Here is a 57,671-nt window from a genome sequence, read left to right as displayed (position 1 = left end):
CATATTTAAAGGTGCAGGATCTAAAGCAGACTCGATTCTCCCGGCTTTTCCAACCACAGTTTTAATTTCAGGAATATAAGCAACCGCCATATCCAATTGCTGTAAAATTCGTTTGTTTTCAGAAACTCCGGCGTGTGGCATCGAAGTTGGCATCAGTAAAAATGAACCTTCATTTAACGAAGGCATAAATTCTTGCCCCGTGTTTCGCATTATTACAAAACCGGCACTAATAATTGAAATTGGAAGAATTAGAAATAAAATTTTATTCGCCAATGCCCAATGTAAGATTCGAGTATAATTTCTTCGGAATAATTGAAAAAAGAATAGCAAACCAAAACATAGTATCGCGACCATAATTACATTCCAAAAAACAGCCGTTTCCAAACCAAGTGGTCTCCAAAATATCGCTAACATCAACACGATAGAAGTTGAAATAATACCCACAACAATCCAATTATGTTGTTTTTCAGAAGTAAAACGTTTTGCTTTTAATATTCCCGAAATACCTAAAGCTATTAAAACCAAACCAAGCCAAATTCCATAAAAAACAGCAGCAATTCCGAATAAGATCAAAATTGCCTGAATTCCTAAATTGAAGTTTTTACGGATTGTTCTTTTTCTGAAAATACTAGCAGCAAAAGGCGGAATTAAAAATAATGCAACAATAATAGAAGCAGTAAGCGCCATGGTTTTTGTGAAAGCCAGTGGACGGAATAATTTACCCTCTGCACCAACCATAGTAAATACAGGTACAAAACTTATAATTGTGGTTAGAACCGCAGTAATAATTGCTCCAGAAACTTCAGTCGTAGCATTATAAACTACCGTATTTATCGGTGAATTTTGTTCATCTTCATCTATATGCCGAATAATATTTTCTGAAAGAATCACGCCTACATCGACCATGGTTCCAATTGCGATGGCAATCCCAGAAAGTGCTACAATATTGGCATCGACATTAAAAAATTTCATGGCGATAAAAACCATCAAAACTGCTACAGGAAGTAATCCCGAAATAAGAATCGAAGCTCTCAGGTTAAAAACCATAATCACAATAACAAAAATCGTGATTAAGATTTCTAAACTTAGCGCCTCGTTTAAGGTGCCTAAGGTTTCATTTATCAATTCCGACCGATCATAAAACGGAACAATGGTAAGCTGTGAAGTGGTCCCATCGGCTAATTTTTTAGAAGGTAAACCACCACTTATTGACGCAATTTTATCTTTTACATTTTCGATAACTTCCATTGGGTTAGCGCCATTTCTGGCAACTACTACTCCGCCAACCACCTCGGCGCCTTCTTTATCTAGAATTCCTCGGCGTGCTGCTGGGCCTAAAGATACTTTGGCAATATCGCTTACTTTTAAAGCTGCAAAATCTTTAGAAGAGACTACCGCATTTTCGATATCCTCGATAGACTTTACATATCCCAGTCCACGTACCAGATATTCTGCCTGATTAATTTCTAAAGTTTGTGCGCCAATTTCTCGATTACTTTCTTTGACCGCTTTTACAACCTCCTGTAAACTGATGTTGTATTGACGCATTTTTTCAGGCTGCACATCAATTTGATATTCCTGAACATAACCACCAATCGAAGCAACTTCTGAAACACCACCAGCGCTAGACAAAGCATATTTCACATAAAAATCCTGAATACTTCGTAATTCCTGGAGATCCCAACCGCCGGTAACATTTCCATCTTTATCGCGACCTTCTAAAGTATACCAATAAATCTGGCCTAAAGCGGTGGCATCTGGCCCTAAAGAGGGACTAACTTCTTCCGGTAGCAATCCGTTTGGTAAAGAGTTTAATTTTTCCAGAATTCGGCTTCGGCTCCAGTAAAATTCTACATCCTCTTCAAAAATGATATAGATACTTGAAAAACCAAACATCGAAGAACTTCGAATGGTTTTAACTCCAGGTATTCCCAACAAAGAAGTTGTTAATGGATAAGTAATTTGATCTTCTATATCCTGTGGCGATCGTCCATCCCACTTAGTAAAAACAATTTGTTGATTTTCGCCAAGATCGGGTATAGCATCTACTGCTACGGGATTGTGCGGCAGCGCTCCTAGACTCCATTGGAAAGGTGCATTCACCATTCCCCATCCTACTAAAACAATAAGTAAGATAACGGCAACTAGTTTATTTTCAATTAAAAATTTAATGCTTTTATTCAGCATAAAAAGAAATATTTGATCTTAAAAAACACATCAACTCAGCCTAAAAAAAAGGCATAACAAAATCATCGAAACATAGCTATGTTCCGATTTCTAAATGTGTTTAAAATCAAATACGAAAAACCTGATCTTGCAACTGAATATTGCAGACCAGTTTTGGCGGGGAGTAATCTTTAAAAGGAATAAAATCTGGTTCTGAGATCTCAAAAATTTGCCAATAAAAATAGACAAAACCAGTAATAAATAATTGCTGCTGAAAATCTAGATTATCGAAACTATGCTTCAGCTCATCTTGGCCTTTTACTTCTAGCTTTTTATTGGTACAGCAGGATTCTGTTTTTACGGAAGCTTCAGAAGAAGTTGAAACCATTTCCATTCCGCAGGTTTTGGCTTTTTTGAAAACCGAACTATCTACTAACTTTTTTCCGCAGAAATGCTGATCTACCGTAAAAGACAACGTAGAAAACAACACCAAAACGGCTAAAACTAAAGCAGATATGTTACCTAGAACCTGTTTCATGAATGCTAACGATTATTCGTCAGATTATAAATTTAGTACAAAAATAATAGAAATTTGATAAAGAGAATTTCAAATTTTATGGAAAATCTTTCAAACGGACTTCTTTGCGTGATTATTCATCCGATAATAATAAAAGGCCGGTAAAAGCACCAATATGAATATGGGATGGATTAGAAAACGTCGAACATAAAAAAGAGCGAGAAAATGTTCATTCTCAATAGTAAATACCAGATACGTAAATACGCTTCCTGCTAAAACCAACAACAAAAGAAATAATACCGTTGCAAACTTTACAATATTGCGATCTATAAATGCAATGGCTAAAATCGCTATAGAAATGAGGCTGTTTAATGTGTACCTAAAAAAAGTATTCAAAATCAACAAAGAATGATCGAAATCTGGAAGTCTATCTCTTAGATAATCTGAATATTTAAAAAAATCAATTAGTGGATCATAAAAAATAATAGATTCATAGTACCGAATAGCCGCTAGGACTACTACTAAAATCCCGATGAAAAATATTCGATATCTAGTCTTCATTCTTTTCTAAATTAGCGTACACTCTTACCCAAAAGATCCATAATAGAATAACGGTTCCGTAAATAATCAACGGAAAAACGATTTCATGTAAAAATGATGCGTAATTAGGATATTCGTAAATTCCGATAGTTAGTAATGCAATCCGAATTAAATTCATCGTATAAATAAGTACACTTCCCGCCAAAATATAAAAAATGCTCGTTCGCATTTTGGCGAAAAAAGAAAGGATAAAAGAAATAAAAAGGATAATCACACTAATACTATTACAACCTTCTACCACCCGAACCAGAAAGTTATCACCTATAAAAACTTTCATAGCAGGTTCTTTTGTATGCGGTTCTAATCTTACAGTGTATCCAAAAAACTCCATCAACGCTACACTTTGCTTACTTACCAAATTAGTAATTAGATCTGGGTAATATTGCGTTTGCCCTTCGGAATAAATTAAATAAGAATTATAAAGCACTGAAAGCAGAAAATAACTTCCCAGAAAAACGGCTATAAACCGAATAACAACACTGTATTTTTTAAAAAGCTGAAGCAACTGTAATGAGTTTCAACAAATTTAGACAAAAGGCTGTAACAGAAATGAGATTTTAAATACTTTTGCCAAAAAAATTGAACCCTATGCCCTTTGATAAATTAAGACCACAGGTTGAAGAAATTCTAAATACTAAAGAATTATCTGTTGATGATCGATTAACGCAGGTTTGTGAATTATTGATGGAAACCATTCCTTATTACGATTGGGTTGGTTTTTATTTTAAGAATGGAGATAAGGAAGAACTAAAACTTCGATCTTTTGCCGGGGAGCCTACCGATCACGATATTATTCCTTTTGGAAGAGGAATTTGCGGGCAGGTCGCCGTTTCTAATGAGAACTTTGTAGTACCAGATGTAAAGTCTCAAAACAATTATATAGCTTGTAGTATCAATGTAAAAGCTGAAATTGTTGTTCCACTTTTTGTAAACGCAGAAAATATTGGACAGATCGATATCGATTCTCATACTCCAGATCCATTCTCTAAGGAAGACGAATCGTTCTTAGAATTTGTAAACGAAAAAGTTGCTGAAATACTGGAGAAGTAATTCAGTTTGCAGTTGCAGTAAGCGATTGGTCCTAAAAAATAGAAAACCTCACAATCCCGATGGTTATCAGGATCGTGAGGTTTTTTTATTTTTTGCTTACGAGCAATACTTGCTCTCTTATCTCAAATCTAAATTCTAAATTCTAAAAGCGTTGCGGTCTAACTAAAATCTACATTCCTGTTCTAATTGCTTCAACAGGATCTAAACGCGATGCTGAAATTGCAGGAATTATCCCAGAGACTAAACCAATTATCGCTGAAACGGTAGTTCCCAAAATTATATTTCCGAAGGAAAGAATAAATTCAAAATCGCCGGTAAAATTAGAGGCAATAATCGTTGTAATCCAGACGAAAAATAGTCCGGCGGCACCACCAATTATGGCTAAAATAATAGCCTCAAAAAGGAATTGAAAAAGTATAAATTTATTTTTAGCCCCAAGGGATTTTTGTATTCCTATAAGATTGGTGCGCTCTTTAACACTTACAAACATGATGTTTGCAATCCCAAAGCCACCTACCAGTAAAGAGAATCCGCTAATTACGAGTCCGATCATATTTAAAGTTCCCGTAATATTATCGATCATATCTGTAAATCCTTCTAATTGATTAACAAAAAAGGTACTTACCTCACCGGGTTTTATTCCGCGGAAAGTTCTTAGGCGCTGCTCTAATACTGCAAGGAATTCGGCATTATCGACATCATATTCAGGTTTTAGTAATATTTGCGGAAAAATGTTTCTGTTATTTTCCCCATAAATTCTTCGAGTAACATTTACAGGCACATAAACCTGGCTGTCTTTGCTGCTGCCAAACATTGAGGCACCTTCTTTTTTGAGCAAGCCGATTACCGTAAATTTTCTACCATACATTCGTACTTGTTTCCCTATAGGATCTATACTTCCAAATAGATTTTCAGCAATTTCACTTCCCATTACGATCACAGGTGATCCACTGGCAGCCTCAGATTCGTTAAAAAAACGACCTTCTGCAATATTAATTGCTTCGATATCGTAAACCTCACTTCCAGCTGCTACAATGTCAACGCCAAGACTACTTGCTTCTTGATATTTTATAGTTTCAGCAGGAACATTTTGAGTAAAAGTAACCGCCTTGGCATCTGGCACATTTCGTTTCAGAAATTGATATTCTTCATAAGTAACATCTGGAAATTGTTGTCGCTTCCATCTGGGAATATCAGAAGGACCAAAATTAAATCGCATAACAATGGTTGTACTGTTATCCAGACTATTTAAAGATCCTGAAATTTCATTCTTTAAAGAATCTACAGCCGCAAGCACTCCAATAATGGAAAAAATACCTATCGCAACGCCAAGTAGCGAAAGAAAAGTACGCAAAAGGTTATTTTTAAGGGCGTTAATCGCAAAATTAAAGCTCTCACCAAGCACTCTTAGAAATATAAGCATAATAAAACGGCTGCTTTTTTAGACTGAATTGTTTATATGACGCACAGCTTAAATATTCGTTACAAAATTTATTTAGAAATAAGCAAAAACACCTTTAAATTTTTGCCTTAAATACTTACTTTTGCCACTTTAACAAACACAACAAAATGAGCAATTTGAAACAAGCCAAATCTGCATTAATATCAGTATTTAATAAAGATGGTTTGGCTCCCATCGTTGAAAAGCTTAACGAACTGGGAATCACGATCTATTCTACCGGCGGAACAGAAAAATTCATTAAAGATCTAGGCGTAGAAGTTGTTCCTGTAGAGGATGTAACTTCTTATCCTTCAATTTTAGGTGGACGTGTTAAAACTTTACATCCTAAAGTTTTTGGTGGAATTTTAAATCGCCAGGATAACGAAAGTGATGTTAAAGAAATTGCTCAATACGAAATTCCACAAATTGATATTGTAATTGTGGATCTTTATCCTTTTGAAAAAACAGTAGATTCTGGAGCTTCTGAAGAAGATATCATCGAGAAAATCGACATCGGCGGGATTTCTCTTATTCGTGCAGCTGCAAAGAACTTTAAAGATGTACTTTGTGTTTCTTCTGTAAACGATTATGCTGAATTTTTGGACATTTTGAATGAAGGAAATGGAGAGACAAGCCTAGCGCAACGTAAAAATTTCGCGGCTAAATCTTTTAATATTTCCTCTCATTACGACACGGCTATCTTCAACTACTTCAATACTTCAGAAGAAATTCCTGCTTTCAAACAGAGCGTTCAGGAAGGGAAATCTTTACGCTATGGAGAGAATCCACATCAAAAAGGAACATTTTTTGGAGATTTCGACGCCATGTTCGATAAACTCCACGGAAAAGAATTATCTTACAACAACCTTTTAGATGTTGATGCTGCAGTAGTTTTAATGAACGAGTTTAAAGGTGAAGCACCAACATTTGCCATTTTAAAACATAATAATGCCTGCGGACTTGCACAACGCGAGACCATAAAACAAGCGTATGTAGATGCTTTGGCAGGTGATCCTGTTTCAGCTTTCGGCGGAATTCTAATTGCAAATACAGAAATTGACAACGCTACTGCGGAAGAAATTCACTCTTTATTTTGCGAAGTGGTAATTGCACCATCTTTTTCTGAAGAAGCTTTAGCAACTTTAAAAGGAAAGAAAAACAGAATTATTTTAATACAAAAGGAAACTGAACTTCCAAAAAATCAAGTTCGTACTTGTTTAAATGGAGTTTTAGTTCAGGATAAAGACAATAAAACCGATGTTTTAGACGATTTATCTTACGCGACAACTAATAAGCCAACAGAACAGGAAATTGAGGATCTTTTATTTGCTTCAAAAATTTGTAAGCATACAAAATCCAATACTATTGTTCTAGCTAAAAATAAACAGCTTTGTGCAAGCGGAACCGGGCAAACGTCTCGTGTAGATGCATTAAGACAAAGCATCGAGAAAGCAGGTTCTTTCAAATTTGATCTTAAAGGAGCGGTAATGGCGAGTGATGCTTTTTTCCCATTTCCTGATTGTGTAGAAATTGCAGGAAATTCAGGAATTTCAGCAGTAATTCAGCCAGGTGGTTCTATCAAAGATCAGTTAAGTATCGATTATTGTAATGATAATGATATTGCAATGGTGATGACAGGGACCCGCCATTTTAAACATTAATAGAATACATTTTACCAATACATAAAATAACATATGGGATTTTTTGATTTTCTCATTGAAGAAATAGCGATAGATTTAGGAACTGCCAACACCCTTATCATTCACAATGATAAGGTGGTGGTAGATAGTCCTTCGATTGTAGCCAGAGACCGTACATCTGGAAAGATTACGGCTGTGGGGAAAGAAGCGGCGATGATGCAGGGAAAAACACATGAGAATATCAAAACGATACGCCCATTAAAAGATGGTGTAATTGCCGATTTTGATGCTAGTGAGAAAATGCTCACCATGTTTATTAAAGAAATCCCGGCACTTAAGCGTAAAATGTTTACGCCAGCTTTAAGAATGGTGATCTGTATCCCATCTGGTATTACAGAAGTAGAGATGCGTGCGGTAAAAGAAAGTGCCGAGCGTGTAAACGGTAAAGAAGTTTACCTTATTCATGAACCTATGGCTGCGGCTATTGGTATTGGTGTAGACATCATGCAGCCAAAAGGGAACATGATTGTAGATATAGGTGGTGGTACTACAGAAATCGCTGTGATTGCGCTTGGCGGAATTGTTTGTGATAAGTCTATTAAAATTGCTGGTGATGTTTTCACTAATGATATTGTGTATTACATGCGTACGCAACACAACCTATATGTTGGTGAACGTACTGCGGAAAAAATTAAAATTCAGATTGGTGCTGCTACTGAAGATTTGGAAGTTCCACCAGATGAAATGAGTGTACAGGGTCGTGATTTACTTACAGGTAAACCAAAACAGGTAAACATTTCTTATAGAGAAATTGCTAAAGCTTTAGACAAATCTATTCTTCGTATCGAAGATGCTGTAATGGAAACCTTATCACAAACACCTCCAGAACTTGCTGCAGATATTTATAATACTGGTATCTATCTTGCCGGCGGTGGATCGATGCTTAGAGGTTTAGATAAACGTTTATCTACCAAAACCGACTTACCGGTTTATATTGCAGAAGATCCATTAAGAGCTGTTGTTAGAGGAACCGGTATTACTTTAAAAACACTTAATAGATATAAAGGCATATTGATAAAGTAGGAGAAGCAATAGCTTATGCAGCAGATATTCAATTTTCTGATTCGGAACAAGAATAACATTTTGTTCTTGGTCTTGCTTGCGTTTTCTGTTTTCTTAACGATACAAACCCATTCGTTTCATAAAAGTAAATTTATAAGTTCCGCCAATTCTGTTACTGGCGGAATTTATTCTTGGAATAATAACATTCAGGATTACTTTTATCTGGAAAAATACAACCAGCGTTTGGTAGAAGAAAATAAAAATCTTCGTAATGTCATAAGACAATTAAGCGGAAAAGATACAATCCCGAATTATACAGATACTACGTACATTTCAGATTATATATTTAGAAGTGCCGATGTTATTAACAATAATTTTTCAAAAAGAGACAATTATATTACGCTTAATAAAGGTGAAGACGACAGCATCGCTCCAGAAAATGGTGTGGTTACCAGTAAAGGTATTATTGGTATTATAGATCGAACCAATACCAGCTATTCTCGTGCTATTTCTATTTTGAATTCGCAATCTAAAATCAATGCGCAATTAAAAAAGTCTAACCATTTTGGAAGTTTAGTTTGGGATGGTAAAAATCCTAATCTTATGCAGCTTACCGATGTGCCAAAACAAGCGCCGGTATCTAAAGGAGATACTATTATCACCGGTGGTAAAAGTTTAATTTTTCCTAAAGGCCTTTTGGTTGGAACAATCGAGGATTTTAAATTGGATCATACCGAAAGCTATTATACTATAAATGTTAAGCTATTCAACGACATGACCAATATCGGATATGTCTACGTAATTGAAAACAAGAACAAAGAAGAAATTCTTTCTTTAGAAGTGGATGACGATGAATAGCAATTTAATTTCAAATATTTTACGTTTTATAGGTCTTGTGTTATTACAGGTTCTTGTACTAAACAATATAAATTTCATGGGATATGTAAATCCCTATCTTTATATTTTGTTCCTGTTACTCTATCCATTTAATTCCAATCAAAGCTTGTTTTTATTCTTGGCTTTTTTATTAGGATTATCGGTAGATATTTTTGAAGATAGCGGAGGAATACATGCCGCTGCATGTTTAGTTGCCGCTTTTTTAAGACCTAATTTACTTCGATTTTCTTTTGGTATAAGTTATGATCATCAAACCTTACGTCTTTCTTCTACTCCACTAGGAGCTAGAATAAGTTATGTGGTACTTATGGTCGTAATTCATCACTTAGTATTATTTTCTCTGGAAATGTTTAGTTTTAGTCATATAATACTTATACTTAATAAGACGTTATTTTCAAGTATATTTACTGTGCTTGTTATTTTACTTAGTATCGCACTTTTCAGCAAAAAATATCGATGAGAAGAATTCTTTTATATATTATTATACTTACCACGGGAATGATCTTTTTAGGAAGATTATTTTACCTTCAGGTAGTAGACGACAGTTTTGCGGTTCGCTCTAATAATAATGCTGTAAAAGTAGTTTACGATTATCCTCAACGTGGTTATATCTACGATCGCAATGGCGAATTGATGGTTTCCAATCAGCCTTCCTACGATGTAATGGTGATCCCGAGAAACCTAAAACCATTTGATACTACCGAACTTTGCAATATTGTAAGTTTGGAAAGAAAAGAACTAGAAAGAAGACTAGATAAGGCTAAGATATATTCTCCGTTTTTACCTTCAGTTATAGTACCTCAACTTACAAAAAGCGAGTATGCATTTTTACAGGAGAAAATGCGTAATTATGAAGGGTTTTATATTCAGAAGCGATCTTTAAGGGATTATCATGTAGATCACAGCGCCAATGTGCTGGGTTTTATTGCTGAAGTAAGCCCAAATACTATAAAAAACAATCCGTATTACACCAGTGGTGATCTTATTGGTCGTAAAGGTGTAGAAAGCGTTTATGAGGATACACTTAGAGGCGTTAAAGGTGTAAAATATATTCAGAAAGATAAGCTGAATCGTGATATTGGACCTTATAAGGATGGAATTTACGATACGTTACCAGAAAGAGGAAAGGATATAAAAATTTCGGTAGATTCCGACTTGCAGGCTTATGGTGAATATCTAATGACCAATAAGCGCGGTGGAATAATTGCTATAGAGCCTGCTTCTGGAGAAATTTTATCGATGATTACGGCACCTACTTATGATCCTTCAGATTTAGTTGGACGAAAAAGGTCTCCAAATTTCAGTAAAATGTGGTTAGATTCTACAGCAAGACCACTTTACGATCGCAGTATACTTGCGCAATATCCTCCCGGTTCTCCATTTAAAACAATGAATGCTTTAATCGGACTTCAGGAAGGCGTTGTAGATACCGATGATACATTTTCGTGTCATCATGGATATACTTATGGTCGAGGTAGAAAAATGGGATGTCACTCCCATTCCAGCCCGTTAGCCATGACACAAGGAATTGCACAATCCTGCAACTCTTATTTTGCCCAGGTTTATCGTAAAATCATAGAAAAGTACCCAACTCCGCAAGAAGGCATGGATGCCTGGCATAAGCATGTCGCAAGTTTTGGGCTTGGTGATTATATGGGTAATGATCTAAGCACCGGAAGACCCGGAAAAATACCGACTTCAGAATATTACAATAAAATATACGATTATCCTACTTACAAATGGTTTGCTACCGCTACGCTATCTAATGCGATTGGCCAAGGAGAAGTTTTGTTAACGCCTATACAATTGGCAAACATGACGGCGACCATTGCTAATCGAGGCTGGTATTATACTCCGCATATCATTAAAGAAATTGATGGTAAAGGAATTACTGACGAGAATTTTACTAAAAAACATCATACCACTATCGACCCTGAAAATTTTGAACCAGTGGTTGAAGGAATGCACCAGGTTTATAAAAACGGTACTGCTAGTGCTTTACAGATTGACGGTATCGAAATTGCCGGTAAAACTGGCACTGCTGAAAATTTTGTGAGAGTTAATGGTAAAAGAATGCAGCTTACAGATCATTCTATATTTGTAGCTTTTGCGCCGGTAGACAATCCTAAAATTGCCATCGCTGTTTTTGTAGAGAATGGTTATTGGGGTGGTAGATATGGCGGTAAAATTGCCAGTTTGATGATTGAAAAATATTTAAAAGGAACCATAACAAGAACAGATTTAGAAAAGTTTATTATGGATCCTAAGAATAGTTTAGAAGATGAGTATGAAAAACCCTATAGCGGAGAACCTTTCCTAATCAATGATGGCAAGAAAAACGGCTGGCTTTGATTGGCTAACGATTTTAATTTATTTACTACTAATTTGTTTTGGATGGGCCAATATTTATTCGGCCTCACTAGGCTCGGATCCGTCGGGCAGTTACTTTAATCTTAATGAAGTCTACGGTAAACAGGCTCTCTGGATAGGTCTAAGTATTTTCCTGATTGTAATTATTCTCGCGATCGAAGTCAAATTCTATCAGCGATTCTCAAGTGTTATTTATATCACCGCTCTTGTTTTATTGGCGGGACTTTTTGTTTTTGGTAAAACAATTTCTGGAGCAACCTCGTGGTATGCTATAGGTTCGTTCAGGCTACAACCTTCTGAGTTTGCAAAAATTGCTACAGCATTAGCTCTGGCAAAATATGTTAGTGATATACAAACTAATATTAAGCTCTTTTCTCATCAATTTAAGGCATTTATAATTGTTGCTTTACCTGCAATTTTAATCGTGCCGCAACCTGATCCCGGGAGCGCAATGGTCTATGCCGCATTCTTTTTTCCTTTGTACAGAGAAGGTATTTCTGCATTGTATTTAGTATTGGCATTATCTGGTGTATTCATATTTGTAGGCACCCTTCTTTTAGGGCCAATCTGGGTTACCGCTGCAGTTATTGTTTTAGCTGCACTAAGTTTTCTTCTGAAGAAAAAGAAGCGACCTGGAATTCCATTATTGCTATTTATAGTAATTGCATCTATCGGACTTTCATTTTCGGTAAATTATATCTTTAATAATGTTTTTGAACAACGACATCGTGATCGTTTTAATATTGTATTAGGGAAAGAAGTAGATAGTCGTGGTATTGGATATAACACCAATCAGAGTGAAATTGCCATTGGTAGTGGTGGCTGGACAGGTAAAGGCTGGACTGAAGGAACACAAACTAAAGGGCACTTTGTACCAGAACAGCACACCGATTATATCTTTAGTACTGTAGGTGAAGAGTGGGGCTTCCTTGGGAGTGCTGCTGTTGTCTTTCTATTTGTCTGTCTAATGCTCAGATTAATTTTTCTAGCAGAACGCCAGAAATCGCAGTTTAATAGAATTTATGGCTATAGTGTAGTGGGAATAATATTCCTCCACTTTATGGTAAATATAGGGATGGTTATAGGGATCTTTCCTACCGTTGGAATTCCATTACCATTCTTCAGTTATGGTGGCTCGGGATTATGGGGTTTTACTATTCTAGTATTTATTTTTATAAGACTTGATTCAGACCGTCTCTCTTTTTGATGCTGAATATTTAAGTTTAAAATTTTTATATAACTACTAAAAAGTATTTTAAATACTTCAAATTTCAACAAAAGCATTAAGTAAGAATTGAACTTAGAAAATCGATATTATCAGCTTTCAGCTAGACAGAAAACTAGCTTTAAACTCAAGTTGATTTTCTGTTGTCTCGCTATATTAATTCTGATAGTCGTTATTTCAATCTATTTCAGCAGCTATATTTTAAGCGTTTTTGTTCTCTGGATTCTATTATCGGTATTAGCCCCTTTTTTCGATGTGCCTTCAATGATAAAAACTGGTAAATTGAAATATGAGTCGCTGTTTCTTATTTCAGAAAAAGAAAAGAATAATCAGATCACTATTCATGGAGGGACTTTGTTTGATTACTATTTTACATTAAACAAAAATAGCTCCGCAAAAGAGAGGAAGAATTTAATTCTTTCAGAATATTTAAAAGGATTACTTCATATTTTAGATTCGCATAAGGATAATTTGAGCTTAGAAATTATTGGCTCAACATATATTCTTAATCAACGAACCGCCGAGAAGATGGGATTTGACGTTCGCAAAACGAATATGGTACAACTTATCATACTTATTTTAAATTACCCGAACCTAATTTGCACAAAATCCTTCGCGAGCAAGAAACTTAGTTTTCCTAATCTAAAGGAAATAAGAACATACAAAGCGAATATTCAAAGTTTGAATAATAGCGCAGCGACAATCCGTAAAATTCAGAATGCATTAGAAAGAAATCTGTCCTATCAAAATAGCTGATTAAGATTTCAGAAGTATTGAAATTAGCCGAAAATTCGAACGAAAATTGACTAATCTGACATATTTCCGATCTTTCTTCCGAAGAAAAACTGAACGGATCTAGCTTAGAGATCTAAAATAAAAGCGCTGAAGAGAATCAACTGATTCAAATTACATAGTACATCGCTCGGCCATTAAAAGCACCGCAGCAACGACTAAAATCAAAAATGGATATACAATTTTTCGTTTCATCCTATTAAAATTAAAAACGCCCAAAGTTAGAGAACTTTGGGCGTTTTTTGAAATTACATTTTTTAGTTATTAATCTTTCAGCTTATCTGAATCTGCTACTTTATGCTTAATACTATTAGTTTTAATATCAGAAAGCACGTTTATCGCTTCTTCTACATAAACATCGCGACTTAGATCTTTATGCCATCTATCCCTTTTCTCCTGAAGCGTAGAATCTGCTTCAAACATTTGCTTTTCGTAAGGCAACGAAACGAAAGAAAGATCTGTTTTATAGTTTTTCAAAGCGTCATATTGCTTTGCAACTTCTTTAGTTTCTTCTGCATTTGCTGAATATTGATCGAAGTTTAAAGAATAGGTATCATCTTCGCTTTGGTCTTTGATCCACTTTGCATTTTGCTCTATAAGCTTTATTTGCTCACTTTGCTCCATACGCTTCTTACTATTTTCGATCGCTTCTTCGTATCCAACATAACCATCCCAAATATCATAATCTGCAGGATCAATTTTATCCCATGGTAATGGATTATCCTGATCTTTTTCGCCCACATCTACATAGCTATAACGATCTGGAACCACAACATCACTCTTTACGCCTTCTAACTGAGTAGAACCACCGTTTACTCTGTAAAACTTCTGAGTAGTTATTTTCAACGCGCCCATGTCTCCATAGTCACTATTTCTTAACCAACGATTTAAATCTACTACATTCTGAACAGTACCTTTACCATACGTTTGTTTACTACCTATAATCACCGCTCTTTTGTAGTCTTGCATAGCAGCCGCCAAAATTTCTGAAGCGGAAGCAGACAATTCGTTTACCAAAATAACAAGAGGACCGTCCCAAACAATTTCAGAATCTTCATCGTTTAGAACTTCTTTACGCTCTCCATTAGATTTCACCTGAACAACCGGACCTTTTTCAATAAATAAACCTGCAATATCAACTACGGTTTTTAAAGATCCACCGCCGTTATTACGAAGATCCACTACAAGACCTTCCATACCTTGCTCTTTTAATGCTTCGATATCTTTACGCATATCTGAAGCTGCATTACGGCTATCGTAATCTTCCATATCGAAATAGAATTTTGGAAGATTAATTAAACCATATTGCTGACCTTCTTTTTCTACCATTGCAGATTTTGCGTATGTCTCTTCGATCTCAACTATATCTCTGGTAAGCTTAACCTGTTCTATATTGCCAAGTAATTTTTTACGTACGGTAAGCGTAACTTCAGATCCTTTTGGACCTTTAATCAAATCTACTGCATCGTCTAAACGCATCCCTACGATATTTACCGGCTCGTCTTCATCTTCCTGCTTCACTTTTAGGATAACATCTCCGGTAGCTAACTCATCACTCTTCCATGCGGGACCACCTGAAATCACATCCATAATGGTGATATTATCGTTTTTCTTCTGTAATCTAGCACCGATTCCTTCTATTTTCCCAGACATCGCAACGTCAAATCTATCTTTGTCTCGTGGTGCGAAATAATACGTGTGAGGATCAAATTCCTCTACAACAGCATTTATGAAAACAGAGAAATAATCATTTCTTTCTAAGTCGTCGGTTAGATCAAAATATTCAGATAAACTATTTTCAGTAGTTTCACGTGCTTTTTTCTCTAATTCCTTATCACTCTTTACTTCATAATCAGCATCATTTTCTTTCTTGTTTTTTTCATCCTGCTTTAGATCGTAGTAGGTGATAAGAGTAGAAAATTTAAGCTGCTTTCTCCAACGCTCTTTCAATTCTTTTTTAGAAGTCACATAATCAAGTTCTTCCCCGTTTGCAACGAAATCCTCTTCTTTGCTAAAATCAAAAGGTTCAGCAAGAATTTCTTTATAAAGACTTTTCGCTTCTTCGTTACGTTTACTTAACTTAGAATAGGTTAGATCGAAGAAATTAAGTTCTTTATTATTGATCTCATCATCGATCAACATCTTATATTTTTCGAACTCTTCAATATCTTTTTTGTAGAAAAAGCGTTTTGAAGGATCCAAACTTTCTACATAATGATCGTAAACTTTTACTGAAAAGTCATCATTGATTTCTTTCGCATCATAATGTCCCTGACTAAGAACATAGGTAATAAGGTCGATTAAAAGTTTGTCTTTGTTAGGATCATCAAACTTTTTAGTGGTAAAGCTGCATGAGGTTGCCGCCATTAAAACCGCTAATACCAGAATTTTTAAATTCCTTCTCATATATCGCATAGATTTCGTCATTAGGTTCTGTCCAAAATACATTAAAAACTGTGCCATTCCCTGGCAAGGCCTCTAATAATTTGTTAAACTACTAAAATACGGTTTCCGTTTGAAATTACTAATTTAGCATCTATAAAATTTAAGCTATGAGCAAAGAAAAACCGCTAATACTGGTAACTAACGATGATGGTATTACAGCACCAGGAATACGGGCACTTTTACAGGTTATGAAAGAGATTGGAGATGTAGTAGTTGTGGCTCCCGACAGTCCTCAAAGCGGGATGGGGCACGCCATCACTATTAGCGATACCTTATTTTGCGATTCAGTAACATTAAAAGAAAACTATAATCATAAAGAATATAGTTGCTCTGGTACGCCAGCCGACTGTGTAAAAATCGCCACACAGGAAATTTTACATCGCAAACCCGATCTTTGCGTTAGCGGTATTAACCACGGTTCTAACTCGTCCATAAATGTTATTTATTCTGGCACGATGAGTGCTGCTGTAGAAGCCGGTGTAGAAGGGATTCCCGCGATTGGATTCTCGCTTTTGGATTATTCGCTAAATGCCGATTTTGAGCCTTGCAAGCAATACGTAAAAGCCATTACTAAGAATGTGCTTAAAAATGGATTGCCAAAAGGGGTTGTTTTAAACGTAAATTTCCCCAAATTACCTACTGAAGAAATCAAAGGCATTAAAGTTTGTCGACAGGCTGATGCCCAGTGGAAAGAAGAATTTGATAAAAGAACCAATCCGCAGGGACGAGATTATTACTGGCTTACAGGAACTTTTGAAAATAATGACAGTGGTAAAGACACCGACGAATGGGCTTTAGAAAATGGGTATGTATCTCTAGTGCCGGTTCAGTTTGATTTAACGGCACATCATTTTATAAAAGAATTAAACGATTGGAAACTGGATGAGTAAAAGCAATGTGATTATAGGATTTTTGATAGGCATTTCTACAACTATTGCCGGAGTATTTCTCTTTACCACTTTTTTCTCTGATTATAGTTTTGAAGCCAGCCTTCGTGATTCTATCACCAATGATTACTTCGGAAAGTTAATAGCAATAGGTGCGATTCTAAACTTTCTACCATTTTTTGTTTTTATGCGGAAAAAACAAGTGTTTCACGCACGCGGAATTTTACTGGCATGTCTCGTAGTGGCTATTGCTATTGCCGTTGTTAAAATTCGAAATTTCTAATTATTCAGAATAAAAATTATAAAGCTTGAAATATTATATCATTGCAGGAGAAGCCTCGGGAGATCTACATGCTTCTAATCTTATGAAGTCTCTAAAAAAAGTAGATCAAAATGCTGAATTTCGATTTTGGGGAGGCGATCTTATGCAAGCCCAAGGCGGTACCATGGTAAAACATTACCGCGATCTTGCGTTTATGGGTTTTGCTGAAGTCGTTATGAATCTTCGCACCATAATGGGTAATATTTCAGTGTGTAAAAAAGATATTACTGCCTATAAACCGGATGCTTTGATCTTTATAGATTATCCGGGTTTTAATTTAAGAATAGCAAAATGGTCTAAAGAGCAAGGCTACGCGAATCACTTCTATATTTCTCCTCAAATTTGGGCCTGGAAAGAAAACCGAATTAAAGCGATTAAAAGAGATATCGATCACATGTATGTGATCTTACCTTTCGAAAAAGAATTCTACGAAAAGAAACATAATTTTCCGGTCAATTTTGTGGGACATCCACTTATCGATGCTATTGCTAATCGGAAAGAAACAGATATAGTTTCTTTTAAAGCAGAAAACAATCTTGATGATCGGCCGATTATTGCACTGCTACCAGGAAGCCGAAAACAGGAGATCTCTAAAATGTTAGAAGTGATGCTTAGTATCACTCAGGATTTTAAAGAATATCAGTTTGTTATTGCCGGTGCTCCAAGTCAGGAACTAGAATTCTATCAACCTTACCTAAAAAAGACCAATATCAATTTAGTAATGAACAAGACTTACGACATTCTAAGTTGTGCTCATGCTGCATTGGTCACCTCTGGTACTGCAACTTTAGAAACCGCTCTTTTTAAAGTTCCCGAAGTTGTTTGTTATAAAGGCAGCTATATTTCTTATCACATTGCCAAAAGAATTATTAATTTAGATTATATCTCGCTAGTAAATCTAATAATGGATCGTGAGGTTGTGAAAGAATTAATACAGGGAGAATTTAACTCATATTCCCTGAAAAAAGAATTACATAAGATTTTAGAAGAAAAAAATAGAGCGAGACTTTTAAAAGATTATGATCAATTAGAGCAAAAATTAGGAGGAACTGGTGCCAGTCTAGAGACTGCCAGTCTAATTTATAATGCTGTAAAGTAGTTTGAAAATTTATTAAGCCCCGAACATGAAAAGAAGAATGATGATGAAGCCGCTTCTAAAATATAGCTTAATGCTATGTACTGCGATTTTCTTAAGCTCCTGCGGAAGTTCTAAACCCAAAGTAGTCACTACTAAAAAGGAAGTTAGAACTAAAAAAACCAGACATTATAATCCTGAAGTTACCAAACGCAACAACACCATAAAACCAAAAGACGAGCGCGTATATGATATTGTAAATTATGCGATTGGTTTTGAGGGTACCAAATACAAATACGGCGGTACAACAAAACGTGGGATGGATTGCTCTGGCCTTTTATATGTTTCTTTTCAGGAAAACGACATTCAATTACCAAGAACGTCTCGGGCCATGTCTCTTCAAGGCGAGCGTTTGTATTTAAAAGATGTTACGGTTGGCGATCTCTTGTTTTTCGAAACTAACAAAAATAAAAAGGTGATAAATCATGTTGGGATGGTCGTCGATATCTCACAAGGTGACATCCTTTTTATCCATTCAACAACTTCTTTGGGTGTGGTGATTAGTAAACTTTCAGAAAATTACTGGAACAATACGTTTGTAATGGCGCGGCGAGTGATTTAATAAACAAATTTCGCCAAATTTAGAAATTTTATTATTTTTAAACTGACCCTACTTTCTAATTATCAGAAAGATGGGTTATACCAATATCAAGATTCTTAAATTTTCGATTGCAGTTTTATGCGGGATTTTGACTGCGCATTATACACAAATAGCGCTCTCGTATTTCCTTATTTCAGCAGGAATTACAATTCTCTTTTTCCTGCTTTCATTTTTTAGATCTGCAAGACAACTCTACCAGAAAAGTTATTTTGGCGTTTGCTGTTACGTTTTATTATTTCTCTTCGGAAGCATTTCATATCAACTAAAATTCCCCGAAAATCAGCATAATTATTTTTCGCATTTTATTACTTCTGAAAATGATTTGTTAAGCATAAAACTGAAAGAAGAACTAAAACCAAACTTTCAAAAAAGATTTATTGCTGAAGTTGATCACATCATCTCTAGTGAAAATACTTTAAAGGCAGCTGTGAAAGGCAACATTCTAATTGCTGTTCCTTTACAATCTGAAATTGAAGTTGGGCAGCAACTAATAATTCCGGCATCAGTTAAACCTATAAAATCTCCTTTAAATCCGCATCAATTTGATTATTCAGAATACATGAAATTTCAAGGAATATTTCATCAAATTCAACTTTCCGAAGATCAAATATTATTCAGCAAAAACCTCGAAACTTCTTTTATAGAAAACCCCAGAACTAGATTATTAAAAAGCCTAAATTCCTCGGGGTTTGAAAAAGAGGAGCTAGCCGTAATAAAAGCTTTAATTTTAGGCGATCGTACTTCAATCTCAAATGAAATTTACAGCAAATATGCCTCGGCGGGTGCGATTCATATTCTGGCTGTTTCAGGATTGCACGTTGGGATTGTATTATTGCTACTCAACTTCATCTTAAAACCGATTCGTCAATTAAAATGGCTGAAATTTCTACTCACCTTAGCAGGTATTTGGGGATTTGCTATACTAACGGGATTTTCAGCATCGGTAGTTAGAGCTTCTTTGATGTTTAGCCTGATTGCTTTCGGATTGCAGATTAACCGAAAGGTAAACTTACTAAACACGCTCTTCTCCGCATTTTTCGTTCTCATACTTATCAATCCATTCTATGTATTTCAGGTAGGTTTTCAACTGAGTTTTGCTGCGGTTTTCAGCATCGCTTTATTTCAACCAAAATTCAACAAACTCTGGTATCCGAATAACAAGCTCATCCGACTATTGTACCAAACATTAACGGTGAGCATTTGTGCACAAATTGGTGTTTTACCGTTGAGTCTTTTCTATTTTCATCAATTCCCGGGCTTATTTTTGCTCACCAATATCGTCATCCTTCCCGGCTTGGGAGTTTTATTAATTTCAGGAATATTCATTTTAATATTGAGTGTTTTTGGCATACTTCCTAAAATGCTGATCGACCTATATTCTTTTCTAATTGAAAAACTAAACCAATACATCTCATGGATTGCCAGCCAGGAAACTTTCATTATTAGAGAAATTAATCTTAGTGTTCCTGCGGTAATTTTTCTATTCGGAATTATTTTGAGTACCTTTTTTGCACTTCAGCATAAAAAGAAAAAATACATCTTTTATGTTTTCTGCGGAATTATATTATTTCAAATAAGTATGCTTTTTGAACAATTTGAGCATTCTTCCGAAGAATTTTTTATTCTGAATAAATCGGGTAGCACTGTAATTGCTGAAAAGAAATCGCAGAATTTGACTCTCTATGGAAATAATGAAAAAGATACGAATTGGCAGTATTTGAAAAACTTCAAACTGCATGAAAAAATCTCGAATATTGAAGTTCATAAACTACAGAATTTTTATCTTCTGAAAGAAAAACGAATATTGCTAATCGATAGCACCGGGCTTTATAATTTCCCTAAATTTAATCCAGATATCCTATTACTCTCGAATTCTCCAAAAGTAAATTTAAAGCGGGTTATTGAAGTTTTAGATCCACCTATGATAATGGCTGATGCTAGCAATTACCAGAGTTTTATTCAACTTTGGAGAGCAACCTGCGCCAATAAAAAAATCCCTTTCTACCACACTGGCAAAAAGGGAGCTTTTAACTACTAACCACAAACTATTGTTTATGATACAACTAACACTTACTTTGTAAACGTAGGTTTGAAGTTTTCATTGTATTCTTTCCAGGCTTTTTCTGAAGTTAAATTCTTATACTCATCTTTTGCGAAGATTTTTAGAAAAATTTCGATTTGCTCTGGCGAACGATATCCTGTGAGTGGCGCTATTAATTCGCCTTGCTCATCAAAAAATACGATACTTGGATATCCCGTAATTTTTAAAGCTCTTGCAAACTCATGCGGACTATTCCTTCTCGCTTTTAATTCTGGATCGTACTGCGGATTACTAAAAGCCTTGTTCTTGTAGTTGATTTCTTGGTCTCCTTCAGCATTAAACTTTACCGGATAGTAATTTTCGTTAATAAACTGCGCTACCTGGGGATGCCCAAAAGTGTTTTTGTCCAACATTTTACAGGGACCGCACCAAACCGTATACGCATCCATAATGATATTTTTAGGCGCTTCTGTTTGTGCAGCCAAAGCCTCGTTCATCGTCATCCAGTTGATCTCGACATTCTCCTGCTGCGCATGCGCAGTGATTCCAAGAATCATTAAGGCTATAAAAAATAGTTTTTTCATTTTCAAAATTTTCTTTTATAATAACAAAAAACGTTCCTTTTACAGAACGTTTTTTTATTAATTACTTTAAAAACTTACTCTATCGTAGTTTCCTGAGGAATACCGTCTTCCATCTTCGAATCCTCTGCACCATGGGTTAGACGCTTTAGTGGCTTTAATACTGCTATTACTAATAATCCAATTAATGTCCAGATAATCGCAATACCGGTGAAGGTTTCAAACTCTCCAAGATCTTGTGCGTATTGCCCAATAAGACCCGCTACTTTATTACCTAATCCTGTCGCTGCCCAATACATACCCATTATTATTGAAGCATATTTTACAGGCGCAAGCTTTGTAATAAATGAGAGTGAAACCGGCGATGCACAAAGCTCACCAATAGTATGAAATAAATAAGCCAATATTAACCAGTACATTCCCGAAGAACCAGTTTCCTGATACTGTACAGATGCTGCACTCATAAAGCTAAAACCTAAGGCCATGATAATTAAACCTATTGCCATCTTAAAGATCGAAGATGACTCTTTACCTTTTTGTTTCCATTTATACCAAAAACTTCCTACTAGCGTAGCTAAAGTGATAATAAAGAATGAATTTACAGATTGAAATACAGAAGCCGGAATTTCCATTCCTAAAATAGTTCTATCTACTTTCTCTGCTGCATAAAGATTCATTAATCCTCCTGCTTGCTCGAAGGCGGCCCAAAAGAGAATTATCAATAAGAATGAAAGCAGTAATACTTTTACTCTATCTTTTTCTATTGAAGTTAAAGGTTTATCTAAAATTGCACGATCTGCTTCGTTCTTTCTGGAAATTAAATTCCCAACATGTGCTAAGTGTTTTTGCCCCATCATGTAAACAATCTGCCCTAAAAGCATCCCGATAGCTGCAAGACCAAATCCCCAGTGCCATCCGTAATATTCAGCTAAAAATCCACAAGCAATTGGTGCAAGGAAACCACCAATATTAATTCCCATATAGAAAATATAGAAACCAAGGTCTCTACGCTCATCGCCTTGTTTATATAAGCCACCTACCATTGAAGATATGTTTGGCTTTAATCCACCTACACCGAGAATAACGAATAAACAGCCAATATAAAAAGAAGTTTCAGATTCGAATGCCAATATACCGTGCCCAATACAAAGCAAGATTCCACCAATTAAGACTGTTTTCTTTTGGCCCAAAAATTTATCGGCTACCCAACCACCTGGTATGGATACTACATATACTAACATTGTATACCAGCTATATAAACTTAAAGCCTCAGAATTAGTCCATCCAAATCCTGGATTATCAGAAGTTGTTTCAGCCACAAGGTATAAAACAAATAGAGCGCGCATTCCGTAATAAGAGAAACGCTCCCATAATTCAGTAAAAAATAAAATATATAATCCTACCGGATGTCCAAATAATTCTTTTTGATTAGCTGGGGGTGCAGTATTTGCCATGATTTTCGGTTGTGTTTTTGTAAATTAAAGGTGTTCTTTAATAAAGTTTGTCATTTTTGTATATAAGTGCAATCTGGTGTTGCCACCGTATATCCCGTGATTTTTATCGGGGTAAATTGCCCAATCGAACTGTTTATTCGCCTGGATAAGCGCTTCTACCATTCGCATGGTGTTTTGCAAATGTACGTTATCATCGCCACCACCATGAACAATTAGAAAGTCGCCTTTCAATTTATCTACATGATTTATAGGTGAATTTTCATCGTAACCAGAAGCATTTTCCTGCGGAGTCGTCATAAAGCGTTCGGTATAGATGGTATCGTAAAAACGCCAGCTGGTTACCGGCGCCACAGCTATTGCCATACTGAAAGTATCGTTGCCTTTTAAAATCGCATTAGATGCCATAAAACCACCAAAACTCCAACCCCAAATTCCGATTCGGTCAGCATCAATATAATTCAGCTGACCAAGTTGCTTTGCAGCGGCGATTTGATCTTCTAATTCGTGTTTTCCAAGTTCGTTTTGTGTGACCTTCTTGAATTCGGCTCCTTTAAAACCAGTCCCTCTACCATCTATACAAACGATGATGTAGCCTTGATCGGCTAAAAGCTGATACCAATAATCATTAGTATTGAAGTAGGTGTTGGAAACCGATTGTGATCCCGGCCCAGAATATTGAAACATCAACAGGGGATACTTCTTCGATGTATCAAAATCTGAAGGTTTAATCGTCCACATATTTAACTCGTTTCCGTTAACAGGAATCGTAGATAATTCTTTCGGCGAAAAATGATACGGCTTTTCTACTTCTAGTAGTTCCACGTTATCTTTAATTTGCCTTACCAGTTTACCGTTTTTAGCCTGATGAAGTGTATATACCATAGGCGTTTCGGTATTGGTAAATGCATTTATAAAATAGGTAAAGTCAGTACTAAAATCAGCATTATTGGTTCCGGTTTTTTCAGTAAGTCGCTTTTTGCTTTTTCCGTTAGTTTTAATCGAATATACATCACGATTTACACTTCCGTTTTCTGTGCTTTGGTAAAATAGCCGATTTCTTTTTTTATCATAACCATAATAATTGGTTACTTCCCAATTTCCATCGGTCACCTTGTTTTTCAATTTTCCATTTTCATCATAGAGATAAATATGGTTATAACCGTCGCGCTCGCTTGTCCATATAAAACTATGATCTTCTAAAAAAGTAAGATTATCGGTAACATCAACATAAGCATCATCTTTTTCAGTAAGCACAATTCTAGCAGAATTGTCTTCTGCATTTACAAAAATAAGATCTAATTGATCCTGATGTCTATTTAACACCTGAACGCTCAAAACGTAATCTCTATTGGTCCATTTTATACGCGGAATATAAAAATCGCTATAATCCCCTAGCTTTATTTCTTCAGTTGCTTCTGAAGCTACATCGTACATCTGCAAAGAAACCTCAGAATTCGCTTCACCAGCTTTCGGGTATTTAAAGGTTTGTTCACTTGGATAAAGATCACTTCCGAAGATATCCATAGAAAACTCTGGAACTTCAGCTTCATCAAATCTTAAAAACGCAATTTTATCGCCCTTTTTATTCCATTGAAAAGCTCATACAAAACCAAGTTCTTCTTCGTAAACCCAATCGGTAACACCGTTAATAATACTATTTATTTTACCGTCTTGCGTAATCTGCTTTTCCGTTTTTCCTTCAACATCATAAACATAGATGTTGTTTTCAAAAACATAGGCTAGCTTAGAATTATCGGGAGAAAAAGTAGGCTCCTGAACTTTCTTATCGCTAAGCTTAGTAAGATCTTTAGAATTTACATCGTAAATATAGAATATCGCCTTAGATGATCTACGATAGATAGGTTGTGGCGCTGTAGCAAGCAAAATTTCAGTTTCATCATCACTTAAACTAAAATCTTGGAAACTCTTTAAAGCTTCCAGGTTTTTGGTATCAACTAAGGTTCGAGTTTTTTCGCCAGTTTTATAACTGTACACGTCGATACTAGTATTTCCAGAATCTGGATCGTGATTTAACACCACGTATTCGACACCATTTTTTAAAGATTGTAGGGATTGTAGATGTTGCTGACTAAACTTCCCGCTCCATATTTCTTCGAGCGTAATTTTCTTTTCCTGGGAAGTCGCAACAGATGCTGCCATCGTCATAAGCAGAACTAAGATTTTAGAGAACCTCATTAAATTTTTTCAAAATTTTATTGCAGGCCAAGTTTACTAAAATTTGCTGAAAAAGCCGCTCCAACTCGTGTTAAATACAACAATTTGTTAAAGCAAACTTCAAAATTGCCAAACAGCTTTCTAAAATGAAAGCGTTATCGACAACCAAATAACAATTGTATCTTTGCAAAAGAACTATTATTAAATTTCATGAAGGAACCAATTTCTGGCTTTTCAAAGCTGAGTAAGGAAGAAAAGATTAAATGGTTGTCTAAAACCTATCTGAATGATGATCCAAAAGCTGTTGTAGTTTTAAAACAGTACTGGAATAAAGACGAGAAACTACAAAAATTACACGAAGAATTTACAGAAAATACGATCTCTAATTACTATTTACCTTTTGGGATTGCGCCAAATTTTCTGATCAATAACGAACTGTTTGCTATCCCTATGGCTATCGAAGAAAGTTCGGTAATCGCAGCGGCCAGTAAAGCGGCCAAGTTTTGGGGAAGTCGTGGCGGATTTAAAACCGAAGTGATCGACACCATAAAGGTGGGACAGGTTCATTTTATTTATAGAGGAAGCGAAGAAAAATTAGAGCTCTTTTTTAACGAATTAGAGCCTAAACTTAGAGCAGCCGCTGCTCCTCTAACCAAAAATATGGAAAAGCGTGGCGGAGGTATTAAAAGTATCGAGCTTAGAGAACGCACTACTGAAGTTGAGAATTACTACCAGCTGCATTGCAACTTTGAGACGGTAGATAGCATGGGCGCCAACTTTATAAATAGTTGTCTGGAAAAATTTACTGAAGTTCTGGAAAAAGAAGCTTCAACCTGGGAAGATTTTAATACTGAAGAACGCAATATTGAAATTGTGATGAGTATTCTTTCCAATTATGTTCCAGAATGTATTGTTAGAGCTGAAGTTACCTGTTCTTTAAAGGAACTTTCTGAAGACCCGAATTTTAGTGGAGAAGATTTTGCTGAAAAATTTATAAGAGCGGTAAAAATTGCCGAAACTGAACCTTTTAGAGCTGTGACTCACAATAAAGGGATTATGAATGGTATCGATGCCGTTGTGCTAGCGACCGGAAATGACTTTAGAGCCATTGAAGCCGGAGTACACGCCTACGCTTCTAAAGATGGCCAATATTCAAGTTTGACGCATGCTAAAATTGAAGACGGAATCTTTAGATTCTGGATTGAAGTTCCGTTGGCTTTGGGAACCGTTGGCGGTTTAACCAGCCTACATCCCCTTGTAAAACTTGCAATGGATGTATTAGGACAACCTAATGCTAGAAAACTTATGGAAATTGTAGCTGTGGCCGGACTAGCACAAAATTTTGCAGCCGTGAAATCCCTAATTACAACAGGAATTCAAAAAGGTCACATGAAAATGCACTTGATGAATATTCTTAATCAGCACAATGCGACTTTAGAGGAAAAAGCAAGTTTGATCGAATACTATAAAACTAATGTAGTTTCACACAGCGATGTTGCTACGCAATTAGAAAAACTGAGAAAATGAGATTCTATAGTCACGGAAAACTTCTAATTACTGCGGAATATGCCGTTTTAGATGGCGCTCAGGCTTTTTGCCTTCCCACCAAAAAAGGCCAATATTTAGAGGTTAAAGAGAATACTTCAGGATTAATAAATTGGGTAAGTAAGGATGAAGATGGAAAAGTTTGGTTTCAGGACCAATTTGAAAAAACTTCTTTCGGAATCAAATCTACTTCAGAAACTCAAAATTCAGAAAATGATGCTGAAATTTCAAAGCGCTGTATTCAAATTTTAACTGCTGCTGAAGCACTTTCAGGAAAAAACCTATTCGAAGGATACGACATTACTACAGAGCTAGAGTTTGATCGTAATTGGGGATTAGGAACTTCTTCTACCTTAATCAACAATATTGCGCAATGGTTAGAAATCGATGCATACCAATTACTAGAAAAAACATTTAAAGGAAGTGGATACGACATCGCCTGCGCTCAGGCTGAAGGACCAATTACTTACGAGCGCACTCATGAGTCTCAAAAATCATTAAAAGCAACTTTCACCCCTGATTTTACTGAAAATATATACTTTGTTTATTTAAACCAAAAGCAAAATAGCAGAGAAGCCATAGCTCATTATAGAAATCAAACAGAAACTCATCAAAAAGTTTTAGTTGAAAAAGTATCCAATATTACTCAGCAACTCTTAAAATGCGAGACTTTAGCCGAATTTGAGTTGTTGTTGAATATTCATGAAAGTTTAATTTCTAAGGCGATTAACCTACCAAAGGTAAAAACGAAATTATTTCCGGATTTTGAAGGAAGTATAAAAAGCTTAGGAGCCTGGGGTGGAGATTTTGTGATGGTTACCAGTAAAAATGATCCTAAAGCCTATTTTGAAGAAAAAGGATACAATGTATTAATTGCTTACGAAGATTTGATCCTATAATTTTGGAGATTAAAACAAGAAAAGTTTCTCGTATATAAACTAAAAAAGCCGCTCAATGAGCGGCTTTTTGATATACAATAATCTAAATTCTAGTAGAATTTAGCTCTATTATCTTCAATATCAGCTTTTGCTTTTAAAGCTTCAAAAGCTCTACTATTCGCCATCTGGCGACGATTATTTGTTTCTTGTTGGGAGAATGGTTTGTAAGAATCAAGCTCTGGAGCTTCGCTCTTACTTACTAATTCAACAACATAAACTCCTTTATCACCAACAATTGGTTTACTGGTTTCGCCTACTTTTAAAGCGTAAACTGCACCTACAACTTCTGGTTCGCTACCTGCTCCTGCAAGTGTTGGAGAACTTAAGTTTACAGCGCTAGCAGTTTGTACAATTTTATCCTGATTTTCAGCAACCTGATCTACACTAGTTCCTGAAATTTTATCCTGAATAAGTTTTGCTTTTTTCTGCTTTGTAAGCACAGGAATAACCTCTGAAGAAGCATCTTCAGGACTCATTAATCCTTTTTTCTTCTTGGTAGTAATTTGAGCGACAATATATCCAGTTGGTGTATCAAAACGTTTTACATCACCAACTTTAGCATCATCTTCAAAAGCCCATTGCACAACACGACGTTGTTGTCCTACACCAGGAATATTTTCATCAAGTGCTTTTACATCACGTACAGTACGAATCCTATAATCTGCAGCTTTTGCCTTTTCTGTAAAATCGCCTTCACCAGCAGCAATCTCGAATTTAGTTACTTCGTTAAAAAGGCTATTTCTAGTTGCTTCAGTTGCTTCGATTTCTCTAGCCACTGTTGCAATCTTAACAGCTTTTTCTTTTTCTGTTTGCTCTTCGATATAAATAACGTGATATCCAAAATCTGTTTCTACAACACCTACAGTGCCTTCACTATTATTTAGTACAAAATCATCAAATGCCGGCACCATCATTCCTGGTCCAAAATAACCAAGATCACCAGAATTTTGAGCTGCAGAAGGATCATCTGAAAATTCTGTTGCCAATTCTGCCATTTTAGATTTATCGCTTTTTACTACACCCGCTAAACTATCTGCCAATTGTTTTGCAGCAGCTTCAGTACGGGCGCCACCAGCTTGCGCTCCCTGGTAACCTAATAAAATATGACTTGCTTTTACAGAATCTGGAATCTGCTTAGTTTCTACCAACTTACTTAACTTCCAATATCCGTTTTCTTCATAAGGACCGTAAACTTCTCCTTTTTCAAGATTGAATAAATCGTCTGCAAATTTCTTTGGTAACTGATTTTTGAACTTGAAGGCTACTGGTTGTGTTAGATCTGAATTTGAATTTACAAATTCCTGATCATCTGAAGTTCTATTGAAACCTTCAATAGTGTCATTAGATTTAGAAACTGAGTTATATTCTACTCTATCTTCTAATAATGCACTTAATGAAGATTTAGCTTCTTCTTTATCTTCTGGAGAAGCTTCTTCATTAAAAATTACATATTGAATATTTCTTGCAGCTTCAGTTTCAAACTTCGCTTTATGATTATTTACATATTCTTTAATTTCATCTTTAGAAACATCAACATCCTCATCTGAAATTGAAGAATAAGGAACCTGCACATAACGCAGATCCATTGTATTATTTTGTAAAAGGTATGCTTGTTTTCCTTCGGTAAGCGTTGCACCAACACCTGTACGAATCATATTTGCGTAAATATTCTGCGCAGCAGATTCAGAAAGACCATCTTCGTAGCTTAACCACTGCTGGTACATTTGTGGGGAAGTTTGTTTTATACTTGCCACATATTCCTTTACTCGATTCTCATCGAACATACCAGCTTCGTTAGTAAACTGAGGATTGTTAGACATTTGAGCTCTCATCATTTGTCTTACTTGTGCCTGCTCGGCTCTAATCCCAAGTTCTTCTACTTGCTCTTCAACAATAATTTGATTTAATTGTTGTTCCCAAACACGGTTAACAGCCTGAGTAGTTGAAATATTACCACGCATATTTTGCTGATAAGCTTCTACCTGGCGTGCGAAATCTTCTCTCGCGATATCCTCACCATTCACAGTAGCTATGGAGTTATCCTTTGCAGAAAAACCACCGTTCTTCAGGATACTAGGAATAAGGAAGGCAAATAATGCAAACCCAATAACCACAATAATTAAAGCAGACTTCTGCCTAATATTCTGTAATACTGCCATTCTAAATAATTTTTATCAAATATAGTGGGCGAAAATAGTGTTTTTAGCCTAATTATGAAACTTATAATTAGCAAAAACTTAACTTTTTAACGCTTTAATCTTCCGGCTTGATTTTAAGCGCTACAAGATCGATTTTTGTGTTGGAGACATCGAGGATGGTTAATTCGAATTCATCTATTCGAACTACCTCGTTTTGCTGCGGAATCTCTTCGGTATGATTAACTATAAAACCTCCTAAGGTTTCATAATTTTCACCGGTAGGAATATTTAATCGGTAAGTTTCGTTAATATAATCTACTTCAGCTCTTGCTGAAAATTTATAATGATCTTCACCTAATTTTTCTTCAACCAAAATTGCAGAATCGTGTTCATCTTCTATCTCTCCAAAAAGCTCTTCTACAATATCTTCGATGGTCATCATCCCACTTGTACCTCCGTACTCATCAATAACAACTGCGATACTTTTTCGCTTTTTAATTAAAACGTTAAGCACATCCTTAACCCACATGGTTTCAGGAACAAAAATAACAGGTAGCAAAATAGACTTTATAGACGCCGGCTTTTTAAATAATTCAAATGAGTGCACGTAACCTATAATATCGTCTATGGTTTCATTATAAATCAATATTTTCGAAAGTCCGGTTTCTGTAAATGTCTTCACTAAATCCCCCGGGGCTTCATCTTGATTTACTGCAATAATTTCTGTTCTGGGAATCATTACCTCTCTTGCCTTTATGTCGGCAAATTGAAGCGCATTCTGAAATATCTGAATTTCGGAGTCGACTTCATCTTCTTCTTCAACAGTTTCCATCTGCTCGCTAATAAAATTACCAAGCTCAATTTTACTGAATGCTAATTGTACCTCATCCCCATCGGTTTTAAAGAAACGTTTCAGGATCATATCTGAAATCCAAATCACAAAGGAAGAAATAAAACTGAATATTAGATAAAAAAGATATGCAGGTACCGCAAAAAACTTCAGCATCGAATTCGCGTAAATCTGAAAGAAAACTTTGGGTAAAAATTCGGCTGTAACTAATATTAGAAGCGTAGAAAGAAGTGTTTGGGTAAATAAACTTAAATCGGTCACTATGTAATTGAGGATCGCATTATCTAGTGGCTGCATACCTACTAACCACTCCATGATTAGATCTCCCATATAAAAACCGTAAACCACAAGCGCAATGTTGTTCCCAACAAGCATGGCTGCTATAAATTTAGATGGTTTTTTGGTTAGACGCTTTAAAACTTTCGCTAAGAAGTCGTTTTGAAGCTTCTCAATTTCAATATATATTTTATTGGAAGAGACGTAAGCGATTTCCATACCGGAAAAAAACGCGGAAAGTAATAAGGATAAAATAATGATAATGACTTCTGCACTCATTATTTTTTATGATTTTGTCTCTTTTCTAGTTTCCTTCGGAAATTTCTTTTGAAAAAAAACATGAAAATAGCCATTGCGGCCAGGAATATAAAAACATAGGCTCGGCTGCGTTCAGCATCCCAAATGGCGAATGTCTCGAAGATGAAAAATGCTCCAATTACTAAATATGCGTACTCGAAATATCTGAAATATTTTGTCATTTCTCTGACTCGTCTATGTTTTGAATTCCGTTATTAGTCCTAAAGTTGAATTTATCGAATTTTTGATTAGAATCAAAACCCATTCCTTCATTAAAAGAACCGTCTGGAAATTTAATTTGATTTGCACGGTCGGTAAAAACCCAACTTTGGTTTTGATCCCAGTATAGCTGATTTCCTTCCAGAATTGTACTATCCGCTGTAAAGATCACCACATTTCCTCTAAGATCAATTAAACCGGTTTTATCGTAAATAATACCGTAATCTGCAGTAACCGTACTTTTTTTATCGTCCTCGTCGTAAAATTCTATATCCAGTCCATCTGGAAATTCACGATAAGGAAAGTTTTTATTTTGGTAATCTAACATCTTCTTACTCTTTAAAGTGGCTACCACTTTACCAGAATCAGTGTACTTCAGCATAATTCCTTTAGCTATACCTCGAGGGGCATCTGCCGGATTCTGAAGCGCTCTAACTTCATTCAGATTACCTTCACATGAAAAAAGCATTGTCACGCCTATTAGCGTGACAATGCCTTGTATTATTTCACGATATGTGATTCTCATATTATAATTGAGGGATACGAACAGTTTCCCCTATCCAACAACCAATTTGGATAGCCTCTCCTGCTTTTTTCCCTTCCTGGAATACATCAGCTTTTTGTGGAGCACGACCGTTATAAGCCGCAACTGTTGCATTTGCATGTTTAGAAAGCGATGGATCTACTCTACCAGCTTTAGCTACATATTCGGCTGCCAACCAGTATACTGCTCTTTTATTGAAAGCATTATCACCACAGCTATTTGCACTTTCTGCATACATACTAGCAATATTCAAATAAGCTCTACCGTAAGAAGGCTTTGCGTTAACTGTTTTCTTGTAAAAGTTTCTTGCCTGAGAAAAGCTTCCAGAATTTTGGTAGTTTTTACCAATTCTGTAATAAATTTTTGCTTTATCAGCAGGATCTTCTTCTAACTCAGCAGCCTCATTATAGTATTCTAATGCTTTAGCTCTTTCACCATCAGCTTCAGCCAATTGACCTAAAGAGTAAGCAGAAGCAGCAGAAGGCTCTAATTCGTGAAGTGCTTCAGAAATTTTGAAAAACAATGGATCTTCACAATCTTTTGCTGAAAGACGAGCGTTAGCATTTTTTAACCAAGCCACATCTTCTTTTTTAGCTTCAAAATCTTTCTCATAAATAGGAACTAAGTTATCACAGTCCGCACGAACTCCCAATTTAGTATTTAAAGCTCCTTTTACAGCATTAAAATTGGTCAATCTCTGCTCTGCAATCTGCGCTGTCTTTTGCTCTTTAGAAGTTAAATCTTCTCCAGCATCTTGCTTTTCAATTAAAGATTGCAAACGCTCCGCTTCGTAAATTTCTTCTTCATCAATTTTTGACATTACCCTATCGTAAATATCAAAAACATCTTGCAATTCACGGTCTCCAGAATCCTGCATATTTACCATTAGATCAAAATATGCGTAAAGACCTTTAGGGCTTGTGAAGTTCTCTTTATCTTCAACATAAGCTTTATCAAAAGCTTCCCATCTTTCTTCGGTTGAACCGATTTTATGGGTAAACTTTAAAAGTGCTATATCTGTATAAACATCTCCTTTTTTAGTCTTTTCGGGGTAATTTTGAAGACGTTCTTTGTAAGTATCAACTAGTTCGTTGATGTATTTTGTTTTCTCGTCACCAGATGCATTTTCTATTTTATACTTCAATACTCTTTCTAGGTACTGAAATGTTGCTAAACTATAATCTGGACAATCTTTTTTTACTGTCATTAACGGCTCGTATGCCGCATCATAATTTTTTGCTTTAGCATCATCATAAGCTAAAGCTGCAGTAGTTGTACAATCTTGAGCATAGGCTCCCGACCCAAGCATTACCGCCGATAATAATACTATAAATCTCGCTTTCATCTTGTTGTTTGTTATGGTTAATTAAACTTTCTCTTTACGAACCATTGGTCATTCAAAGATAAACCAATTGATAATTTAAAAAAATTCTCTTGCACTAGACCTGAACTTGTTGTACCGCGCTGACCATACTCCAGTCCCAGATTAAGATTAGAGAAATCTCCTCCAATCGGTAAACCTAATCCAAAAGATATGCCAAACTCATCTATCGATTCTCCATTAAGTTGCAAACCTGTTTCCTCAAAACGACCTCCTAATCGATAAACTACTCGACTTAAGTAACTTGTAAGCGAACTATACTCCGGTACAAAATATCCACCCAATCGATAAGCATTACCATCATTATATTCTACATCGTTTACCGGAGTACTAAAAACCGAAATTTCTGGTATACTTCCAAATGCTGAATACTCTCCTCCTAAAAACCATTTATTAGGTCTACCAATCCCTAAGCCTATAGTTGCTTTAGATGGCAGTGTAATATCTTGAGATTCCACATCAAAACTTTTAACATTGAAAGGAGTTTCTCCATTTGCTGTAAATAAAACACTAGCAATTTCTCGATAGCTATCTGTAGTGATATCCGCTTCTGGAGTATAAACAGCAGATGCGTGTAATTTCAAACCACTTTCTAACTTAGTTTGATAATCCACTCCAAAATTGAAATTAAATCCCGATATATCTGATCGATCTATATCCCTTGTTCCATATTGAATCCCGTCTCTAAGAACTGTTCTTCTATGTTGAATATTACCAAAATTATAATCAGCATTCACACCAACACTAAGATCTCTACTTATAGCATAAGCTGCGGAAAGAAAAACCTTGTTCATGCCCCCGCGACCTCTTAGTCTACTGGCTCCATCTTCGTCAACATCAAAAATGCGGTATCCTACCGAAGAATATGGAATCACACCTAAACCAAAACCAAATCGACCTATCGGTATTCCCAAACCTAAATAATCTAGAGATACATTTTTGGCACGATCCTCGGCGCTAGCGGTTTCCTGTTTTGTAGATTCGGCACTACCGCCAACAGTGTAAACGGTTCTTGCCAGCCTAGCATAACCGGCAGGATTGGTAAGATTCATGTGAATACTATCCGAAAATGTACTAAGACCTCCCATAGCCCTATTCTCGACAGTACCTTTAAAGTTAGTTAATCCAACACCATAGTAAGAATATGGCGAAGTAGTATTTTCCTGAGCCTCGGCCCAAAAAGCAGAAAATAAAGCTACGATTACTATAAATCGTTTAATCATTGATTTTTGTTAAATTCTAAAATGTGGTTTAAACCCTCTAAAAGAAAATTTGAGTTCGCAAATATGCTATTTTTTAGTCGCTTTGACAAAAATAGACTATCACCACCCGTCAAAATAACTGTTAAATCTTTAAATTCTGATTTGTAACTGGAAATCATTCCGTCAATTTCTGCAGCAAAACCAAAACAAATCCCGCTTTTTATACTTTCTTCTGTAGAGCTACCCACCAATTTTAGATGGTTACTATCTGCATGTATTAACGGTAATTTTTCTGTAAACTTATGTACGGCATTAAATCTCATTTGTAAACCAGGGGAAATTCCCCCTCCCAGATACTGAGATTCATGATCTACGAGATCATAAGTTACACATGTTCCCGCATCGATAATTAAAGCGTTATTTTCTGGAAAAGCACAAACCGCTGCAGCTGCCAAGGCGATACGATCCTTCCCTAAAGTTTCTGGAGAACTATATTTATTACGGAAAGGAACTTTTGTTTTTTGATCCAGATAGACCAAAATACTTTTTTCTTTAAGAAAATCTATCAGCAAGCGATCATCATTTAGGACGCTAGAAAGAATAGAAAATTCAATTTGCGGGTACTCTTCAAAAATTTTTTGAATTTTTTTATTTTTTTCTGACTTCAAAACTTTAAAAAGCGCCATCGACTTATCATTTTGAAAAACAGCCATTTTCGCAAAAGTATTCCCTAAATCAATAACCAAATTCATAGTTCAATTTTGAAAAATGCTAAGGTACGAAAGCATTTTTTGTAAAAAAGTTTTGTGAGTTCCTAAAATTGAACATATATTTGCAACCGCTTTCGAAAAGCAACTGGTGCCTTAGCTCAGTTGGTAGAGCAAAGGACTGAAAATCCTTGTGTCCCTGGTTCGATTCCTGGAGGCACCACCTTTAAGAAGCCCGCTAATTTTAGCGGGCTTTTTTTATTTCTAATAAATTGCAATGAATATTACTACGGAAAAAATTATTATCGCTTTAGGGCAAAATGAGACTTATAAGTTATCTGCCTACCATCCTGCTTGAAATTAACCTGAAACCAATAATCATTAGAAGGCATGTGACCTCCTTCTTTCGATCCATCCCAACCTCCCACAGCAGGTTTAATTTTAGTGATATATGCTCCGTAGCGATCGTAAATATGAACCTCGGCTTCAGGATGTGTTTTTAACTCAGCAATATTCCAGACATCATTATAACCATCACTATTTGGAGTGAAAAATTTAGGATGCTTAAGCACGTTTATTAATTGAGATGTTAAACCACAATAGCCTAATTTTCCTTTTACATTAATAATATGTGATCCAGATGAAACATCGTAGAATTGATTTTCTTCTTGGAATTCGCCATCATCCATACTAAAAACATAAGCTCCCCTTCCATTTATCACTTCAACATTCACTACGGCAACATCCTTAAAAGGTTCTGATACGGTGACCGAAATTTCTGGCTTGGCAGACTCTTCTACAAAAACAGAAGTTTCTTTAAAGCCACAACCAGTTTCGATCTTACCATCTATCTTTGTTGTTCTAATAATATATTCTCCAGGTTGCATCGCCTCAAACTCTACACCGGTATGCACTAATTTATTATTATAAAACCAGTCAACTTCGAAAACATTTGGATTGAGGCCCGTATAAAAATATGCTCCAGTCTCAACTTCTCCCGTCGCTATATTTACACAAACTGCTTCTCTTTCTACTTCTAAGTCTTGTAAAGGATAAACCGTCACATTAAATGAAGTATAGTCAAAACAGGTTTCATTAAATTTAGATTGAGCTTTAAAATAAATAGTATATGTGCCCGGTTGTGTAATGATAGTTCCGGGTTTCAGCATGGCATCTTGATCTTCAGGATCGGTCGCATAGTACATTTCATAATCTGAAGAAGCAATGCCAGCACTCGTTGCTGAATATTTTGTAGGAACTTTATAACTTCCGCAGACCTCAATATCTGGCATTTCTGAAACTATTGGAGTTCTAGAAATCCTAATATTAAATTCATATTCGTCCTCACAGACAAAACGAACTCCCGCTTTTTTATAAATATACAAGCTTGTACTTTCAGTAATTTCAGTACCAGGATTAATTTCATCTCCTTGTCCTCCAGATTCGGTAAAATAAGCACCTTCTTTAAGCTTTGGGAGAATATAAGAATCGCAAGCATTAATAGCTTCTGGCCTATCTACCCGAACGCCCTCAATGTAAACTGTAAAGAATTTTTCATTTGTACACGATTCAAAATCACTCCACTCATTGTAAATATAAATTCGTTGCGTTTGCTGAATAATAGTACCCGCTGCTAATTCTTCTCCCTGCGCATCAGGTTCCGTATAATATTTACCGAATTGTAATTTTGGCAACTCATACCCAAAGCACTTATAAACATCAATAAAATTCTCTACTGGTGCTAACTTTCTAACTTCGATAGCAAAAGAACTTTCGTTAGCACAGGAATTTTGAAGATTATTAATAAAGATTCTCTGACTCTTGATTATTTTGGTGCCCGGCAAAATTTGCTTTCCTTTTCGATTGGCTTTTGTAAAATATTTCCCTTTAGTAATCTCTGGTAAAATATAACCATTCTCTACACATACTAATGCATCATCAAGCCTACTAACCTCCGGAATTGGATTCACGCTAATCGAAAACTTAATCTCTTTTGCACAATCTGAACCATCTGTCGTTTCTGCTGAATACAGCACCGATGTACTTTCAGTAAAAACAGTTCCAGGCGCTAAGCGCTTTCCAGATTCATCAAAATAATTACCCACGGTAATTGCTGGCAAGGTGTAACTTCCACAAGCTACAATGTCATTGAAGTTAGGAAGAATTGTGATCTCAAATAAAGATTCATTGCTACAAACCCCATTATCATTAAAGATATATATCGTTTTGGTAGAACTGATTCTATTCCCTGGACGTAAGCGTTTTCCGTTTCCATTAGCATCAGTGTAGTAAGTTCCATTGTTAAGTTCTGGTAACGTAAAACTATTGCAAACCACCACATCATCTATCTTATCTACTTTTGGTAACAACAAAATTTCAACATTAAATCTATCTTGTTTACAAAGTGTGCCATCTTCCAGTTCTCCATAATAATAAATACTAAAGTCTGATGTGAAGACAGTTCCTGCACTAATTTCTTTTCCAGTTCCGTTTGGTCCATCAGGCGCATCATAAAACGCTCCTGCTGGAGGAGTTGGTACAACAAAATCACCACAGTAATAGTCATTCAACTTATAATCCTCTATCAATTCCACTTTAAAGCTCGACTCGTTAGAGCACCCTGAAAATGAAGTATTATAAATGTAATAAGTCCCAGAGTCTTCAATCACATCTCCTGCTTCCAACTTCCGGCCTGCTCCTCCAGATTGGGTATAGTAGTCTCCAAACTCAATAGGCGGTAGAATATAAGAGGAACATTCTACAACTTTTTCTAATCTAGATACCGGCGGAAGTTCTTTCAAACTTACATTCAATGGAAAAATACTAAAGCAATTTTCAACTAAAGTATCCCTTACTTTACCGAAAATCTGAAAAGTTGAAGTGTTTCCAGAAATACTAAAATTAGAGAGGTCTGCAACAGGATTACGATCAAGCTCTGCATTAGCTGCAGATCTAAATATATTAAAAAGGTAAGCCCCTTCCCCTAACTGATCGTAAACTATATCACCAATTTCAGAAACATCAACTACATTACTGCCTTGTGGTTCGCAGACCACAATTTCTTCAGGAAGTTCTAAATTTATAGATCCATTTACTGCCAACTTAAAAGAAGTGGCTGCGCTGCAAAACTCTCCGGTTTCCTTGCTTCTAAGCTTGACTACGATTGTTTCACCGGGCTCGCTTTTAAATGCTTCTAAATCTGTTTCGCTAATTTGATTTGTAGAAATCGCTCGATCTTTAAAATAAACCAGATCATACTGTTCTGAGCTTAGGCCTAATTCCTCATGTCCGTTTTTGGTAAGATTAAATAGTTGCTCTTTATCACCATTATCACAAACCACCAAATCAGGAAGTTCCTTATAACTTAGGTTTTCTACAATAATTTGATCGGAAATGTCGCACTGCTTATCATCTTTTGTTACCCTTACATTATATTTCCCTGGTTTTCGAACATCCAGATAATGATTGGTTTCGTTAGGAATTTCTTTATCTTGAAAAAACCATTTGTGCCGATAACTAGAATCCTCTAAGCCTGTATTTAATCGAGTAAATGTTCCTGAGCATAGCTGGCGATCTGCCCCTAAATCGAGATTTGTTTTAAAACTACCCGCAGCAATCAAAATCGCACTATCATAATTAGAATCGTTACTATCCCCAATCACCAGTTTGATACGGTATTTTTTACCCGCCTTTATTTTAGCTGAAGCTGTAAGCACTTTAGTGTACCCTCGCATATTGATAACAGAGTTAGCAGCACCTACCTGATAGCTCTCAAAATACTCGGGATTATCGCTCTCACAGTTATCATTGAAATTAGAATCGTTGATCGTCCTAACAGAAATAGGCTTTGTAGTTTCCGGGATTACAGCTATATTCTGAGTTTCGCCTGTTGCTACCTCGGTAAGTAAAAAACCAAAAACATCACTACTTGCACATTGCCACTGGCCATATTCGTTACTAGCGAAAATAAAATCGAAGCTAAACTTTTCGGATAGCGGAATAAATTCAAATTGCAAAAAAGCAACATCAGAAATTCTAGTACTTTGCCCAGAGGCATTATTGATAGCCTGAAGATCTGGATCTATATTTGTATTAATTTGAGTACTTAGATTTTGCCCTGAATAAGGACCTTCAGTAAGTTTAGCTTTCCCAGAGCGAATAATTACTCCTTCAGAAATAGGAAAATCACCAGAATTATTATTGAAATAGGCTACCGCCTTCTTATCAGACTGTGATACATTAGTAATCTGTACACAAGAATTATCTAGTAAACCGGCAACCAATTCTTCTTTGGATACGCCAAGATCATCTACAGTTATAGCTTGACCATAACTTCCTAATACAATAAAGAAAAACACATATTTTATCAATTTCATAATAACTATTAATTAGGGAATAGTTGATTACTAAATGAATTCGAAGTGGTTAGGCGTTATTGGTTATCACAAATAAAACATAAATATTAGTTAAAATACATATTTAATCGACGAAATGCACGATTTTAACATAACATGATGTTAATAAACGTTTTAGCAGATATAGAGATATATTTATTTATTTATAATTATTAGGCACTAAACTGAGAAGAGACTAAACGTGGATCTACCTTAATTTTTTGGAAAGTTATTGCTTTAGCTTCTATAGCAAGGTAATCGAATTCGTCCACAACCTTGCCAACGCAACAATAAACTCCCTGATTATATAGTGGATATTTTGCAACTATATTTGGAAATTGTACCGTATCAAAAATATCGTAGTTAATATCATAAAAAGTAGCAAAGCACATTTGTTTACCGTTTACTGTGGTGGTATTCTTAGTACAAATTAATTTACCGTAGATGCAGACTTCTTTTCCTACAAAATTCCTCAGGTCTCTCACACCCATAGATTTACTTACAGGCTCCAGTAATAAATCAAAATAACTACAGAGCGGAAATCCAAGTAACTCCATGTGATCATAAGCATCGATTAATGCGGAGTACCGAAATTGCGGCAAATCATACTCTTTATGTTCTATTTTGAAAAGACCGGCCTGTGTGGTTTTCTTTTTTGATTTTATTTTCCTGAAGTAAGCTTCCCATAATAATTGATGTTTATCCTTACCGGTAAATCGAAAAGCGCCTACTTTTAAAAGAATTCTTAGCTGTTCTATAGAAATTTCTATTCTATCAATAAAATCATTCAGGGATTTGTATGTACCAAAAAACTGCCGATTTTCTAGAATTTGCTGAACAGTTTTTGTTTCCAGTTCTTTAATATATCCAAAACCAAGATAAATATCTGTCCCGAAAATAGTATTGGGATGATCACTGTTATTGATGCAAGGAGCGTGTACTTTCCCTCCACAGTTTTTGATTTCCTGAATGTAAGTTTCTACGGAATAAAATCCGCCGCCATTATTGAGTACAGCTACCATAAATTCTAACGGAAAATATTTTTTTAGATATAAACTCTGGTAACTTTCTACAGCATAGGAAGCTGAATGTCCTTTAGGAAACGCATAACCGGCAAACGAAGAAATCTGTTCCCAAACCTCATCGGTAATTTGCAGGGAATATCCTTTTTCTTCACAATTACTACGGAATTGCGCTTCAATTTTCTCCATTTGTCCTTTTGAAGTTTTCTTACCACTCATTCCACGGCGTAAAACATCGGCATCATCAAAACTCAATCCGGCGAAATGATGCGCTACTTTCATCACGTCTTCCTGATACACCATAATCCCGTAAGTATCATCCATAATTTTTAACATTACAGGATGACCTTCTTTTCTGCGTGCAGGATCGCGATGTCGTTTGATGTACTCCTCTTTCATTCCGCCGCTAGAAATTCCTGGGCGAATAATCGAACTTGCTGCTACAAGATTCATATAATCCTGAGTTTGCAGTTTGGTTAGTAATCCTCGCATGGCAGGAGATTCCACATAAAAAACACCCATACAATCTCCGGTTTTAAGCAGATTGTTGATTTTAGGATCGTTTTTAAACTTCGGGATATCATCAATATCTTCCACAAAAGCTTCAGGTTGATTTCGCTGAATCAATTCTAAAGTATCGGTAATTTTAGACAAACCTCTTTGCGCCAGAATATCGAATTTATGAATACCCACTTCTTCAGCAATATTCATATCGATTTGTATCGTCTGGAAGTTTTTAGGCGGTAAAAAAGTAGCGCCGTAATTAAAAACCTCGTCATCCAGAATTAAAATACCCCCAGAATGTACACTTAAGTAATTGGGAAACCCTGCAATTAATTTACTATACCTAATAACCAAAAGCTCCATTTGGTCGAGCTCGTTAATAGCAAACCTTGCTAACGAAAGCTTATCGATATTGGCCTTTGGCAACCCAAAAACTTTACCTAACTCCCTAATCACAGCTCGGCGTTTAAAGGTCACATAGGTTCCCATTAAAGCCACATTATCGTAACGATCAAAAATAAAACGTGTTACATCTTCACGATCTTTCCAGGAAAAATCGATATCAAAATCGGGCGGAGAACTTCGATTTTCATTAATAAAACGTTCAAAATAAAGATCCAATTCTATAGGATCGACATTGGTAATCCCGATAATATACGCCACGATAGAATTTGCGCCACTTCCTCTACCAATTACCGGATACTTTTTTTTGCGAGCATATTTTACAATCTCGTAATTAATCAAAAAGTAAGAAACAAAGCCCAGTTTTATAATGGCGCTAAGTTCTTTGTCCAAACGGGCATAAACTTCTTCAGTAGCTTCTGGATACCGCTTTTCGATATTTTCGAAGCATAATTTCCGAAGCGTAAACTCATCTGCTTTTTTTCCTTCAATTTTAGATAAATTATTATTTTGTTTTTTACTGAAGGTAAATTCAACATTACACTTTTCAGCAAGCGCTTCAGTATTAGATAAGATTTCAGGAAATTCTTTAAAAATTTCGATAAGCTCGCTTTCCGGAAGCATCCGATCTTCAGGATCTCCTTGTTCTGCTAACGGTAGTTTACTCAGCAGCGTATTATTATCAATTGCACGTAACAATCGATGAGCGTTAAAATCTTTTTTACTTCGGAAGGAAACAGATTGTAAAACCACCAATTTTGAAGTGTACTTTTTATACTCTGAAAACTTCAGCTTATTTAAATCGCGTACTGAAACTCCTATAAATTCATTTTCGCTAAAATCAGTTTTGCCATTTTTCAGTACTTTTTTGAAAGGATAGATCACGTAGCAATTATCTAATATTGGTGCTTTTTCATCAAAATTCTTTTTAGCGTGCAGATGATCTGAAAGATGCTGATTCATCTCTCTAAATCCATTTCGGTTTTTAGCTATAACCACATATTGTTGGTCTACCCCATTACGGAAATCGATACCAACAAGCGGTTTTATTGGAAAGTTCTTTGAATGCTTTATAAAATTTAAGCAGGCAGAAGTATTATTAATATCGGTAAGCGCAACGAATTTTGTTTTATTCGCCGTTGCAAGTTCCAGCAGATCATTTTCAGAAAAAGCGCCATACCTCAACGAAAAATAAGAATGACAGTTTAAATACATAATTTTTCTATTTCTAATCCAAATTCGACATTTTCAACTTCATTATTGTTTCCGATGCGCCAGTACCACGGGCGGTTCTCCATTAAATGGATTACCCATTCGACCTATAGTTTTCGCACCCATACTTACAGCTCTTACCACACTTCGCTCCCCATATTTATTTTTAATTTTATCCAGAGAATTATATAAACTCAGCATCTTTTCGCTATCATCAAATAAATTGATTTGATAATTCCCGCCTACCAGTCCGTTAAGTTTTACACCAATAAGCCGAATCAAAACCCTACGATTGTATAGTTTTTTGAAAAGTTCTTCTGCCTTGGGGATCAAAATATGATCGGCGCTGGTATACGGTATTTTCGCCTGCAACGTACTGGTTTGAAAATCGGAATATCGAAGCTTTATACTGATGTTAGAAGTAAGCTTATTACCTCGTCGCAGTTGATACGCCAGGCTCTCGGTCATTGCTACTAAAGTGGCATGCAAGCGGGTGATATCTGTGGTATCTCGATTAAAAGTACGCTCGGTAGAAATCGATTTTCGATCATGAAACGGAACAATTGGCGAATGATCGATCCCATTGGCGCGTTTCCAGATGGTTCGCCCGTTTTTCCCTAAAACACCTTCTAAAACCTCTACCGGCATTTCCTGAAGCGTTCGTACTTTATAAACTCCAAGCCCCATAAGCAACTGAAAGGTTTTATTACCGATCATGGGGATTTTGTTAACATCCAGTGGCGCTAAAAAGTCTTTTTCTTCTCCGTGCTTAATCACACTCATCGCATCGGGCTTTATCTCGCTGGTTGCAATTTTAGAAACTACTTTGTTCTGCGATAATCCTACCGAGATTGGCAAACCGCTTTCTTTAATAATGTGTTGTCTTAGCTCTTTGGCGAAACCTTCTATTCCAAAAAATCGATCCATCCCGGTAAGATCGGCGTAAAACTCGTCTACGCTTGCTTTCTCGAATAAAGGCACCTGATCTTTAATAATATCGGTTACTAAATGTGATTCTTTAGTGTAAATACTGGCATTACCTTTTATATAAACTGCCTGAGGACAAAGTCTTCTGGCAATCTTCATAGGCATCCCCGATCGCACTCCAAATTTTCTGGTTTCATAGCTACAGGAAGCTACTACTCCACGATCGCCCATACCACCAACGATGACAGGTTTATTATTTAATTCTGAATTTATTTTTCGTTCTACTGAAACAAAGAAAGAATCCAGATCGAGATGTAGAATAGCTTTTGAAATCATATAAAATGGAATTAATCCTATTTATTGGATTAATTCCAAAAGTATAAAAATAAATAAAGCGAGAAAGTTAAAATCTCGCTTTAGATAGTTAAGTATTTTTTAGTCACATTATTTTGCTGAAAACCACCGTCATCCTGAAATTGATTCAGGGTCTCATAAAACAAGAAGCCAATAGTCAAAAACTGTATGAGATTCCGTGTCAAGCACGGAATGACGCCACGGATATTGAAAAATAACCGAATAACATACACTGAAGATAGAGCCTCATTTTTAATCTGAATTATTTATCAACAATATGAGTTGGACTTCCGTAGAATAATTCAGCACTTTCCATTAAAGTTTCAGAAAGTGTGGGGTGTGGATGTATTGTAAGTGCCAGATCTCTTGCAGTGGTGCCCATTTCTATCGCTAAAGCAATTTCAGGAATTAAGCTACCCGCATTTTTACCGGCAACACCGCCACCCAAAATAATCTCAGTCTCTTTCTCTACAATCAATTTTGTAAGTCCGTTATCGGTTCCTAAAGCTTTTGCTCTTCCCGAAGCCGACCATGGAAACTTCACTACTTTTGCATCGATATTGGATGAATTTAACTCCTGTTCTGTAAGACCACACCAGGCAATTTCAGGATCAGTAAATACAATCGCAGGAATTACTTTAGCATCATAAGTTGAACCTTTCTCGCCTTTAATTACTTCCGCAGCAACACGACCTTCGTGCGAAGCTTTGTGTGCTAACATCGGCTGGCCGGTAATATCACCAATGGCGTAAATATTATTTGCTGAAGTTTTACGATTACTGAAGACTTTTATAAAACCGTCTTCGCCAATCTCTACTCCCGCATTTTGTGGTTTACTAGCTTTTGTATTCGGCTGTCTTCCAATTGCCACTAAAACACGATCGAATTTCTTTTTTTGTTCTTTCTCGCCCGACTTCAATACCACTTCAACTTTCTTCTTTTTCACCTCAACTTTTTCAACTTTGGTATCAAAATACAGGTTTTTAAAAGGCTGTTCTTTTTCAAAAACTTTTACCAGATCACGATCGGCGCCCGGCAAAAACCCGGAAGTCATTTCAGCAATAGAAACTTCACTTCCTAAATTTGCATATACACTACCAAGCTCTAAACCAATATAACCGCCACCAATCACTAATAATTTCTTCGGAATTTCTTTAATATCAAGTGCATCTTTAGAATTCCAGATCTTTTCGTGATCAACTTCAATATTAGGCAACTCGGTTGGTGAAGATCCGGTAGCTATAATTGCATTTTCAAATTCCAACTCATACGAATCACCAGAATTTTCTTCAACTTCTACCGTTTTATCATCCTTAAAAAAAGCTTTTCCCTGTATAAATTCAACTTTTCGAGCTTTGCTTAATTGCCCAAGACCACCGGTAAGTTTTTGCACAACACCATCTTTCCACTTCCCGATTTTCTTGACATCGATTTCAGGTTCTTCAAAACTCACTCCAAAATTCGATAATTCTAAAGCCTCTTTTTTCACTTTCGCAACATGTAACAAGGCTTTAGAAGGGATACACCCGCGATATAAACAAACGCCACCGGGATTAGCTTCAGGATCGATTAAAGTGGTTTTAATTCCTAAATCGGCTGCTCTAAAAGCGGCTGCATAACCACCCGGGCCTGCACCAATTACTATCAGTTCTTTTTTATCTTTCTTGCTATCTGCCATAATTTATTTTTACTCGATAATCGAGATTTCAATATTGCAAAGGTCATTTAGAAAATAAAATTACTCTTCTAAACTATTAAGCTTAGCTCATGGGAGTTCTAATTACGCACCAAGCAAAGCTTTATAAGGATCTTCCAGCGCCTGAGTGATCCAATTGATAAATGCTGCACCATCGGCACCATCGATTAAACGATGATCATAAGACAGGCATAGCGGCAAAATATCTCTTGGTTTAAATTCATCTTCGATATAAACAGGCTTTTTAGCCGAACGTGAAATTCCTAAAATTCCGGATTGTGGTGCGGGAACAATTGGTGTAAAATTAGTACCGCCAATACCGCCAAGATTAGAAATAGAGAAATTAGCGCCTTCCATATCTTCCTTGCTTAGTTTACCATCTCTAGCCTTTTCAGCAATAGTGCTTAATTCTGCAGCAATTTCTATAATACTTTTTCGATCGGCATTTTTAATTACCGGTACTAAAAGTCCTTTTTCGGTAGCTACTGCAATACCAATATTTACATAGTTTTTCAGGATCATTTCCTGATTTTCCATATCTACGCTAGCGTTGAATTTAGGAAATTGAACCAGCGCTCCAGCTACAATCTTCGTTAGTAAAGCGGTAATCGTTAGTTTTCCTCCTGCTTTTTCAGCTTTTTTCTGATTCGCTTCTAAATACTGCTGAATATCGGTAATATCGGCTTCATCAAACTGAAATACATGCGGTACCGCTTGCCAAGATGCGGTTACATTTTTGGCCGTTGCTTTTCTGATACTATTTAGCGACTTACGCTCTACACTTCCCCATTTTTCAAAATCGGGTAAAGAAACTGAAGCTGATTTTGTCGATTTTTGGCTTCCACCTTTAGCAAATTCTTTGACGTCTTTTTCTGAAATTTTTCCTGAAATTTCTTCTGCCAATTCACTAAGATCTACCCCAAGCTCTCTTGCTAAGCGACGAGTTCCAGGTGAAGCCTGAATACCTGCTCCGGTAGATTTCCCAGAAGATTTCTCTGATTTTTTCTTCTCTTTTTTATCTTCATTATCAGATTCAGATTCGTCGGATTCTTTATTTTTAGAAGCTTTTTCATCATCAGAGTCTTCCTCCTCGTCGTCATCAGAATCTTTGCTATCGCCGGCCTTTTCTTCTTTTACTTTCTTTTTTTTCTTGCCGTCTTTCTGTTCAGCATCATCTGTATCTTCACTTTCTTCTTCGGAAGTGTCTTCTTTTTCTTTTGTATCTTCTGAAGATTCTTCAGTATCCTCATCTTCTTCTTCATCAGATTCACCGTCGTCTTCTAATAAAATAATTACCTGACCGACTTTAACTTCATCCCCTTCACTAATCTTAATTTCTTTCACTGTCCCAGCATCTGAACTCGGAACCTCAACAGAAGCTTTATCACTTTCTACAGCAATAACGCCCTGGTCTTTTTCAATTTTATCTCCTTCAGCAACTAATATCTCTGAAACTGTAGCAGTTTCAACTCCGTCTGCTATTTGTGGTACTTTGATTTCTATAGCCATTTTTGTTTTCTTTTTTGATTAGGATGTTCTTGGATTCGGTTTTTTAGCATCGATGTCAAATTTCTTAGCGGCATCTTTTAACTGCTTGGCTTTAATTTTTCCTTCGTTTGCTAATTCGTAAAGCGTAGTAAATACAATATGTGCAGCGTTTACTTCGAAGAAATTACGTAGTTCTGGTCTTGCATCACTACGCCCAAAACCATCGGTTCCTAAAGCAGCAAGATGTGCAGGGAACCATTTAGCAATAGATTCTGGCAATGCTTTTACATAATCTGAAGCTGCCACAAAAACACCTTTTTCTTCTTCCAGACAATCCTGAATATAATTTTTCTCTTTATTAAGCTGTGTTTTTAAACGATTATCACGTTCAACATCTATCGCATTATCATAAAGTGTTTTGTAACTGGTGATGCTCCAAATATCTACCGCAACATCATATTCTTTTTCTAAAATTTCGGCGGCTTCCAACACTTCAGCCATTATAGATCCGCTACCAAAAAGATGCGCTTTTTTATCGGTTTTGCGTTTTCTTGTTTTCTGAAATTTATACATACCTTTCAAAATACCTTCTTCACTATCTTTCGGCATTTTAGGCATTTTGTAGGTCGCATTTCCAAGTGTGATATAATACTGAAATGTTTTTTTATCGATATACATTTCCTGTATTCCGGCTTTCACAATCGTTGCCAGCTCGTAAGCAAAAGCAGGATCGTAAGCTTTTACCGTCGGAAAAGCATAGGCAAATAAATGACTGTTCCCGTCCTGGTGTTGTAAACCTTCACCCGGCAGACTTGTTCTTCCTGAAATACCTCCAATTAAAAATCCTTTTGCACCGGCATCTGCTGCTGCCCAAATTAAATCCCCGGTTCTTTGAAAACCAAACATGGAATAAAAGAAGTAAAAAGGAATCATAGGAATACCCTGATTAAGATAAGCGGTACCAGCAGCAATGAACTCTGCCATGCAACCTGCTTCAGTAATTCCCTCTTCCATAATAGCACCTTGTTCAGATTCATTATAAAACAGCAAACTTTCTTTATCTACCGGCTCATAGACCTGACCGCCGGGCGCATAAATACCAACTTGCCTGAATAAGGATTCCATTCCAAAAGTTCTGGATTCATCTGGAATAATAGGAACGATATATTTACCTAATTCTTTATCTTTAAATAATCGGCTTAACGTTTGCACCATTACCATGGTTGTTGCTGCCTCATCGTCTCCTGAACCTTCCAGAAAACTTTTAAATACTTTTTTATCGGGCGCTTTTATCGCTTCGCTTTCATCTTTGCGTTGCGGCATAAAACCGCCTAAATCTTTACGCTTTTTCTGAAGATATTTAATTTCCTCGCTATCTTCTTCAGGTTTTAAAAACGGAATATCTTTAATCTCCTTATCTGAAATTGGCAGATTGAAGAAATCTCTAAACGATTTTAATTCATCTTCCTTAAAGCTTTTTGTTTTATGGGAAACATTACTGGCTTCTCCAGCTTTACCCTGACCGTAACCTTTAATGGTTTGTGCCAAAATAATAGTAGGCTGCCCTTTATGTTCGGTTGCTTTTTTATACGCATTATAAATTTTCTGTTGATCGTGCCCTCCACGTTTTAAACGCTTCAACTCATCATCAGAAAGATCTTTTACGATTTCAGCTAAGTTTTTATCTTTTCCGAAGAGATCTTCACGAATAAAATCTCCTTCAGAAAATGCATATTTTTGAAGTTGTCCGTCTGGCAATTCATCTAATAAGCTAATCAGTTTACCCTCAGTATCTTTTTCGAAAACAGGATCCCAATCTTTCCCCCAAAGCAGTTTAATCACGTTCCATCCTGCTCCACGAAATAAACCTTCCAACTCCTGAACGATTTTTCCGTTTCCTCGTACCGGACCATCCAAACGTTGAAGATTACAATCTACCACAAAGGTTAAATTATCCAAATTATCACGAGAAGCGATGTTAATAGCACCACGAGCTTCCGGCTCGTCCATCTCTCCATCGCCTAAATATGCCCAAATTTGCTGATCGTTCTCTTCTATTAAACCACGCTTCTCTAGATATTTATTAAAGCGTGCCTGATAAATTGCATTGATTGGCCCCAATCCCATAGAAACGGTTGGGAAATTCCAAAATTCTGGCATTAAATGAGGATGCGGATAAGAAGTAAGACCTTTATCTGATTTTATTTCTCTACGGAAGTTCTCTAAATGCTCTTCAGTTAATCTACCTTCTAAAAAAGCTCGAGAATAAACACCAGGTGATGCGTGTCCTTGAAAGTAGACCATATCTGAACCAGCTTTGCGATCCAATTTATAGAAGTGGTTAAAACCAACTTCCCACATGTGTGCGATAGAAGAATATGTAGACACGTGACCACCTATACCTTTACTTTCATTATTTGCTCTCACCACCATGGCCATGGCATTCCAGCGAATATATCCTAAGATTTTTTCTTCAATTTCGATATCTCCCGGATAATTTTCTTCATCTTCCGGGCTTATAGTATTTATATAAGAAGTGGTAAGGGGAAAGTCTTGCTTCACACCGTTTCTTTGTGCTTCAGCCTGAAGTAATTTTAGGATTTCTTCAACTCGTTCTTTCGATTCATTTTGCAATACCCATTTGAGCGAATCCAGCCATTCCTGATTTTCAATCTCGGTATTACTTTCATTTTCCTTAGCCATGCTTTGCAATTTATTGATTGGTGAAAAGAGTTTCTCTTCTTATGAAATTACCAATTAATAAGGCTGAGTTAAAATGATTAACAGAAGATTATAGTGCAATGCTAAAACTTTCAAAAAAATAAAAGTTGAATATTCTTGTTTTCTAAGAGAACTTTTGTATAGTTTTTTTCAGAAAAGCGAGTAACAGATCAAAATAAAAAAGCCTCATAAATTATAGAATTCATGAGGCTTTTCAACTAATATTAAGTTTCAACTATGAAGCTGCTTTTAATGCATTTATAGTTGATTTATTTAATTTTTCGTCAGCGTATTTCTTGGTTAATTCAAACTCATGAATATCACTTTCAGGAAGGTCAAACATCGCATCGGTTAAAATTGCTTCACAAAGCGAACGCAATCCACGTGCACCAAGTTTATATTCTACCGCTTTTTCTACGATATAATCTAAAGCTTCATCGGTTACACTGAATTCGATTTCATCCATTTCAAACAATTTTGTGTACTGTTTGATAATCGCATTTTTAGGCTCGGTTAAGATTGATCTAAGCGTATCTTTATCCAATGGATTCATATACGTAAGTGCCGGTAAACGACCAATAATCTCAGGAATAAGTCCGAAATCTTTCAAATCTTTAGGGATGATATATTTTAAAAGATTGGTTCTTTCAATATTATCATCGCTCTTAGAAGCACTAAATCCTACAGCTTGCATATTTAAACGCTTGCTGATATTTTTCTCGATACCATCAAAAGCTCCACCGGCGATAAACAAGATATTCTCTGTATCTACTTCGATAAATTTTTGATCTGGATGCTTTCTTCCTCCTTTTGGCGGAACATTTACTGTGGTTCCTTCCAGAAGTTTTAGTAAAGCCTGCTGAACACCTTCTCCAGAAACATCTCTCGTGATTGAAGGATTATCGCTTTTACGAGCAATCTTATCAATTTCGTCAATAAAAACAATTCCTCGTTGTGCTTTTTCCAAATTATAATCGGCTGCCTGTAGTAAACGAGTAAGAATTCCTTCAACATCTTCTCCTACATATCCAGCTTCGGTTAATACCGTTGCATCTACAATTGCTAAAGGCACATTAAGCATTTTAGCGATCGTTTTTGCCATAAGGGTTTTACCGGTACCAGTTTCTCCTACCATTACAATATTACTTTTCTGGATTTCGATATCATCATCGCTATCCGGTTGTAATAATCGTTTATAATGGTTGTAAACGGCAACAGACATTACCTTTTTGGTCGCTTCCTGACCAATTATATATTCATCTAAAAAAGCCTTAATAGATTTAGGCTTACTTAGCATTAATTCTGAAGATAACTCGTTTGCTTCCCCTTGTTTGGATTCTTCAAGCACAATACCATGCGCCTGCTCTATACATCGATCACAGATGTGAGCATCCAAGCCGGCAATCAATAGATTGGTTTCCGGCTTTTTTCTTCCACAAAAGGAACATTCTAATTCTTCTTTCGCCATCTTATTTAATTTCCTGTTCAGTTTTAGAAACCGATTCTAAAACTCTTCTCTAAAATTCGTTCGTATTACTTCTTAGTCTCTTGTAAGAATTTCATCGATCATCCCGTATTCTTTGGCCTTATCAGCTTTCATCCAGTAATCACGATCACTATCTTCGTGTACTTTCTCGTAAGACTGCCCAGAATGTTTAGAGATAATTTTGTATAATTCTTCTTTTAAAGTAATAATCTCTCTTGCTGTAATTTCGATATCGCTAGCTTGTCCCTGAGCTCCACCAAGAGGTTGGTGAATCATCACTCTAGAATGTGGTAATCCACTACGCTTTCCTTCAGTACCTGCACAAAGTAATACTGCTCCCATAGAAGCTGCCATACCAGTACAAATTGTAGCAACATCTGGCTTTATAAACTGCATCGTATCATAAATACCTAAACCAGCGTATACACTACCACCAGGAGAGTTTATATAAATTTGAATATCTTTTGAAGAATCTGTACTTTCTAAAAATAATAATTGCGCCTGGATAATATTAGCTACTTGATCGTTGATGCCAGTTCCCATAAATATGATCCTGTCCATCATTAATCGTGAAAATACATCCATCGCTACAGCATTCATTTGGCGCTCTTCAATAATGTTAGGCGTCATCCCCATTGGGGTCATACTGCTTACTATTTTGTTATAATAATTGCTATTTATCCCGTGATGCTGGGTTGCGTATTTTTCGAATTCTTTTCCGTAATCCATCAATTTTTCTTTTTAATTACACATGCTACCCATAAAGCCAAAAAAGGCGTTATACCATATGGATAACGCCTTAAAGATAGGTATAAATTATAAAAAAGGCTTAGTTATAGATCTCTTTCACAAAATCATCGTAAGTAACTTCCTTTTCGTCAAATTTCATATTCTCTTTGTAGAAATTTAACAGCTTTTCGTTTACTAATTGCTCAGAAAGACGCTTAACTTCGTCCTGATTAGAAAGGATTCTTGCTGCGATATCGTCTAATTCTTTATCTGCAGGATCCATCTGACCAAATTGAGCCATTTGTTCTTTTATTTTCTCTTTAGCGAAAGCTTTAAGTGCTTCGAAATCTACCTGAATATCGTGCTCTTTAACGATTTTCCCTTCGATTAACTGGTAACGTAAACCTTTTTCGCTTTTTTCGTATTCTTCAACCGCTTCTTCTTCAGTTAATGGCTTTTCACCAACAGTTCTAATCCATTTTTGAAGAAATTCTTTAGGAAGTTCGAAGTCTGTTTTTTCAATTAATGCTTCAGTAACATCATTCATTAATTGTTGATCACTTTGCTGAGTAAATTGCTTCTCTGCATCTTCTTTGATCTTTTCTTTAAGCTCGGTAACTGAAGTTACTTTCCCTTCTCCAAAAAGTTTGTCAAATAATTCCTGATCTAAATCTGCAAGCTCTCTTTTGTTAACTTCAGAAATAGTAAATTCTACTTCGATATCAAGATCGTGCGCTTTATCGTGCTCAACCTTTAACTGTTGTTGCAAGTCGTGATCATCTTCAAAAAGACTTTTTGTCTTCAATGTAATAACATCACCAGCTTTAGCGCCAACAAATTTATTAAGATTTCTCTTTCCTTTAATTTTTTCTAACTCAATAGAAGTTTCGTTCTCGATGCCTTCTTCTTCATTTTTGAAAGTACCGGCTACGATATCTCCTTCTTCAACTTCTTCCTTAGAAATTAATTTACCGTATTGCTTCTGGATAGATTCGATTTGGCTATCGATCATCTTATCATCTGCTACGATATTATATTTAGCTACCGGTTTTTCTAAGTCAAGATCAACTTCAAACTCTGGTGCAAGACCTATTTCAAATTCAAAAGTATACTCATCTTTATTCCAGTCGAAGTCTTCTTGCTCTTTTGGAATAGGATTTCCAAGAACATCTAATTTTTCTTCAGTAAGATATTTATTAAGATTCTCCTGTAGTAATTTATTTACCTCATCTACTAAAACAGCCTGCCCGTATTGCTTTTTCACCATTCCCATAGGAACATGACCTTTTCTAAAGCCAGGAATATTGGCGTTTTTACGGTAATCCTTAAGGATTTTCTCTACTTTAGGAGCATAGTCGTCTTTTGCGATATCTACTTTAACTACCGCATTCAATTTATCAATATTCTCTCTGGTAATATTCATTCTTGACTTATTATAAAAATTGGTGTGCAAAATTAAGCTTTTTTCATAAGCCTGCAAAGTTTCAAATTATTGAATTTCAGCAAGCTTCTAATCCTTATCGAGAAGTGAATACAATATCGACTGAAACAAAGAAAAAAGCAGACTAAAAATAATCGCCATAAACCAACCATCTACGCTGAATCCTCCTATAAAGCTATCTGCAAGAAATATAATTATGGCATTTATAATTAATAGGAATAATCCAAAGGTTAAAATTGTTACCGGTAAGGTAAGAACGACCAATATTGGTTTTAAGATCAGGTTTAAGACCGCAAGTACTACAGCTACTATAAAAGCTGTTAGATAACTACTTACACTTACGCCGGGTAAAATCTTAGCAAGACCAACCACTACAAGGGCCGATAAAAGAAGTTTTAGTAAAAGTCTCATATTTTATTTGGTTTGAATACCTCAAAATTGCGAAAAAAAAAGCCGGCTAATTGCCGACTTTCTTTATTTTAATATAAGTTTATCATTACTGCACATCATTACTAGGCGTTATGGTGTTGTATTGACCAACATTTACTTTAGGAACCGTAGAACCATAAGTTGCATTTATTTGATCGATAATCTCGTTTGCCATTACCGCATATCCTCTTGGTGTTAAGTGAACACCATCCAAAGAAAATGCACCACCAGTACCAAAAGTAGAATTAACTGAGCCTCCATCAAAAGCAATACCTCCATTAGCCACCTGGCTAAGCATAGCGTTAGCATCGACAAAAGCAAGATTATTGGTTGTCGCAATACTTTCTATGGAAGTATTAAAAGCATTGGTAGCTTCTAAAATTTCGGTCTGTTCGCTTGGTATTAATACATACTCATCACCTAGCGGATAGGTAATCCCATTTATTGCGAGTTGCCCTGCCATTTCTTGCGGCACTCCTGCCTGAACTAGCTGAGCGAAACGTGTTTCATTAAGCTGCCCAATTACTCTTGAAGAAGTAAGGGTGAATAAATCTTCGGAATTAGCCTGACGAACCTGCCCAAACTGCTGACCATATAGTGCAGCCATAGACGCATCGAATCCAGATTGCGTTAGAACCTGAGTAATTTGCGCTGAAAGATTTGTTAATGATTCATCAAAAATCAATACTGGTGAAGCCGCTGTTTCAGAATACTGAATACTTCTATCAGAAGCTTGTAAGGCGGCAAAAACCTGATTTAACTGTGAAAAAGTAGCATTTAAAGTAGGAATTTGAGCTGCAAAATTGTCGTTGGTTGCGGGATTGAGTGCATTAAACGGAACGGTATTAAAAAATGCTACATCAGTCACGTCTGGAATATTAATAAGGACACCGTTGGCTCCACCAGAGATTAAAGTTTGCACTAAATCTGAATATACCTGAGCAAACACCATAGGATCTGTAATATCATTAGATCCATAAGTTGCAGGGTTAAAATTACCTGCCTGGTTTACTCCTATCCCTCCTGAACTTGCATAACCTAAAACATCATTATTTCCTATCCAAAGTGAGAAAAATGTTGGATTTTGAGCCATTGCATCGGCCATGATACTTGTCTGAGGTGAAGACGCGAATCTTACAAAATAAGGATTTGCAAGACCAGCCTGTACTCCTGCTATATTACCATAACCATTCACACCCAAATGATAAGATTTAGCACCCGGCACTCCCATATTACTAAAAGGTCCTTCTAAAACATTTGATATATCTGTTGTAGGCGACATTCCGGTATAAACTGAAGGAGCACGCTCCCCATTTTCATCAACGGCTAGCACTAACCGATTATTAAATCCCTGCAATGGTTCGCCAGATAGTAAAAGTCCGCCGGCATTATCATTCATATAAGGAATTGTAAACTCTTGCGTTTCCTGCGTTAAAGCGAACTGTCCCGCTAAAATATTTGGATACGAATTTCTTTGCCCTGTAATATAAAGTGCGTTATCTGCATAACCTGCGGTTAACGAATTTCCAAGAGCAACATAATTAGAGAAATCTGCTTCTCCATTATTATACAGACCTCCTTCTTCATCTATTGGATTATCTAAATCTGGCTCACAAGAAACTATTCCCAAAGCCAATAAACCAACTGCTAAAAATTTATAGTTTTTCATCATTTCCTGTAAGTTTAAATTTTGAAAGTTACCCCAAGACCAGGAACAAACGCCACAGTTTTGTAAGTCCCTTCAAAAGGTACATTTTCTCCGTTTTCCATATAATAATTATAAGATTCATCTACCTCTTTAAACCTATTATAAAGGAATGAAGCATCTATGGAAAGTTTATCAGTAATATTTACTGAAAGTCCTGCAGTAAATCCATGCGCATCATTTCTTGGAGTTTCTGGCGCAAAATATCCTGATTGCACGGGAGATTCATCAAAATAATATCCCGCTCTAAGCGTAAACATGTCGTTAGCTATATATTGAACTCCGAATCTATAGGTATTCGCATCTTTATAATTTCTTGGATTTTCTGAATCTGGAATAGTTGGATCCTCAAAATCTATATCTAAAGACTGATAAACATCCCAAAAAGCACGGTTATAATCAAAAGCCAATAACCATTGCTCTGTAAGCTCGTAAGATGCACCAATTGATAACTCTGCTGGTAAAGGCAGCGATGCATCAAATCTAGTATCATTAAAAGGAGCAAGTGGTGAATTAGGAATATTACTAAAATCCGCATCACCTTCTTCTGCTTCCACAATAATTTCTGAACGATAGTTTGCTCCTATTCTCAGTTTATCGGTAGGATTATACATTGCCCCTAAAGACCATCCCCAAGCATGCACTCCTGAAGCATCTACGGTTACATTTGCCCGATTTCCATCGATATCGCTAAGGGTTCTGTTTAAGTTTCTATTGAAGTTAACCGACCCATTTACATAGATAGGACCACCACCAACACTAAATTTTTCAGAAATTTTTACTGAAGCTAACGCCTGAACATAAATTGCCTGAAGATCGATATCATTTACGAGGTGTGAACCAGACCAATCGGTTGGCCATTCTACAGAACTACCATAAGGTGTATATGCTGCTAACCCTAATGTTAACCAATCTGTAGCTCGATAAGAAATGTAGGCATAAAAGGGAGTTCCGATAGAACTATCTGTTCGGGACATCTGTCCAAATTCATCATTCTGCCAAACCACATCAGAGAATACGGCGCTTGCTCCAAAAGCAACATTTATATTATCCTCTAAATACACTAAACCCGCCGGGTTAAAAAAGGCCAGTTCTGCATTATCAACCACAGCTACACCAGTATGACCCATTGCCAGCCTTCGCTGCCCCTGAAGTCCTACTCTGTACCCACCTGCATATGTCATTGCAGCTGCCAACCCAAAAAGGGTTAGAAATACTAGTTTCTTCATAATTTATTGTAGAATTAAGTTTTATCAGGTTTGAGAACCTTATGCTCAAATTTAGCACAAATTACAAATCCCACAACAAAATAGGTAAAAATATTATGTATGCATAATATTTATAGGTGGTTTTTAGATAAATCGCATTATAGCGCTATAGAAGTCTTCTTGATTTTCTGCATGAACCCAATGTCCCGCATTACTAATTGTTTCAATTTTAGCTTCAGGAAAATGATTGTGAAGAAGTTGTTCATCTTCAGGTAATCTTATGTAATTAGATTTTTCTCCTTTTATAAAAAGCGTTTCCCCTTTATAAACTTTATCCTTTTCTAAACCTGCTCCAATATTTTCAATCTTCTCCTTTAGTGTTTTAAGGTTTACTTTTAATACATAGTTCCCTTTACCCTCGCGATCTAAATTCTTCAGAAGAAAAAGCTGTGTTG

42 protein-coding genes, 1 tRNA gene and 1 pseudogene (2 of these 44 running past the window's edge) are annotated in these 57,671 nt (G+C 36.1%); 16 read left to right on the top strand and 28 right to left on the bottom strand.

Going from position 1 to position 57,671, the window contains the following annotated elements; translation table 11 throughout:
* From QWY91_RS15855 to xrtF, 4 genes are all read right to left on the bottom strand, one after another.
* On the bottom strand, positions 1-2,187 hold the 5' portion of the coding sequence (locus QWY91_RS15855; protein WP_290236475.1) for an efflux RND transporter permease subunit. 1,551 nt of this gene lie to the left of the window's left edge; only the first 2,187 of its 3,738 coding nucleotides appear in the window; the start codon lies at positions 2,185-2,187; its stop codon lies beyond the left edge, outside the window.
* Positions 2,188-2,293: 106 nt separating this feature from the next.
* Positions 2,294-2,704 (bottom strand): HYC_CC_PP family protein, encoded by a 411-nt coding sequence (locus QWY91_RS15850; RefSeq protein ID WP_290236474.1) that lies wholly within the window; start codon positions 2,702-2,704, stop codon positions 2,294-2,296.
* A gap of 90 nt (positions 2,705-2,794) precedes the next feature.
* Entirely contained in the window at positions 2,795-3,244 is a 450-nt protein-coding gene (locus tag QWY91_RS15845; RefSeq protein WP_290236473.1) for an exosortase F system-associated membrane protein, read from the bottom strand.
* Positions 3,234-3,788 carry an exosortase family protein XrtF gene (gene xrtF, locus QWY91_RS15840; protein WP_290236472.1) on the bottom strand — a complete coding sequence of 185 codons (555 nt, stop codon included), beginning with the start codon at positions 3,786-3,788 and terminating at the stop codon, positions 3,234-3,236. Before xrtF ends, QWY91_RS15845 begins: the two co-directional genes overlap by 11 nt.
* Before the next feature lie 83 nt (positions 3,789-3,871).
* Between xrtF and QWY91_RS15835 the strand changes: the two genes are divergently transcribed.
* Positions 3,872-4,333 (top strand): GAF domain-containing protein, encoded by a 462-nt coding sequence (locus tag QWY91_RS15835; protein ID WP_290236471.1) that lies wholly within the window; start codon positions 3,872-3,874, stop codon positions 4,331-4,333.
* A gap of 169 nt (positions 4,334-4,502) precedes the next feature.
* On the opposite strand, the gene QWY91_RS15830 is transcribed toward QWY91_RS15835, so the two are convergent.
* Positions 4,503-5,756, bottom strand: coding sequence for an ABC transporter permease (locus QWY91_RS15830; protein WP_290236470.1), 1,254 nt, complete (start codon positions 5,754-5,756; stop codon positions 4,503-4,505).
* 146 nt (positions 5,757-5,902) lie between these two features.
* On the opposite strand from QWY91_RS15830, the gene purH reads away from it, so the two are divergent.
* The 7 genes from purH (at position 5,903) to QWY91_RS15795 (ending at position 13,724) form a co-directional block, all read left to right on the top strand.
* Positions 5,903-7,435, top strand: coding sequence for a bifunctional phosphoribosylaminoimidazolecarboxamide formyltransferase/IMP cyclohydrolase (gene purH / locus QWY91_RS15825; protein ID WP_290236469.1), 1,533 nt, complete (start codon positions 5,903-5,905; stop codon positions 7,433-7,435).
* A gap of 33 nt (positions 7,436-7,468) precedes the next feature.
* On the top strand, positions 7,469-8,497 hold the full coding sequence (locus QWY91_RS15820; protein ID WP_013070169.1) for a rod shape-determining protein: 1,029 nt from the start codon (positions 7,469-7,471) through the stop codon (positions 8,495-8,497).
* A gap of 15 nt (positions 8,498-8,512) precedes the next feature.
* Positions 8,513-9,334, top strand: a complete 822-nt coding sequence (gene mreC / locus QWY91_RS15815; protein ID WP_290236468.1) for a rod shape-determining protein MreC — start codon at positions 8,513-8,515, stop codon at positions 9,332-9,334.
* Complete coding sequence (mreD, locus tag QWY91_RS15810; RefSeq protein WP_290236467.1) at positions 9,327-9,833, top strand: rod shape-determining protein MreD; 507 nt, start codon at positions 9,327-9,329, stop codon at positions 9,831-9,833. Before mreC ends, mreD begins: the two co-directional genes overlap by 8 nt.
* Complete coding sequence (mrdA, locus tag QWY91_RS15805) at positions 9,830-11,725, top strand: penicillin-binding protein 2 (RefSeq protein WP_290236466.1); 1,896 nt, start codon at positions 9,830-9,832, stop codon at positions 11,723-11,725. Before mreD ends, mrdA begins: the two co-directional genes overlap by 4 nt.
* On the top strand, positions 11,700-12,950 hold the full coding sequence (rodA, locus tag QWY91_RS15800; protein WP_290237115.1) for a rod shape-determining protein RodA: 1,251 nt from the start codon (positions 11,700-11,702) through the stop codon (positions 12,948-12,950). Before mrdA ends, rodA begins: the two co-directional genes overlap by 26 nt.
* 300 nt (positions 12,951-13,250) lie before the next feature.
* Positions 13,251-13,724, top strand: a complete 474-nt coding sequence (locus QWY91_RS15795) for a hypothetical protein (RefSeq protein WP_290236465.1) — start codon at positions 13,251-13,253, stop codon at positions 13,722-13,724.
* Positions 13,725-14,024: 300 nt separating this feature from the next.
* Here the strand turns inward: QWY91_RS15795 and QWY91_RS15790 are convergent, their stop codons facing one another.
* Positions 14,025-16,166: a carboxy terminal-processing peptidase gene (locus QWY91_RS15790; RefSeq protein ID WP_290236464.1), complete on the bottom strand. Its 2,142-nt coding sequence runs from the start codon at positions 16,164-16,166 to the stop codon at positions 14,025-14,027.
* A 146-nt stretch (positions 16,167-16,312) separates the two neighbouring features.
* Here QWY91_RS15790 and surE point away from each other — a divergent pair, with 146 nt between their 5' ends.
* The 5 genes from surE (at position 16,313) to QWY91_RS15765 (ending at position 21,188) form a co-directional block, all read left to right on the top strand.
* Positions 16,313-17,095, top strand: a complete 783-nt coding sequence (surE, locus tag QWY91_RS15785; RefSeq protein ID WP_290236463.1) for a 5'/3'-nucleotidase SurE — start codon at positions 16,313-16,315, stop codon at positions 17,093-17,095.
* The gene (locus tag QWY91_RS15780; RefSeq protein WP_290236462.1) at positions 17,088-17,375 is read left to right on the top strand and encodes a hypothetical protein; all 288 of its coding nucleotides are present in this window, start codon (positions 17,088-17,090) and stop codon (positions 17,373-17,375) included. Before surE ends, QWY91_RS15780 begins: the two co-directional genes overlap by 8 nt.
* A gap of 25 nt (positions 17,376-17,400) precedes the next feature.
* Entirely contained in the window at positions 17,401-18,513 is a 1,113-nt protein-coding gene (gene lpxB / locus QWY91_RS15775) for a lipid-A-disaccharide synthase (protein WP_290236461.1), read from the top strand.
* A gap of 25 nt (positions 18,514-18,538) precedes the next feature.
* Positions 18,539-19,111, top strand: coding sequence for a C40 family peptidase (locus QWY91_RS15770; protein WP_290236460.1), 573 nt, complete (start codon positions 18,539-18,541; stop codon positions 19,109-19,111).
* Between the two features lie 70 nt (positions 19,112-19,181).
* Positions 19,182-21,188, top strand: a complete 2,007-nt coding sequence (locus QWY91_RS15765; RefSeq protein ID WP_290236459.1) for a ComEC/Rec2 family competence protein — start codon at positions 19,182-19,184, stop codon at positions 21,186-21,188.
* Between the two features lie 32 nt (positions 21,189-21,220).
* On the opposite strand, the gene QWY91_RS15760 is transcribed toward QWY91_RS15765, so the two are convergent.
* The 3 genes and pseudogenes from QWY91_RS15760 to QWY91_RS15750 all read right to left on the bottom strand — a co-directional run bounded on the left by QWY91_RS15760 (position 21,221) and on the right by QWY91_RS15750 (position 25,422).
* On the bottom strand, positions 21,221-21,775 hold the full coding sequence (locus QWY91_RS15760; protein ID WP_290236458.1) for a thioredoxin family protein: 555 nt from the start codon (positions 21,773-21,775) through the stop codon (positions 21,221-21,223).
* A gap of 74 nt (positions 21,776-21,849) precedes the next feature.
* The gene (locus QWY91_RS15755) at positions 21,850-23,226 is read right to left on the bottom strand and encodes a peptide MFS transporter (protein ID WP_290236457.1); all 1,377 of its coding nucleotides are present in this window, start codon (positions 23,224-23,226) and stop codon (positions 21,850-21,852) included.
* 24 nt (positions 23,227-23,250) lie between these two features.
* Positions 23,251-25,422, bottom strand: a pseudogene (locus QWY91_RS15750) (S9 family peptidase).
* Between the two features lie 189 nt (positions 25,423-25,611).
* On the opposite strand from QWY91_RS15750, the gene QWY91_RS15745 reads away from it, so the two are divergent.
* The gene (locus QWY91_RS15745; protein WP_290236456.1) at positions 25,612-26,928 is read left to right on the top strand and encodes a hydroxymethylglutaryl-CoA reductase, degradative; all 1,317 of its coding nucleotides are present in this window, start codon (positions 25,612-25,614) and stop codon (positions 26,926-26,928) included.
* Positions 26,925-27,845 (top strand): GYDIA family GHMP kinase, encoded by a 921-nt coding sequence (locus tag QWY91_RS15740; RefSeq protein ID WP_290236455.1) that lies wholly within the window; start codon positions 26,925-26,927, stop codon positions 27,843-27,845. The genes QWY91_RS15745 and QWY91_RS15740 overlap by 4 nt, the downstream gene beginning before the upstream one ends.
* 89 nt (positions 27,846-27,934) lie before the next feature.
* Here the strand turns inward: QWY91_RS15740 and QWY91_RS15735 are convergent, their stop codons facing one another.
* The 6 genes from QWY91_RS15735 to QWY91_RS15705 all read right to left on the bottom strand — a co-directional run bounded on the left by QWY91_RS15735 (position 27,935) and on the right by QWY91_RS15705 (position 35,543).
* Positions 27,935-30,043 carry a peptidylprolyl isomerase gene (locus tag QWY91_RS15735; RefSeq protein ID WP_290236454.1) on the bottom strand — a complete coding sequence of 703 codons (2,109 nt, stop codon included), beginning with the start codon at positions 30,041-30,043 and terminating at the stop codon, positions 27,935-27,937.
* 94 nt (positions 30,044-30,137) lie between these two features.
* Positions 30,138-31,427: a hemolysin family protein gene (locus QWY91_RS15730; protein WP_290236453.1), complete on the bottom strand. Its 1,290-nt coding sequence runs from the start codon at positions 31,425-31,427 to the stop codon at positions 30,138-30,140.
* 196 nt (positions 31,428-31,623) lie between these two features.
* Positions 31,624-32,190: an LPS export ABC transporter periplasmic protein LptC gene (lptC, locus tag QWY91_RS15720; protein ID WP_290236451.1), complete on the bottom strand. Its 567-nt coding sequence runs from the start codon at positions 32,188-32,190 to the stop codon at positions 31,624-31,626.
* Between the two features lies 1 nt (position 32,191).
* Positions 32,192-33,553 (bottom strand): hypothetical protein, encoded by a 1,362-nt coding sequence (locus QWY91_RS15715; protein WP_290236450.1) that lies wholly within the window; start codon positions 33,551-33,553, stop codon positions 32,192-32,194.
* 17 nt (positions 33,554-33,570) lie between these two features.
* Positions 33,571-34,812 carry a BamG family beta-barrel-assembly machinery protein gene (gene bamG, locus QWY91_RS15710; RefSeq protein WP_290236449.1) on the bottom strand — a complete coding sequence of 414 codons (1,242 nt, stop codon included), beginning with the start codon at positions 34,810-34,812 and terminating at the stop codon, positions 33,571-33,573.
* Positions 34,809-35,543: a type III pantothenate kinase gene (locus QWY91_RS15705; RefSeq protein WP_290236448.1), complete on the bottom strand. Its 735-nt coding sequence runs from the start codon at positions 35,541-35,543 to the stop codon at positions 34,809-34,811. Before QWY91_RS15705 ends, bamG begins: the two co-directional genes overlap by 4 nt.
* Before the next feature lie 105 nt (positions 35,544-35,648).
* On the opposite strand from QWY91_RS15705, the gene QWY91_RS15700 reads away from it, so the two are divergent.
* Positions 35,649-35,721: transfer RNA gene (locus QWY91_RS15700), tRNA-Phe, on the top strand.
* 79 nt (positions 35,722-35,800) lie between these two features.
* Here the strand turns inward: QWY91_RS15700 and QWY91_RS15695 are convergent.
* The 13 genes from QWY91_RS15695 to QWY91_RS15635 form a co-directional block, all read right to left on the bottom strand.
* Positions 35,801-39,874, bottom strand: a complete 4,074-nt coding sequence (locus QWY91_RS15695; RefSeq protein ID WP_290236447.1) for a T9SS type B sorting domain-containing protein — start codon at positions 39,872-39,874, stop codon at positions 35,801-35,803.
* A 191-nt stretch (positions 39,875-40,065) separates the two neighbouring features.
* On the bottom strand, positions 40,066-43,035 hold the full coding sequence (locus QWY91_RS15690) for a DNA polymerase III subunit alpha (protein ID WP_290236446.1): 2,970 nt from the start codon (positions 43,033-43,035) through the stop codon (positions 40,066-40,068).
* Between the two features lie 42 nt (positions 43,036-43,077).
* A complete protein-coding gene (dinB, locus tag QWY91_RS15685; RefSeq protein ID WP_290236445.1) occupies positions 43,078-44,295 on the bottom strand; it encodes a DNA polymerase IV in 1,218 nt (405 codons plus the stop codon).
* Positions 44,296-44,575: 280 nt separating this feature from the next.
* A complete protein-coding gene (lpdA, locus tag QWY91_RS15680; RefSeq protein ID WP_290236444.1) occupies positions 44,576-45,991 on the bottom strand; it encodes a dihydrolipoyl dehydrogenase in 1,416 nt (471 codons plus the stop codon).
* A gap of 102 nt (positions 45,992-46,093) precedes the next feature.
* Positions 46,094-47,518 carry a 2-oxo acid dehydrogenase subunit E2 gene (locus QWY91_RS15675; protein WP_290236443.1) on the bottom strand — a complete coding sequence of 475 codons (1,425 nt, stop codon included), beginning with the start codon at positions 47,516-47,518 and terminating at the stop codon, positions 46,094-46,096.
* A gap of 18 nt (positions 47,519-47,536) precedes the next feature.
* On the bottom strand, positions 47,537-50,200 hold the full coding sequence (gene aceE, locus QWY91_RS15670; protein WP_290236442.1) for a pyruvate dehydrogenase (acetyl-transferring), homodimeric type: 2,664 nt from the start codon (positions 50,198-50,200) through the stop codon (positions 47,537-47,539).
* Between the two features lie 253 nt (positions 50,201-50,453).
* Positions 50,454-51,686, bottom strand: a complete 1,233-nt coding sequence (gene clpX, locus QWY91_RS15665) for an ATP-dependent Clp protease ATP-binding subunit ClpX (protein WP_290236441.1) — start codon at positions 51,684-51,686, stop codon at positions 50,454-50,456.
* 72 nt (positions 51,687-51,758) lie between these two features.
* The gene (gene clpP, locus QWY91_RS15660; protein ID WP_290236440.1) at positions 51,759-52,433 is read right to left on the bottom strand and encodes an ATP-dependent Clp endopeptidase proteolytic subunit ClpP; all 675 of its coding nucleotides are present in this window, start codon (positions 52,431-52,433) and stop codon (positions 51,759-51,761) included.
* A gap of 100 nt (positions 52,434-52,533) precedes the next feature.
* Positions 52,534-53,856, bottom strand: a complete 1,323-nt coding sequence (gene tig, locus QWY91_RS15655; RefSeq protein WP_290236439.1) for a trigger factor — start codon at positions 53,854-53,856, stop codon at positions 52,534-52,536.
* Between the two features lie 87 nt (positions 53,857-53,943).
* Positions 53,944-54,285, bottom strand: coding sequence for a phage holin family protein (locus QWY91_RS15650; RefSeq protein ID WP_270060137.1), 342 nt, complete (start codon positions 54,283-54,285; stop codon positions 53,944-53,946).
* A gap of 85 nt (positions 54,286-54,370) precedes the next feature.
* The gene (locus tag QWY91_RS15645; RefSeq protein WP_290237114.1) at positions 54,371-55,972 is read right to left on the bottom strand and encodes an SGNH/GDSL hydrolase family protein; all 1,602 of its coding nucleotides are present in this window, start codon (positions 55,970-55,972) and stop codon (positions 54,371-54,373) included.
* Between the two features lie 14 nt (positions 55,973-55,986).
* On the bottom strand, positions 55,987-57,237 hold the full coding sequence (locus QWY91_RS15640) for an OmpP1/FadL family transporter (RefSeq protein WP_290236438.1): 1,251 nt from the start codon (positions 57,235-57,237) through the stop codon (positions 55,987-55,989).
* A 123-nt stretch (positions 57,238-57,360) separates the two neighbouring features.
* Positions 57,361-57,671 carry the final stretch of an alpha/beta fold hydrolase gene (locus QWY91_RS15635; protein ID WP_290236437.1) on the bottom strand. It continues 454 nt past the right edge of the window, so 311 of the gene's 765 nt are visible here — the last part of the coding sequence; its start codon lies beyond the right edge, outside the window; its stop codon occupies positions 57,361-57,363.

Origin of the sequence: Zunongwangia endophytica (assembly GCF_030409505.1) — a bacterium.
GTDB lineage: Bacteria > Bacteroidota > Bacteroidia > Flavobacteriales > Flavobacteriaceae > Zunongwangia > Zunongwangia endophytica.
Note: the sequence above shows the minus strand (reverse complement) of the source record. Positions and strands in the feature narration are given on the sequence as shown.

Bases quoted from the DNA above. Each gene is read 5' to 3' on its own strand.
- QWY91_RS15770 (WP_290236460.1), top strand. From the start codon at position 18,539: ATGAAAAGAAGAATGATGATGAAGCCGCTTCTAAAATATAGCTTAATG.
- tig (WP_290236439.1), bottom strand. From the start codon at position 53,856: ATGAATATTACCAGAGAGAATATTGATAAATTGAATGCGGTAGTTAAA.
- QWY91_RS15820 (WP_013070169.1), top strand. From the start codon at position 7,469: ATGGGATTTTTTGATTTTCTCATTGAAGAAATAGCGATAGATTTAGGA.
- dinB (WP_290236445.1), bottom strand. From the start codon at position 44,295: ATGATTTCAAAAGCTATTCTACATCTCGATCTGGATTCTTTCTTTGTT.
- QWY91_RS15765 (WP_290236459.1), top strand. From the start codon at position 19,182: ATGGGTTATACCAATATCAAGATTCTTAAATTTTCGATTGCAGTTTTA.
- QWY91_RS15715 (WP_290236450.1), bottom strand. From the start codon at position 33,553: ATGAAAGCGAGATTTATAGTATTATTATCGGCGGTAATGCTTGGGTCG.
- QWY91_RS15745 (WP_290236456.1), top strand. From the start codon at position 25,612: ATGAAGGAACCAATTTCTGGCTTTTCAAAGCTGAGTAAGGAAGAAAAG.
- QWY91_RS15675 (WP_290236443.1), bottom strand. From the start codon at position 47,518: ATGGCTATAGAAATCAAAGTACCACAAATAGCAGACGGAGTTGAAACT.
- lptC (WP_290236451.1), bottom strand. From the start codon at position 32,190: ATGAGAATCACATATCGTGAAATAATACAAGGCATTGTCACGCTAATA.
- QWY91_RS15790 (WP_290236464.1), bottom strand. From the start codon at position 16,166: ATGAGAAGGAATTTAAAAATTCTGGTATTAGCGGTTTTAATGGCGGCA.
- aceE (WP_290236442.1), bottom strand. From the start codon at position 50,200: ATGGCTAAGGAAAATGAAAGTAATACCGAGATTGAAAATCAGGAATGG.
- bamG (WP_290236449.1), bottom strand. From the start codon at position 34,812: ATGATTAAACGATTTATAGTAATCGTAGCTTTATTTTCTGCTTTTTGG.
- surE (WP_290236463.1), top strand. From the start codon at position 16,313: ATGAGCAAAGAAAAACCGCTAATACTGGTAACTAACGATGATGGTATT.
- QWY91_RS15730 (WP_290236453.1), bottom strand. From the start codon at position 31,427: ATGAGTGCAGAAGTCATTATCATTATTTTATCCTTATTACTTTCCGCG.
- clpP (WP_290236440.1), bottom strand. From the start codon at position 52,433: ATGGATTACGGAAAAGAATTCGAAAAATACGCAACCCAGCATCACGGG.
- rodA (WP_290237115.1), top strand. From the start codon at position 11,700: ATGGCAAGAAAAACGGCTGGCTTTGATTGGCTAACGATTTTAATTTAT.
- QWY91_RS15705 (WP_290236448.1), bottom strand. From the start codon at position 35,543: ATGAATTTGGTTATTGATTTAGGGAATACTTTTGCGAAAATGGCTGTT.
- QWY91_RS15845 (WP_290236473.1), bottom strand. From the start codon at position 3,244: ATGAAGACTAGATATCGAATATTTTTCATCGGGATTTTAGTAGTAGTC.
- QWY91_RS15830 (WP_290236470.1), bottom strand. From the start codon at position 5,756: ATGCTTATATTTCTAAGAGTGCTTGGTGAGAGCTTTAATTTTGCGATT.
- QWY91_RS15780 (WP_290236462.1), top strand. From the start codon at position 17,088: ATGAGTAAAAGCAATGTGATTATAGGATTTTTGATAGGCATTTCTACA.
- QWY91_RS15695 (WP_290236447.1), bottom strand. From the start codon at position 39,874: ATGAAATTGATAAAATATGTGTTTTTCTTTATTGTATTAGGAAGTTAT.
- QWY91_RS15760 (WP_290236458.1), bottom strand. From the start codon at position 21,775: ATGAAAAAACTATTTTTTATAGCCTTAATGATTCTTGGAATCACTGCG.
- mreD (WP_290236467.1), top strand. From the start codon at position 9,327: ATGAATAGCAATTTAATTTCAAATATTTTACGTTTTATAGGTCTTGTG.
- lpdA (WP_290236444.1), bottom strand. From the start codon at position 45,991: ATGGCAGATAGCAAGAAAGATAAAAAAGAACTGATAGTAATTGGTGCA.
- QWY91_RS15650 (WP_270060137.1), bottom strand. From the start codon at position 54,285: ATGAGACTTTTACTAAAACTTCTTTTATCGGCCCTTGTAGTGGTTGGT.
- QWY91_RS15755 (WP_290236457.1), bottom strand. From the start codon at position 23,226: ATGGCAAATACTGCACCCCCAGCTAATCAAAAAGAATTATTTGGACAT.
- QWY91_RS15690 (WP_290236446.1), bottom strand. From the start codon at position 43,035: ATGTATTTAAACTGTCATTCTTATTTTTCGTTGAGGTATGGCGCTTTT.
- mrdA (WP_290236466.1), top strand. From the start codon at position 9,830: ATGAGAAGAATTCTTTTATATATTATTATACTTACCACGGGAATGATC.
- QWY91_RS15740 (WP_290236455.1), top strand. From the start codon at position 26,925: ATGAGATTCTATAGTCACGGAAAACTTCTAATTACTGCGGAATATGCC.
- QWY91_RS15640 (WP_290236438.1), bottom strand. From the start codon at position 57,237: ATGAAGAAACTAGTATTTCTAACCCTTTTTGGGTTGGCAGCTGCAATG.
- clpX (WP_290236441.1), bottom strand. From the start codon at position 51,686: ATGGCGAAAGAAGAATTAGAATGTTCCTTTTGTGGAAGAAAAAAGCCG.
- QWY91_RS15645 (WP_290237114.1), bottom strand. From the start codon at position 55,972: ATGAAAAACTATAAATTTTTAGCAGTTGGTTTATTGGCTTTGGGAATA.
- QWY91_RS15850 (WP_290236474.1), bottom strand. From the start codon at position 2,704: ATGAAACAGGTTCTAGGTAACATATCTGCTTTAGTTTTAGCCGTTTTG.
- QWY91_RS15835 (WP_290236471.1), top strand. From the start codon at position 3,872: ATGCCCTTTGATAAATTAAGACCACAGGTTGAAGAAATTCTAAATACT.
- QWY91_RS15735 (WP_290236454.1), bottom strand. From the start codon at position 30,043: ATGGCAGTATTACAGAATATTAGGCAGAAGTCTGCTTTAATTATTGTG.
- mreC (WP_290236468.1), top strand. From the start codon at position 8,513: ATGCAGCAGATATTCAATTTTCTGATTCGGAACAAGAATAACATTTTG.
- purH (WP_290236469.1), top strand. From the start codon at position 5,903: ATGAGCAATTTGAAACAAGCCAAATCTGCATTAATATCAGTATTTAAT.